The organism is Polyangiaceae bacterium (assembly GCA_020633235.1).
Lineage (GTDB): Bacteria > Myxococcota_A > Polyangia > Polyangiales > Polyangiaceae > JACKEA01.
Genome location: JACKEA010000001.1, coordinates 1,602,288 through 1,659,958 on the forward strand (window position 1 = coordinate 1,602,288; position 57,671 = coordinate 1,659,958).

General features: G+C 67.6%; 48 protein-coding genes and 1 pseudogene (2 of these 49 cut by a window edge). 29 read left to right on the forward strand and 20 right to left on the reverse strand.

All coding sequences use genetic code 11. The features are described from left to right. Nucleotides 1-227, reverse strand: the 5' portion of a protein-coding gene (locus tag H6717_07035) for a hypothetical protein (GenBank protein MCB9576763.1). It extends 130 nt beyond the left edge of the window; 227 of the gene's 357 nt are visible here — the first part of the coding sequence; its start codon is at nt 225-227; its stop codon lies off the left edge, out of view. 109 nt (nt 228-336) lie between these two features. Between H6717_07035 and typA the strand changes: the two genes are divergently transcribed. Beyond that, nucleotides 337-2,160 carry a translational GTPase TypA gene (gene typA, locus H6717_07040; GenBank protein MCB9576764.1) on the forward strand — a complete coding sequence of 608 codons (1,824 nt, stop codon included), beginning with the start codon at nt 337-339 and terminating at the stop codon, nt 2,158-2,160. A 5-nt stretch (nt 2,161-2,165) separates the two neighbouring features. On the opposite strand, the gene hflX is transcribed toward typA, so the two are convergent. Next, entirely contained in the window at nt 2,166-3,863 is a 1,698-nt protein-coding gene (gene hflX / locus H6717_07045; GenBank protein ID MCB9576765.1) for a GTPase HflX, read from the reverse strand. Between the two features lie 39 nt (nt 3,864-3,902). Between hflX and H6717_07050 the strand changes: the two genes are divergently transcribed. From H6717_07050 to argH, 4 genes are all read left to right on the forward strand, one after another. Beyond that, nucleotides 3,903-4,895, forward strand: coding sequence for a homoserine kinase (locus H6717_07050; GenBank protein MCB9576766.1), 993 nt, complete (start codon nt 3,903-3,905; stop codon nt 4,893-4,895). 62 nt (nt 4,896-4,957) lie between these two features. Then, complete coding sequence (locus H6717_07055) at nt 4,958-5,854, forward strand: M48 family metallopeptidase (protein ID MCB9576767.1); 897 nt, start codon at nt 4,958-4,960, stop codon at nt 5,852-5,854. 40 nt (nt 5,855-5,894) lie between these two features. After that, the gene (locus H6717_07060; protein MCB9576768.1) at nt 5,895-7,661 is read left to right on the forward strand and encodes a dynamin family protein; all 1,767 of its coding nucleotides are present in this window, start codon (nt 5,895-5,897) and stop codon (nt 7,659-7,661) included. 44 nt (nt 7,662-7,705) lie between these two features. Then, the gene (gene argH, locus H6717_07065; protein MCB9576769.1) at nt 7,706-9,037 is read left to right on the forward strand and encodes an argininosuccinate lyase; all 1,332 of its coding nucleotides are present in this window, start codon (nt 7,706-7,708) and stop codon (nt 9,035-9,037) included. Between the two features lie 45 nt (nt 9,038-9,082). On the opposite strand, the gene H6717_07070 is transcribed toward argH, so the two are convergent. Next, nucleotides 9,083-10,102 carry a hypothetical protein gene (locus H6717_07070; protein MCB9576770.1) on the reverse strand — a complete coding sequence of 340 codons (1,020 nt, stop codon included), beginning with the start codon at nt 10,100-10,102 and terminating at the stop codon, nt 9,083-9,085. 147 nt (nt 10,103-10,249) lie between these two features. Here H6717_07070 and H6717_07075 point away from each other — a divergent pair, with 147 nt between their 5' ends. The 3 genes from H6717_07075 to thiL are packed head-to-tail and all read left to right on the forward strand — an operon-like array spanning nt 10,250 to nt 13,364. Further along, nucleotides 10,250-10,978: a gliding motility protein gene (locus H6717_07075; GenBank protein ID MCB9576771.1), complete on the forward strand. Its 729-nt coding sequence runs from the start codon at nt 10,250-10,252 to the stop codon at nt 10,976-10,978. After that, entirely contained in the window at nt 10,978-12,399 is a 1,422-nt protein-coding gene (locus H6717_07080) for a PocR ligand-binding domain-containing protein (GenBank protein ID MCB9576772.1), read from the forward strand. The genes H6717_07075 and H6717_07080 overlap by 1 nt, the downstream gene beginning before the upstream one ends. Next, nucleotides 12,396-13,364 carry a thiamine-phosphate kinase gene (gene thiL, locus H6717_07085; GenBank protein ID MCB9576773.1) on the forward strand — a complete coding sequence of 323 codons (969 nt, stop codon included), beginning with the start codon at nt 12,396-12,398 and terminating at the stop codon, nt 13,362-13,364. The genes H6717_07080 and thiL overlap by 4 nt, the downstream gene beginning before the upstream one ends. A gap of 98 nt (nt 13,365-13,462) precedes the next feature. Here the strand turns inward: thiL and H6717_07090 are convergent, their stop codons facing one another. The 3 genes from H6717_07090 to H6717_07100 form a co-directional block, all read right to left on the reverse strand. After that, nucleotides 13,463-13,900: an acyltransferase gene (locus H6717_07090; GenBank protein ID MCB9576774.1), complete on the reverse strand. Its 438-nt coding sequence runs from the start codon at nt 13,898-13,900 to the stop codon at nt 13,463-13,465. A gap of 78 nt (nt 13,901-13,978) precedes the next feature. Then, nucleotides 13,979-14,500, reverse strand: coding sequence for a hypothetical protein (locus tag H6717_07095; protein ID MCB9576775.1), 522 nt, complete (start codon nt 14,498-14,500; stop codon nt 13,979-13,981). Between the two features lie 234 nt (nt 14,501-14,734). Next, nucleotides 14,735-17,938: a vitamin B12-dependent ribonucleotide reductase gene (locus H6717_07100; protein MCB9576776.1), complete on the reverse strand. Its 3,204-nt coding sequence runs from the start codon at nt 17,936-17,938 to the stop codon at nt 14,735-14,737. Nucleotides 17,939-18,462: 524 nt separating this feature from the next. On the opposite strand from H6717_07100, the gene H6717_07105 reads away from it, so the two are divergent. Both H6717_07105 and H6717_07110 read left to right on the forward strand, forming a co-directional pair. After that, nucleotides 18,463-19,209, forward strand: a complete 747-nt coding sequence (locus H6717_07105) for a hypothetical protein (GenBank protein MCB9576777.1) — start codon at nt 18,463-18,465, stop codon at nt 19,207-19,209. Nucleotides 19,210-20,165: 956 nt separating this feature from the next. Continuing rightward, nucleotides 20,166-20,522 carry a four helix bundle protein gene (locus H6717_07110; GenBank protein ID MCB9576778.1) on the forward strand — a complete coding sequence of 119 codons (357 nt, stop codon included), beginning with the start codon at nt 20,166-20,168 and terminating at the stop codon, nt 20,520-20,522. A 367-nt stretch (nt 20,523-20,889) separates the two neighbouring features. Here the strand turns inward: H6717_07110 and H6717_07115 are convergent, their stop codons facing one another. The 3 genes from H6717_07115 to H6717_07125 are packed head-to-tail and all read right to left on the reverse strand — an operon-like array spanning nt 20,890 to nt 23,905. Then, nucleotides 20,890-21,837, reverse strand: a complete 948-nt coding sequence (locus H6717_07115) for a D-glycerate dehydrogenase (protein ID MCB9576779.1) — start codon at nt 21,835-21,837, stop codon at nt 20,890-20,892. Beyond that, nucleotides 21,834-23,159 (reverse strand): insulinase family protein, encoded by a 1,326-nt coding sequence (locus H6717_07120; GenBank protein MCB9576780.1) that lies wholly within the window; start codon nt 23,157-23,159, stop codon nt 21,834-21,836. The genes H6717_07115 and H6717_07120 overlap by 4 nt, the downstream gene beginning before the upstream one ends. Then, on the reverse strand, nt 23,156-23,905 hold the full coding sequence (locus H6717_07125; protein ID MCB9576781.1) for a hypothetical protein: 750 nt from the start codon (nt 23,903-23,905) through the stop codon (nt 23,156-23,158). Before H6717_07125 ends, H6717_07120 begins: the two co-directional genes overlap by 4 nt. 44 nt (nt 23,906-23,949) lie before the next feature. Here H6717_07125 and H6717_07130 point away from each other — a divergent pair, with 44 nt between their 5' ends. Both H6717_07130 and H6717_07135 read left to right on the forward strand, forming a co-directional pair. After that, entirely contained in the window at nt 23,950-25,488 is a 1,539-nt protein-coding gene (locus tag H6717_07130; GenBank protein ID MCB9576782.1) for a gamma-glutamyltransferase, read from the forward strand. A gap of 179 nt (nt 25,489-25,667) precedes the next feature. After that, nucleotides 25,668-27,287 (forward strand): serine/threonine protein kinase, encoded by a 1,620-nt coding sequence (locus H6717_07135; protein ID MCB9576783.1) that lies wholly within the window; start codon nt 25,668-25,670, stop codon nt 27,285-27,287. 58 nt (nt 27,288-27,345) lie between these two features. Here H6717_07135 and H6717_07140 read toward each other — a convergent pair whose 3' ends face one another. The 3 genes from H6717_07140 to H6717_07150 all read right to left on the reverse strand — a co-directional run bounded on the left by H6717_07140 (nt 27,346) and on the right by H6717_07150 (nt 29,518). Then, nucleotides 27,346-27,618: a hypothetical protein gene (locus H6717_07140; protein MCB9576784.1), complete on the reverse strand. Its 273-nt coding sequence runs from the start codon at nt 27,616-27,618 to the stop codon at nt 27,346-27,348. 90 nt (nt 27,619-27,708) lie between these two features. Further along, complete coding sequence (locus tag H6717_07145; protein MCB9576785.1) at nt 27,709-29,271, reverse strand: polyamine aminopropyltransferase; 1,563 nt, start codon at nt 29,269-29,271, stop codon at nt 27,709-27,711. A gap of 22 nt (nt 29,272-29,293) precedes the next feature. Further along, a complete protein-coding gene (locus H6717_07150) occupies nt 29,294-29,518 on the reverse strand; it encodes a DUF350 domain-containing protein (GenBank protein ID MCB9576786.1) in 225 nt (74 codons plus the stop codon). Nucleotides 29,519-29,732: 214 nt separating this feature from the next. On the opposite strand from H6717_07150, the gene H6717_07155 reads away from it, so the two are divergent. The 4 genes from H6717_07155 (at nt 29,733) to H6717_07170 (ending at nt 35,093) form a co-directional block, all read left to right on the forward strand. Continuing rightward, nucleotides 29,733-30,560, forward strand: coding sequence for a hypothetical protein (locus H6717_07155; GenBank protein MCB9576787.1), 828 nt, complete (start codon nt 29,733-29,735; stop codon nt 30,558-30,560). A 133-nt stretch (nt 30,561-30,693) separates the two neighbouring features. After that, a complete protein-coding gene (locus H6717_07160) occupies nt 30,694-31,683 on the forward strand; it encodes a hypothetical protein (protein ID MCB9576788.1) in 990 nt (329 codons plus the stop codon). After that, nucleotides 31,667-32,929 carry a hypothetical protein gene (locus H6717_07165; protein ID MCB9576789.1) on the forward strand — a complete coding sequence of 421 codons (1,263 nt, stop codon included), beginning with the start codon at nt 31,667-31,669 and terminating at the stop codon, nt 32,927-32,929. The genes H6717_07160 and H6717_07165 overlap by 17 nt, the downstream gene beginning before the upstream one ends. Before the next feature lie 1,873 nt (nt 32,930-34,802). Further along, a complete protein-coding gene (locus tag H6717_07170) occupies nt 34,803-35,093 on the forward strand; it encodes a hypothetical protein (GenBank protein ID MCB9576790.1) in 291 nt (96 codons plus the stop codon). 258 nt (nt 35,094-35,351) lie between these two features. Here the strand turns inward: H6717_07170 and H6717_07175 are convergent, their stop codons facing one another. The 4 genes from H6717_07175 to H6717_07190 are packed head-to-tail and all read right to left on the reverse strand — an operon-like array spanning nt 35,352 to nt 38,552. Then, nucleotides 35,352-35,627, reverse strand: coding sequence for a hypothetical protein (locus tag H6717_07175; protein MCB9576791.1), 276 nt, complete (start codon nt 35,625-35,627; stop codon nt 35,352-35,354). Beyond that, nucleotides 35,627-36,424, reverse strand: coding sequence for an AAA family ATPase (locus H6717_07180; GenBank protein ID MCB9576792.1), 798 nt, complete (start codon nt 36,422-36,424; stop codon nt 35,627-35,629). The genes H6717_07175 and H6717_07180 overlap by 1 nt, the downstream gene beginning before the upstream one ends. After that, nucleotides 36,424-37,839, reverse strand: a complete 1,416-nt coding sequence (locus H6717_07185) for a DDE-type integrase/transposase/recombinase (protein MCB9576793.1) — start codon at nt 37,837-37,839, stop codon at nt 36,424-36,426. Before H6717_07185 ends, H6717_07180 begins: the two co-directional genes overlap by 1 nt. A 50-nt stretch (nt 37,840-37,889) precedes the next feature. Next, nucleotides 37,890-38,552, reverse strand: a complete 663-nt coding sequence (locus tag H6717_07190) for a hypothetical protein (GenBank protein MCB9576794.1) — start codon at nt 38,550-38,552, stop codon at nt 37,890-37,892. A 163-nt stretch (nt 38,553-38,715) separates the two neighbouring features. Here H6717_07190 and tnpB (H6717_07195) point away from each other — a divergent pair, with 163 nt between their 5' ends. From tnpB (H6717_07195) to H6717_07215, 5 genes are all read left to right on the forward strand, one after another. Continuing rightward, the gene (gene tnpB / locus H6717_07195; protein ID MCB9576795.1) at nt 38,716-39,030 is read left to right on the forward strand and encodes an IS66 family insertion sequence element accessory protein TnpB; all 315 of its coding nucleotides are present in this window, start codon (nt 38,716-38,718) and stop codon (nt 39,028-39,030) included. Between the two features lie 202 nt (nt 39,031-39,232). Next, nucleotides 39,233-40,519, forward strand: a complete 1,287-nt coding sequence (locus H6717_07200; protein ID MCB9576796.1) for an IS66 family transposase — start codon at nt 39,233-39,235, stop codon at nt 40,517-40,519. Between the two features lie 465 nt (nt 40,520-40,984). After that, entirely contained in the window at nt 40,985-41,800 is an 816-nt protein-coding gene (locus H6717_07205) for a hypothetical protein (GenBank protein ID MCB9576797.1), read from the forward strand. After that, nucleotides 41,794-42,195: an IS66 family insertion sequence element accessory protein TnpB gene (gene tnpB, locus H6717_07210; GenBank protein ID MCB9576798.1), complete on the forward strand. Its 402-nt coding sequence runs from the start codon at nt 41,794-41,796 to the stop codon at nt 42,193-42,195. Before H6717_07205 ends, tnpB (H6717_07210) begins: the two co-directional genes overlap by 7 nt. Before the next feature lie 34 nt (nt 42,196-42,229). Continuing rightward, nucleotides 42,230-43,843, forward strand: coding sequence for an IS66 family transposase (locus tag H6717_07215; GenBank protein ID MCB9576799.1), 1,614 nt, complete (start codon nt 42,230-42,232; stop codon nt 43,841-43,843). A 38-nt stretch (nt 43,844-43,881) separates the two neighbouring features. Here the strand turns inward: H6717_07215 and H6717_07220 are convergent. Further along, a pseudogene (locus H6717_07220) lies at nt 43,882-44,298 on the reverse strand (hypothetical protein). 383 nt (nt 44,299-44,681) lie between these two features. Here H6717_07220 and H6717_07225 point away from each other — a divergent pair. The 8 genes from H6717_07225 to H6717_07260 all read left to right on the forward strand — a co-directional run bounded on the left by H6717_07225 (nt 44,682) and on the right by H6717_07260 (nt 53,661). Next, entirely contained in the window at nt 44,682-44,888 is a 207-nt protein-coding gene (locus H6717_07225) for a hypothetical protein (GenBank protein ID MCB9576800.1), read from the forward strand. A 112-nt stretch (nt 44,889-45,000) separates the two neighbouring features. Next, nucleotides 45,001-46,614 (forward strand): FAD-dependent oxidoreductase, encoded by a 1,614-nt coding sequence (locus tag H6717_07230; protein ID MCB9576801.1) that lies wholly within the window; start codon nt 45,001-45,003, stop codon nt 46,612-46,614. Nucleotides 46,615-46,708: 94 nt separating this feature from the next. Continuing rightward, the gene (locus H6717_07235; protein ID MCB9576802.1) at nt 46,709-47,830 is read left to right on the forward strand and encodes a hypothetical protein; all 1,122 of its coding nucleotides are present in this window, start codon (nt 46,709-46,711) and stop codon (nt 47,828-47,830) included. Between the two features lie 46 nt (nt 47,831-47,876). Further along, nucleotides 47,877-48,578 carry a CoA transferase subunit A gene (locus H6717_07240; GenBank protein MCB9576803.1) on the forward strand — a complete coding sequence of 234 codons (702 nt, stop codon included), beginning with the start codon at nt 47,877-47,879 and terminating at the stop codon, nt 48,576-48,578. A gap of 11 nt (nt 48,579-48,589) precedes the next feature. After that, the gene (locus H6717_07245) at nt 48,590-49,243 is read left to right on the forward strand and encodes a CoA transferase subunit B (protein ID MCB9576804.1); all 654 of its coding nucleotides are present in this window, start codon (nt 48,590-48,592) and stop codon (nt 49,241-49,243) included. Nucleotides 49,244-49,420: 177 nt separating this feature from the next. Further along, nucleotides 49,421-49,831, forward strand: a complete 411-nt coding sequence (locus H6717_07250; protein MCB9576805.1) for a hypothetical protein — start codon at nt 49,421-49,423, stop codon at nt 49,829-49,831. A gap of 108 nt (nt 49,832-49,939) precedes the next feature. Beyond that, the gene (locus H6717_07255; protein MCB9576806.1) at nt 49,940-52,660 is read left to right on the forward strand and encodes an SUMF1/EgtB/PvdO family nonheme iron enzyme; all 2,721 of its coding nucleotides are present in this window, start codon (nt 49,940-49,942) and stop codon (nt 52,658-52,660) included. 161 nt (nt 52,661-52,821) lie between these two features. Then, nucleotides 52,822-53,661 carry a hypothetical protein gene (locus H6717_07260; GenBank protein MCB9576807.1) on the forward strand — a complete coding sequence of 280 codons (840 nt, stop codon included), beginning with the start codon at nt 52,822-52,824 and terminating at the stop codon, nt 53,659-53,661. Nucleotides 53,662-53,697: 36 nt separating this feature from the next. Here H6717_07260 and H6717_07265 read toward each other — a convergent pair whose 3' ends face one another. The 3 genes in view from H6717_07265 to H6717_07275 are tightly spaced (each overlapping or abutting the next) and all read right to left on the reverse strand, a layout consistent with a single transcriptional unit that may run on beyond the window. Then, nucleotides 53,698-54,582 (reverse strand): site-specific DNA-methyltransferase, encoded by an 885-nt coding sequence (locus H6717_07265; GenBank protein MCB9576808.1) that lies wholly within the window; start codon nt 54,580-54,582, stop codon nt 53,698-53,700. Then, nucleotides 54,575-55,414, reverse strand: a complete 840-nt coding sequence (locus H6717_07270) for a penicillin-insensitive murein endopeptidase (protein ID MCB9576809.1) — start codon at nt 55,412-55,414, stop codon at nt 54,575-54,577. The genes H6717_07265 and H6717_07270 overlap by 8 nt, the downstream gene beginning before the upstream one ends. Beyond that, nucleotides 55,411-57,671 carry the 3' portion of a 1-acyl-sn-glycerol-3-phosphate acyltransferase gene (locus H6717_07275; protein ID MCB9576810.1) on the reverse strand. The gene runs 379 nt beyond the window's last position, so the window shows 2,261 of its 2,640 coding nt (coding positions 380-2,640); its start codon lies beyond the right edge, outside the window — the gene reads right to left on this strand; its stop codon occupies nt 55,411-55,413. The genes H6717_07270 and H6717_07275 overlap by 4 nt, the downstream gene beginning before the upstream one ends.

Consider the following 57,671-nt stretch of genomic DNA (forward strand, 5'->3'; position numbering starts at 1 on the left):
CTCGCTGCGCGCGCGTCACCGACGGCGAGATGCGTGAGGCCTCGGTACAGCGCGTAGCGCGTCTGCTCGTCCTCCGACCAATCCTTCTCTTCCGTTTCCATGCTCCGAAAGGTGGCCATCGCGTCGGGGAAGCGAGACTCCTCGTAGCTGTGCACGGCGCGGCCAAAACGACCCGCGCACCCGACGAGGGAGAGCAGCAACGGAACCAGGAGCCAACAGCGCGACACGCGGTCCTTTTCGGGGCCCAACACCGGGAGTTGCGCACAAAAACGCCAGGGTCCTTGCTCGGGGCGCTGCTTCGGGCTACGCGGGCGCCCCCAAAGGAGCCCAGATTCCATGTCCAGCATCTCTCGCGACGCCATCCGTAACGTCGCCATCATCGCCCACGTCGATCACGGCAAAACCACGTTGGTGGACGCCATGCTGAGGCAGACCGGCGTGTTCCGTCAGAACGAGGCCGTGGTGGAGCGGGTGATGGACTCCGGGGACCTGGAACGCGAGCGGGGCATCACCATCCTGGCCAAGCACGCCAGCGTGCACCACGGCGACTTGCTCATCAACATCATCGACACTCCAGGACACGCGGACTTCGGCGGCGAGGTGGAGCGCACGCTGAAGATGGCGGATGGAGCGCTGCTGTTGGTCGACGCAGCCGAGGGCCCTCTGCCGCAGACGCGCTTCGTGCTCAAGAAGGCGCTCGAGCTCGGGCTTCCCATCATCGTCGTCATCAACAAGATCGATCGACAGGACGCTCGGCCTGACGAGGTGCTCAACGAGGTCTTCGACTTGTTCTGCGAGCTGGAGGCCAGCGACGAGCAGGCGAACTTCCCGACCCTGTACGCCATCGGCAAGCAGGGCATCGCCAAGCGGGAGCTGGAGGAAGAAGGGACGGATCTCGAGCCGCTGTTCGACGTGCTGAAGCAGCACGTGCCGGCGCCCACGGGCGATCCCGAGGCCCCGCTCCAGGCCTTGGTGCACAACATCGAGCACGACGACTACGTGGGACGTCTGGGGATCTGTCGCATCTGGCGCGGACGGCTGGAGGTCGGCCAGCAAGTGGCGCTGCTGCAGGAGGACGACAAGAGCCAAGAGCGGCTGAGCAGCATGTTTCGCTTCGAGGGGGCTCGGCGCGTGAAGACCGATTCGGCCAGCGCCGGGGACATCGTCGCCATCGCCGGCCTCGAGCACGTGCAAATTGGCGATACCGTCGCCCACCCGGACTCGCCGGAAGCCATGCCGCGGATTTCGGTGGAAGAGCCGACCATCACCGTGAGCTTCTGCGTGAACACGTCGCCCTTCGCCGGGCGCGTGGGGAAGTGGGTCACCTCTCGGCACCTGCGGGATCGCCTGTTGAGGGAGCAGAAGCGAAACCTGGCGCTCCGCGTACAAGAGACGGACTCCGCGGACGTGTTCAGCGTGTTCGGGCGCGGCGAGCTGATGTTGGCCATCCTCGCGGAAACCATGCGCCGGGAGGGCTACGAGTTCGCTCTCGGCATGCCGGAGGTCGTCACCCGCGAGATCGATGGACAACGGATGGAGCCCGTCGAGCGCGTGGTGGTGGACGTGCCGGACGAGTACGTGGGCGCCGTGACCACCCGCCTCGGCGAGCGCAAAGGCCACATGGTGAAGATGAGCAATCTGGGCTTCGGCCGCGCGCGCATGGAGTTCGTGGTGCCCTCCCGCGGCCTCATCGGTTTCCGTTCTTCTTTCATGACCGAAACGCGCGGTATGGGCCTGTTGAACACCTTGTTCGAAGGGTGGGAGCCGTATCGCGGGCCGATGCTCCGGCGTCAGAACGGCTCCATCGTCGCGGATCGCCCGGGCACGGCCACGCCCTACGCGCTGTTCCACCTGCAGCCTCGCGGGGTGCTTTTCATCGAGGCGGGCATCGAGGTGTACGAAGGCATGATCATCGGCGAGCACAATCGCGCGAACGACCTGGACGTGAACGTGACGCGCGAGAAGAAGCTCACCAACATCCGCGCCGCGGGGCGCGACGAGAACGTGATCCTATCGCCGCCCCATTTGCTCAGCATCGACACGGCGCTGGAGTACATCGACCGCGACGAGTTGGTCGAGGTCGTGCCGGGGGCCGTGCGGGTTCGCAAGCGCATCTTGGAGTGTAACCGTCGGCCGCGACGCGACGACGACCGGGCCTGAGCTCCTCAGGCCCAGGTGGGGCGCTCGACTTCGTCCGTCTCCGGCGCGCGGGGCGTGAGGTGGCCGCCCAGCTCGAGCTCCTCGGCGATGCGCCGGAGGAGAGTGCGGGTGGTGTCACGACGCAGGGCGCAGGTGGCCACCGCGGTCGGTAGCTGATCGAGGGCGTGCTGCTCCGGACCGCTCAAGAGGTCGAGCTTGTTGTAGACCAAGAGCCGCGGGATGCGCTCGAGCTCGAGCTTCTTCAAGAGATCTTCCGTGGCCCGCTCGTGCTCGCCGTGCTCGGGATCGGACGCGTCCACGAGCTGAAGCAGCAAATCCGCGTCGGCCGCTTCCTCGAAGGTGGCCCGGAAGGCCGCGAACAGATCCTTGGGCATGTCCCGGATGAACCCCACGGTATCCGTCAGGATGACGAACTGGCCGTCCAGCAGTCGAAGCTGCCGGGCGCGGGTGTCCAGCGTAGCGAACAGCTTGTTCTCTGCCAGCACTCCGGCGTCCGTCAGCGTGTTCAGCAGGGTGCTCTTGCCGGCATTGGTGTAGCCGACGATGGCCACCACCGGCACGTCCGCGCGGGCGCGACGCCGGCGACGCTCGGCGCGCTGCCGAGCCAAGCTCTTCAGTTCCTTTTCGAGCCGCGTGACGCGCTCGCGAGCGCGCCGGCGTCCGATCTCGAGCTTCGTTTCACCCGGGCCGCGGCCGCCAATGCCCCCCGTGAGGCGGCTCAAGGCGTCGTCCTTCTGGGCCAAGAAGGGCAGGGCGTACTTGAGCTGCGCCAGCTCCACTTGCAGCTTGCCGTCTCGGGTCTCGGCGCGCTGAGCGAAGATGTCCAAGATCAGCTGGGCGCGATCGATGACCTTGAGATCCGTGTGGCGAGCGATGCCGCTCGCCTGCGCGGGTGTCAGATCCAGGTCGAAGATGAGGGTCTCGGCATCCAGGTCGATGGCGCGCATCTCGACCTCTTCCAGCTTGCCGCGGCCCAGGACGAGCTTGGGGTCCACCCGGTCCCGAAGCTGAATGACTCGGTCCACCACCGCGACCCCGGCGGTTTCTGCAAGGCTGGCGAGCTCCGCGAGTCGCGCTTCCGCCCGGCGCATGCCGCCCGGGCGGCGTTTCTCTCCAACGTGCACCAGGATCGCCCGGCCGTCCTTGGCGCGGACCTCCCGCAAGCGCAGGCGCTCCGCGAACTCGCGCTCCAGCGCGCCGATCAGCTCCCCGAAGTTGGGCTGTGCGTGGCCGTAGGGGATGGGGCCGGTGACCTCATACGGCGTCTCGCCTTCGTGGCGAACGGGCACGTTGGTGGCCCAGGTCATGGAGCGCGGCTCGCCCTCGGGGGTGAGCAGCACCGCCGCGACGAGATCGAGCCGGAGGCGTGTCAGGTCGACGAGGTCGTCCCGCGTGAGGGGTTCGTTGAACAGGTGCGTGTGGACCAGGCGGAGCGCCCGGAAACGCCCCCGCGCCGCGCGAAGGCGACCGATGTCCGGCAACATCAGGCCGGTGGGGCTGCCGACCACCACGGTGTCCACGTCTCCCGAACGGTGCACCAGGGCGCCAACCTGACGCCCCGTTTCTCGCGACGCCTCCGCCAGCGAGCGCACGAGCTCCGGCGTCGCGATCCGATCGAGGGGGACCCGACGACGATAGATGCGTTCCAGCGCCTTGAGTGCGCTGGGGGCGAGCCCGGTGGTGTTTCCGAAGACTTCAGGCATTCAGTGGGGGAACAAGAGTCCCGAAGATAATCACGAGCGGTGTCGGCGTCGAGGCGGGTGACCTACTCCGGCGGATTTGGCATCTTTTGCACCATGGCGAAGCTCACCGAGCTATCGATGGCCGCGGCCCGACACCTCCTCGAGCGTTACGGTCGTGACGTTATCGCCCTCGAGCCCCTCGCCGCCGGCAGCGTGAACTCGAACTTCCGCATCACCACCAGCAGCGGGGAGGTGCTCTTCGCGCGCATCTACGAGGAGGCGGACGAGCTTGGTGCGCGGGCGGAGCTCTTGCTCCTCGACGAGCTGTCCCAAGCGGGCGTGCCCACCGTTCGCGCTATCCGCACGGGCGGGGGGGACGCGTTCTGCATGCACGAAAACAAGCCCTTCTCCGTCTACCCCTGGGTGGAGGGGCACATCCGCTGCCAAGCCACCGTGAGCGAAGCGGACGCTCTTCGCGTGGGCGCCGCACTGGCCCGCGTGCATTCCACCGACGTCCGCCGTATTCCGGCGGGGCGTTTCGGTCTCGGCGACCTCCGGCGTCGTCTGGAGCGGATCGAGCGCGACGCTCCGGAGTATCGCTCGGACGTGCGCTTCATTCGCGAGCGTCTGGCTCACTACGAACGCCTGCGGGAACCATCCTTGCCGGCGGGCTTGATCCACGGCGATCTGTTCCGAGACAACGTCCTGTTCGGTTCCGATGGCATCGTCGCGCTCCTCGATTTCGAGAGCGCATGCCATGGGCCGTTCGTCTACGACTTGATGGTGACCGTGGAAGCTTGGTGCTACTCGGACGGCTTCCAGGACCGCTTGGTGCGGGCAATGATCTCCGCCTACGACCGCGAGCGACCCCTCACGGCCCGGGAGAAGGCCAGCCTGCCGACGGAAGCCGCGATTGCCGCGCTGCGTTTCGCCACTACGCGCATCACCGACTACGCGATGCGGGCGCCGCCGGGGACGCCTCCGGCGCGTGACTTCCGGCGATTCCTCGCGCGGTTGGACGCGCTGGAGGCCGGCGCGGTGCGCTTCCCCTGATTGCGCGGGTGTCGACCCAGAACTACGTTAGGCCCGTTGGTCCGAAGCAAGGGAGAGCCGACGTGGCGAGCATTGGAGAGCTGGATTTCGAGGGTTTCGTCGCTGGGCGCAAGAAGACGCAACCGGGGGTGGAAGACAGCGGTGACACCCACGCCTACACCTACTCTTGGGACAAGAAGACACGGGCCACTTTCGAGACGCTGAAACCCGTAGAGCTGGCCGTCGCCGCCGGGGTGCGCATGTTCAAGCACATCGGCAAGGCCGAGCTGCTCGGCCACGCCGTGAAGGTCGGGCCGCGCCAGTTCCCGCGAGTTCATGGCTTGGCGGAGCAGTGCGCTCGCACGTTGGGCATCCCGACGCCGACGCTGTACGTGGTCAACAATCCCCACCTCAACGCGGCGACCTACGGCACCAACGACGATTCCTTCATCATGGTGCACTCCGCTCTCGTCGATCATCTGACCGACGAAGAGCTCAAGAGCGTGATTGGCCACGAGTGCGGGCACATCCACAACAACCACGTCGTGTATCTGACCGCGATGCACTACCTCACCCACATGGCGGGGCTCTTCATCCGTAGCATCAGTCTGCCGGCGTTGATCGCGCTCCGGGCTTGGTCGCGTCGCGCGGAGATCACCTGCGACCGCGCGGGGGCGTTGTGTGCGGGGGACCTGGACGTGGCCCTCCGGGCCCTGACGAAGCTCGCCCTCGGCTCCCAGAAGCTCTACCAAGAGCTGAACATCGAGGCGTTCCTGGAGCAGCACCAGGAAGCGCAGGAGAGCGTCGGTCGCTTCAGCGAGATCCTGGCTACCCACCCGTGGCTGCCCAAGCGCGTGCTGGCCCTGCGCACCTTCGGCGAGAGCGAGCTGTTCCGAAAGCACGTCGGCGCAGGTGAAACCGGCCTGACCATGGAGGAAGTGGACGAACAGGTCCACTCCGTCATCAAGGTCGTCGGTTGACCCTGGTCGCCCGCGTCGGGCCATGACAAGTGAGAAAGCCATGCTGGATGCCTTTCACGAGCGCAAGCTCGAGGTGATTTCCGCGCTCGCGGGGCTGACGGAGCTCGGCCGCGAAGTGGGCGCGAACACGCTTGCAGACCGCGTATCGGCGGACGTCGTGCAGAAGCTGGAGCGCGACCGCTTCCATCTGGTGGTGGTCGGGGAGTTCAATCACGGCAAGACGACCTTCGTGAACGCGCTCCTGGGCCAGAACGTGTTGCCCATCGGCGTCACGCCCACCACCGCGGTGATCCACCACATCGTGTGGGGGGAAGAGCCAAAGGCGCGGGTCGTGAACACCGACGGTACAGACGAGCCGCTGCCCTTCGACGACGTGCGCTCCTTCGCCGCTGGGGGACAGCGATCCCAGGACTCGGTCAGCTACCTCGAGGTTGCGCTGCCCGCGGAGCTCTTGCGCGAGCGCATCGTGCTGGTGGACACGCCCGGAGTGAACGATCTCTCCCTCACCCGAGCCGAGATCACCTACGGATACATCCCGCGCTCCGACGCCGTGCTGTTCGTCATCGACGCCGGGCAGCCCCTCAAGGAGAGCGAACGCCAGTTCCTCGAGCATCAACTGATTGGCAAGAGCCGAGACAAGATCGTCTTCGTGGTGGCCAAAGCCGACATCTGGTCGCCGGCCGAGCGCGAAGAAGCGCTCGCCTACGTCCAAAACCGTCTGGGTGCGCTGGTGGAAGCGCCGCCCGTCTTCGCCGTGAGCGCCCAAGCGGCTCTGGCCGGGCGTCGCGAGGAGAGCGGCCTGGTCGAGCTGACCCAGCACCTGACCCAGTTCCTGGCAGAGGAGCGCGGCAAGATCCTGCTCGACAACGCATTGGGCGAGGGGCTCTCCGCGGCGGGCGTCTTGTCTCGCGGGATCGACGCGCGTCGCCGTGCCGCCACCATGAGCGTGGCGCAGCTCGACAAGCGCATCGACCTCCTGCGCCAGGACCTCGCCGGTCACGCGGACACCATCGAGGAGCGCCGATTGATGATCCGCGAGGAGAGCGGGTCGATCAAAGCCTGGGCTCGTCGCGACCTGGATCGCTTCTGCGACGACGTCGTGCGGCAGCTCCCGGCGGTGGTGGAGCGCTCCACTTCGAGCGACTTGAAACAGCACCTCGGCCCGTTCCTCGAGCACGCCTTCAAGGAGTGGGCGGAGGCGGAGACGCGGGAGATCGGCGCTTCTCTCGAGAAGCTGGCGGAGCGCATGGTGGCGCTCGTCAAGGACGACGCCGAGGACGTCGGCAAGCGTGTCAGCGACACCATGGGCGCGGACCTCGTGACTCCCAGCATCGAGGTGGATCGCTTCGCATACGACGTGGGCATCTTCGCGGTGCTCAGCGTGGGCATGGGCGTGCTGTTCGCCAACGCCCTGCTCGGTGGCTTGTTGATCGCCGCGGCGCCCGCTCTCGCGCTGTGGAATCGCGGCCGCACGGAAGCGGAGATGAAGAAGCGCGCCCTGGAGCTCGCTCCGGTGGTGCTGCGCGAAACCGCTGCCAAGGTGGGCCCCAAGATCGACCAGATGGTGGACGAGTTCGCCGAGCGGCTCGACCAGTGGGTGGTGACCGCGGGTCAGGAGCTGCACAAGGAGATCATCGAAGTGCTCGCCGCAGTGCAGACAGAGCGTCGCGACGGAAGCGCAGATCGGGACCAGGAGCTCGAAGCGTGCACGCGGGGAGAAACGCGCCTCGCCGAGGTGCGCGCGCGCCTGGAGGAGCTTCGCGCCGCCCTCGCCGTGCGGCGCATCGGTGGAGAGGTGGCATCGTGAGCGTCGCTCGCGGCGGCCGCCTGCCCGACGGCGTGGATCAGGCGATGGAGGCCTTGAACACCAGCGTGCACGTCGACGCGGAGCTGTGGCGCGAGGACATCCAAGGGTCCATGGCGCACGCTCGCGGCCTGGCGAGCGCCGGTGTCATCAGCGATCAGGAAGCCAAGACGCTGGTCAGCGGTCTGGAGCAGGTGGCGAGCGAGATCGAGAGCGGGAAGCTCGTGTGGGATCGTCAGAAGGAAGACGTCCACATGAACGTGGAGGCCCGGCTCACCGAGATCGTCGGCGCCGTCGGGGGCAAGCTCCACACGGGCCGGTCCCGCAACGATCAGGTGGCCACGGACCTCCGGCTGTGGTCGCGAAGGAAGGCCGAAGAGGCGATCTCGGCCGTCGCCGAGCTGGGTCGCGTGATCGTGGATCGAGCGGAGACCGAGATCGACACGCTGATGCCGTCGTACACGCACCTGCAGCGCGCTCAGCCGAGTCGGCTGTCGCACCACTTGATGGCGTGGCAAGAGCTGCTGTTTCGAGATCGCGCACGCCTTCGAGATGCCCTCACGCGGCTGAACGAATCTCCGCTAGGGGCCGGGGCCGTCGCCGGGACCGGATTTCCTCTCGATCGCGAGGCCACGGCTCGAGCGCTTGGTTTCGAGCGCGCGATGAAGAACAGTCTCGACGCGACGGCGAGTCGAGACTTCCTGATGGAGCTCGCGAGCGGGCTCGCCATCCTCGGGGTTCACCTGTCGCGCATGGGCGAAGAGATTGTGCTGTGGTCGACCCAGGAGTTCGGCTTCATGACGCTGTCGGATCGCTTCGCGACCAGCTCCAGCATGATGCCGCAGAAGAAGAACCCGGACGTCGCAGAGCTGGTGCGCGGCAAGAGCGCCATCCTGGTCGGCACCGTGACGAGCCTGTTGGTACTCGAGAAGAGCCTGCCCTTCGGCTACGGCCGAGATCTGCAAGAGGACAAGCGTCCCATCTTCGACGCGTTCGATGCGGCGCTCACCTGCCTTCGGGCGCTCTCCGGCGCGATCGCCACGGCCACGTTCCATCGCGAGCGCCTCGCGGCCGCACTCGGCGGAGGACACGTGTGCGCGACGGATCTCGCCGATCTGCTGGTGCAGAAGGGCGTCCCGTTTCGCGAGGCACATCACGTGGTGGGCGCCATCGTGCGCGCCGCCGAGGAGCGAGGCGTGCAGATCGGCGAGCTGCCGCGGGACGTCCTCGCCGAAGCGCATCCGGCCCTCGACGGGCCCGACGTGGCTCGGGCGCTCGATCCCGCCCTCGCTGTGGAGCGTCGGGATCTGGTGGGTGGTCCGGCCAGGAGCCGCGTGCTGTCAGCCATCGCCGAAGCCCGCGCTCGCTGGGACGCCTGAGCGCCACGCCTGGCGCTTGGATGTCGCTGCGGCGCGGAACCGCGCTCAAAATCTGAGCGCCGCGGAAGAGCTCTGGGGCCCCACGTATTCCCAGCGCGAACGCCCTGGCTCCGAGCCCTCGAACACGCCGGCGCGCCACAGCACCACGGTGGTGACCATGGCTGCGCCCAGGCCCGCTCCGACGGCGACCCATGTGGGGAACGGCTTTTCGGTCCGCGGCTGCGGCGGACCCGAGTACACGACGCCGTCGCCGGACCTCCACGCCAGCAGGGGCCCGCAGCTCGCAGCCGTGCAGCTCGCGACGCTCACCCCGCCGCCCCGCCGCGGCACCGCCACGGCCCACTCGCTGCAGCGAACCGACGCGGGTGCCTGCACGCGTCCCTTGGCGATGCGCACGCCCGCGAGGTCGTCGCGGCTGCAGGCCACTGCGGACGGAACCGGAAGCGCGATGGCCCGCGCGGCCGGCTTCACCGCGACCCACCCCGCCCACACCAGCTCGCCGCGCCGGAGCACGCGAGCGTGGTGCTCGCCGGGGGGCGTGGACAGGGGTGGCGTCGCTCGGGTTTCGTCCCAGTACAGCACGTCGTCGGCTGCGAGCCCTCGAACGGCGATGGTAGTGGGCGCCGCCAACTGCGCGGGCGCGCGGTCCTCGCCCACGGCGCGAGCGCGGGGGCCTTCCAGCACCAGGGCCGCACGGGTGAGGCGTTCGGCTTCGGCCGCGCCGCCTTCGACTCCACCGCGGATGGACGCCTCCACCAAGTGACGTTCGGCCATCAGCCATCCGGCCTGGGGCAGCTCCGGATGCGCGACGAGCATGGCCTTGGCCTCCCCGGCCCGGGCCAAGGCGGTGTCGCTGTCGAGGGACGTGGCGGCGATCCGCGCCTGATCCAAGAGCCCCTCGATGGAGGCGACGAGCTTGGGGTCGTAGTGCTGGAGCGTCGCACTGCTCGGAGCGGGGTCCGAAAGCCGGATCCAGCGCGCCTGGGCCCAGGCGTCGAGGTCGGGCTGGGCCGCGGCGCGCGTCCCCGCCGTGCCGAGCCACAACAGCACCACGATGCGGCTCATCGGCGCTCCTCCGCCGTTTTCGGCCCCAGCGACGACCTCGGGCGCAAGGGGCGTGATCTGCGCGGCAAGGCTGCGCTATCGTGCGACGAATCACCGTGTCGACGCAAAGCTCGATGACGCTTCCGCCGGGCAGGGGAGGAACCCAGCGTGCAGCTTGATTTCGCCTCTCGCGAGCTCACGATAAAGCTCGTCTACTACGGCCCGGCCCTGAGCGGGAAGACGACGAACCTCCAGGCGCTGCACAAGGCCGCGAATCCGGACACCGCCGGCCGGTTGATGACGCTGGAAACCCGGGACGACCGCACGCTGTTCTTCGACCTCCTGCCGCTGACGTTCCGGGACAAGGGCGGCTTGAACGTGCGGATCAAGGTCTTCACGGTCCCCGGCCAGGTCATCCACGCCTCCACCCGGCGCCTGGTGGTACAGGGCGCGGATGGCGTCGCTTTCATCGCCGATTCTCAGGCGGCGGAGACGCAGCACAACGCCGACTCCTTCATGGACTTGAAGGAGAACCTCAAGTCCAACGGACTGAATCTCAAGCAGATGCCGCTGATCATTCAGTTCAACAAGCGGGATCTCCCCGACATCCGCAGCGACGACGAGATCGCGAGCTTGGCCGCTCAAGGGCGCGAGCCCGTGTACCTGGCGGTGGCCACCCGCGGGGAAGGAGTGGTGGAGAGCTTCATCGGACTCCTGCACCTGACGTGGAGCGCCCTCGACGCGGAACATGATCTGAACAAGAAGTTCGGCTTCGATTCGGCGGCGTTCATCCAGCGGGTGGCCGGTTCCCTGGGGGACCAGCGAAGCATGCAAGAGCTGCTCGGTACCTGCGTGGGCGGCGCCCTCGACGTGCTGCGACCGGAGGCGCTGGGCTGATGACGTCCTCGGCGCCGGACAAGGCCCTCGACGAGCTGACGCTGGGCAAGGGCGCGAGCCTCGAGGAGCTCGTGGATCGCGCCGCGCTCAGCGAGATGGCGCAGTCTTTTTACGAGCTGTTTCGGGTGCCGATTCGCATCTTCAGCGAAAGCGGCACGATCCTGGCGGACGCGACGGAACAGCCCGCCCTGTACGCCTATCTGAACACCACCAAGGGCGGCCGCCGAGCGCTGGGCGACGTGGTCATGGCGGTGAAGAACGCCAATCCAGGACTACACGGCGAGCTCGTCCAGGAGTGCGTGACGGGCGCGGTGTACCAGGTCGTGAGCATCAGCTACGACGAACGGCAGGTCGGTCGCTTGATCCTGGGACCGTTCCTGCCGCCCACCGAGACCGAGCCGCGACCCGCGCTCATCGCCTTGGACCCCGCCATCGACGCCGAGCGCGTACGGGACCTGCTGGCCGAGATGCCCCGGGCTCGCGAAGAGACGGTGCTCCAGATCGGGCGCCACCTCAAGAAGACGTTGGATCTGATCCTGTTCTCGGGGCACAAGGCGCTGCTCACGTCCAGCATGCACTTGGCGAGCGTGCGGGAGAGCTTCCGGGAGCTCAGCGAGAAGAACACCAAGCTGCAGGGCGCCTACGATCGACTCAAGGAGCTCGATCGCCTGAAGAGCAACTTTCTCGCCACGGTGTCCCACGAGCTTCGCACGCCGCTCACGTCCATCATCGGCTACTCGGAGATGTTGAACGAGGGCATTGCCGGAGATCTCACGAACGAGCAGAAGGAGTTCGTTTCCACCATCCACGAGAAGGGCCAGCAGCTCCTGGAGCTCATCAAGGGGCTCTTGGATCTGTCCAAGCTGGAGAGCGGGACGATGAGCCTGCGCAAGGCGGAGATCGACGTCTCCCCCGTCATCCGCGACGTCGCGCAGACGCTGACGCCCACGGCGCGCAAGAAGCAAGTGACGATAGACGTCCACGTGGAGCCGGGTTTGCCCACGATCTGGGCGGACGCCGAGCGCTTGCGCCAGGTGTTCTTGAACCTCACGGAGAACGCCATCAAGTTCACGCCGGACGAAGGCAAGGTGACCTTGGCCGTGGCCCCGAGCGTCCTCGAGCGCGCCCCCGACGGCGAGACCAGCGGCTTGGTTTTGTTGTCGGCTCGCCGCGCTGCCATCGAGGTTCGGGTCGCCGATACCGGCATTGGCATCCCGGAAGCGGAGCGGGCCCGGGTGTTCGATGCTTTCTACCAGGTGGACTCGAGCTCGACGCGCGTGCACGGCGGCACCGGCCTCGGCCTGTCCATCGTTCGCCGCTTGGTGGACGCCCACGACGGCACGGTGCACATCGAAGGCAACCAGCCTCAGGGTGCCGTGTTCGTGGTGCGCTTGCCCTGTCGTCGGACGACGATGGCGTGACCTCGAAGAGCGCCCTCGGCGAGCTCGAGGCCATCGAGCGCCTGGCCGCACGGTTCGGACAGCCTGCGCGGGGCGTGGAGCTCGCCATCGGCGACGACTGCGCAGTGCTGGACATACCAGGACGCGTGGTGTGGACCATCGACGACTGCGTGGAGGGCGTGCACTTCGAGCGCCGGCTCTCGAGCCTGGAGGACGTCGGCTACCGGTCCTTTGCCGCGGCCGTGAGCGACCTGGGGGCGATGGGCGCCACGCCCATTGCCGCGCTCTCGGCGCTGATGCTGCCCAAGGGCACCCGCCGCCGCGAGCTCGATGCCATCGCGCGGGGACAGGCCGAGGCGGCGGGCACGCACCGCTGTCCCGTCGTCGGCGGCAACATCGCGCGCGGGCCGGTGCTCGCCATCACCACCACCGCCATCGGCCGGGCGGACGAGCCCCTGACGCGCTCGGGGGCTTGCGACGGCGACGAGCTTTGGCTGGTCGGCCAGCTCGGCCTCGCTCGCGCAGGGCTCCTGCTCCTGCAGCGTCACGGCGCGCGGCGACCGCGAGGAGTGTCTCGCGCTGCCTTCGACGTCTGTGTTCAGGCCTGGCGGCGGCCCGCGGCGCTCTTGGCGCGGGGCAGGGCATTGGTGGGGCGGGCGACGGCGTGTCTCGACGTCTCGGATGGCCTCGCTGGCGACGCGGCGCACCTCGCGAAGGCGAGCAAACAGCGTGTGGTGGTCGAGGCGCAGGCGCTCGCTCGCGCGCTTCGCCCCGAGCTCGAAGAGGCGGCGAAGCTGCTGGGCACCACGGCGCTGGAGCTGGCGATCACGGGCGGCGAGGACTACGCGCTCTTGGCGACGGGGCCGCGAGAAAAGCGCCCACGTTGGGCGCGGCGCATTGGCCGCGTAGAGAGCGGGAAGGGCGCGCTGCTCGAAAGCGAGGGGCGCACCCGCCCGCTGCACCGCGGGTTCGACCACCTCCGCTGAAGCCGCACTCCCCGAACCCCTCGGCCCCTCGAAGCGACGCTCCAGCGCAGCGGGGACGGCGGGTCGAACCCCGGCGCCGTCCCCGCGATCACTGTCAATCAGTGACAGGCGGCGGGCATGCCCGCGCCCTTGAGGGCGCCCCGCACGACCGCAAGGACGCTACCGCTGCTCTTGCCCTGAGCCACAGCGGCGTTGCAGGCGGCGGCCGCTTGCAGCATGTACGCGTTGGTCGGGGGCGGCGCGTTGGCGGCGTTCTGAGCCAGCGCGTTGCAGCACGCCTTCAGGCTCGGCGCAGGCTTGTAGGGCCCGGTCTTCTTGGGGCCGGCTTCGGCGTCCGCGTCGCCTTCGTCACCAGCGTCCTCGATGGCCAGCTCGAGGGGAGCGCTCGGGGTGCTGACGGGAGCTGCGGACGGCAGTGGCGGCGGCGGCTCTTCCTTCTTGCAGCCGGCGTACGACACGACCGTGACCGGAAGCAAAAGCCCCAACAGGATGGGGGCGAGCAGGGAGCGGGTCACGGGGTGTGATGCATTGTTCATCTCGGTCCTCCGAGCGGGCGGGTGGCCCGCAGCAGCTTCTTGGTCAGACGTCGTCTGATGCATGGTGTTCAAGACGGCCTAGCAGGCGCCGGGGATCTTCACTCCCTGGACTTGGGCACGGATCAGCGTTCGGGCGGCAGACTCGTTGACCGAGCCCGCCTTCACCTTGACGGCGATCTGGTTGCAGATCGCCGTCGCGGATTTGTACTTGTTGGCCGTCAGCCCTCCCTTGGCGGCTTCGCTGCCCAAGGCGGCGCAACAGCTCTGCACCCGCGAATACGCAGCAGCGCTGCTGGTCCGCGCGGGAGCGGCGGACGCGGAAGGAGCAGCAGAGGCGGACGCGGAAGGCGCCGTGGTCGTTGCTTTGACCGTAGCGACGGCGGTGGGCTTGGGTGCCGTCGTGGGCTCCGCGCTGGCAGCTTCGGGCGCCGCGGAGTCGGAGGCTGCCGGCGCCGTGCTGGGCTCGACGGCGGCGGACGGCGCGGGCGCAGGCTCGGGCGCGGCGGAGGCGGACGCCGCCGTCTCCTCGCCGCCCTTCTTGCAGGCAACGAGGGTCAGCGCGACGACGCACAGCACGGAAGCGCTCCCCTTCAGGGACATCGCTCACCCTTTTACTAGAGCGCGGCGCGATTTGCCTAGGCCGGGGCATGCTCCAAGGTGACAACGCTCGGGCGCCGCGACGCTTTCAGGCATACGAAATTGCTCTGTTAAATCGACGGGTTACGGGGTGGGTGTCGGGAGGTTCCGCGGCGTCCCGACAAACTCCTGCCCATGGAACGACGACGGGCCAGCCTGGGGGCCGGCCCGTCGGTGGCTGCTTCGCCGAGGGAAGGCTCAGCTACAGCCCATGCTGTTTCCGCAGTTCAGGCACTTGTAGCAAGCGCCGTTGCGCACGGTGATGTGCCCGCAGCCGTCGCACACGGGCGCGTCGCCCATCATCTCTTCCAGCTGCGCGTCGAGGGCGCCGTGCACGTCGGTGCCCACGAGATTGGCGGGGTCCTCGCTCTTCGGCGCTTCCGCCTCGGACTCGATGGGCGTCGTCGGATCCTCGATGGTGGCCGGCGTCTCCGCGGGCTTCACCTGGGCGAAGTCGTAGCGCTTCAGGTACTCCACGCCCAGCACACGGAAGATGTAGTCCACGATGGAGGTGGAGAACTTGATGTTCGGGTGGCCCGTCACCACACCGTGAGGCTCGAAGCGCGTGAAGGTGAACTGCTCGACGAAGGTGTCCAGCGGCACGCCATATTGCAGACCAATGGACACGCTCATGGCGAAACAGTTCATCAGCGAGCGGAAGGCGGCGCCTTCCTTGTGCATGTCGATGAAGATCTCGCCCAAGGTGCCGTCGTCGTAGTCGCCCGTGCGGAGGAACACCTTGTGGCCGCCCACCAGCGCTTCCTGCGTGAAGCCGCTGCGCTTCTTGGGCAAGCGCACTCGGGTGCCCTGCGGACGGGTGAGGGGGGCCAGAGCCACGTCGGTCTTGGCGCTGGCCTCTTCCGTCTTCTTCTCTTTGCTGGTGGTGGACAGCGGCTGGCTCGCCTTGGAGCCGTCGCGGTACAGGGCCACGGCCTTGAGGCCGAGCTTCCAACCCTCTTCGTAGATTTCCCGAACCTCTTCAGCGGTGGCCTCGTTCGGGAGGTTCACGGTCTTGCTGATGGCGCCGGAAAGGAATGGCTGCACCGCGGCCATCATGCGCACGTGGCTCATGGGGGCGAGGTAGCGCTTGCCAGTGCGGCCGCAACGATTGGCGCAATCGAAGACGGGGTAGTGCTCGTCCCGCAGGTAGGGCGCGCCCTCGATGGTCATGCGACCCACGATCACGTCGTTGGCCTCCTGGATTTCCGCTTCCTTGAAGCCGAGGTGCTTGAGCAGGGAGAAGCCCGGCCTGCTCATCTTGTCGGCGCCGATGCCGAGCCGCTCGTAGCTCTCCTTGCCGATGACCCAGGGAGCGAAGGCCAGCGAAAGATCGAACACGCCGGGAATGGCCTGCTCGATCTTGTCGAGGTCTTCCTCCGTGAGGCCGCGGGTGGCGAGGGCGGCGCGGTTGACGTGCGGAGCGCCCAAGAGCGTGTTGGTGCCGGAAACGTAGGCGACGATCTCGCGGATCTGCACCTCGGAGTAGCCGAGCTTCGAAAGCGCTCCGGGCACGGACTGATTGACGATCTTGAAGTAGCCGCCACCCGCGAGCTTCTTGAACTTCACCAGGGCGAAGTCCGGCTCGATGCCGGTGGTGTCGCAGTCCATCAACAGCCCGATGGTGCCGGTGGGGGCGAGCACGGTGGCCTGCGCGTTGCGGTAGCCGTGTTGCTCACCGAGTCGGACCACGTCGTCCCAATCCTCGCAGGCGGCCTTCCAAAGCTCCGCCGGACACTCGTCGCGGTTGATGGCGTAGGCTGCCTCTTGGTGCATACGCATCACGCGCAGCATGGGCTCGCGGTTCTTGGCGTAGCCCGGGAACGTGCCCTTGCCGCTGGCCATCTTGGCGCTCTGGGCGTAGGCGTGGCCGCACAAGATGGAGGTCAGCGCTGCGGCAATGCTGCGACCCTTCTCGGAGTCGTAGGGAACGCCCTGCAGCATGAGCAACGTGCCGAGGTTCGCGTAGCCGAGCCCCAGCGGACGATAGTCGTGGGAGTTCTGCGCGATGGCCTGGGTGGGGTAGCTCGAGAAGTCCACCAGGATTTCCTGCGCTGCGAAGAACACGTCCACCGCGTGGCGGTAGCCGTCCACGTCGAAGCTGCCGTCGGCCCGCAGGAACTTGGTGAGGTTCAGCGAGGCGAGGTTGCAGGCCGTGTCGTCGAGGAACATGTACTCGGAGCACGGATTGGACGCGTTGATGCGACCGGAGTTGGGGCAGGTGTGCCAGCGGTTGATGGTGCTGTCGTACTGCACGCCGGGGTCTGCGCAGTGCCACGCGCTGTCGGCGACCATGGTCCACAGCTCGGCGGCGTCGAAGGTCTCCACCACGTCACCCGTGGTGCGGGCGATGGTGTGCCACTTGCCGCCGCTCATGGCGGCCTTCATGAAGTCGTCGTTGACGCGAACGGAGTTGTTCGAGTTCTGCCCGCTCACGGTGCGGTAGGCCTCGCCGTTGAAGTCGCTCTCGTAGCCGGTCGCGATCAGCGCGTGGGCCTTCTTCTCCTCGCGCACCTTCCACTGGATGAAGTCCGCGATCTCCGGGTGGTCCATGTCGAGGCAGACCATCTTGGCGGCGCGGCGAGTGGTGCCGCCGCTCTTGGTGGATCCCGCGGCGCGATCGAAGACCTCGAGGAAGCTCATCAGGCCGCTGGAGGTACCGCCGCCGGAGAGCTTCTCCTGCTTGCCGCGAATGGCGCTGAAGTTCGAGCCGGTGCCGGAGCCGTACTTGAACAGCCGCGCCTCGCTCTTCATCAGGTCGTAGATGGCCATCAGGTCATCGTTCACGCTCTGGATGAAGCAGGCCGAGCACTGCGGGTGCGCGTAGGCGTTGGGCGTCTCGTCGATGGTGTCGGTCTTCTCGGTCCAGGCCCAGTTGCCGCCGGAGCCCTCGATGCCGTACTCGTGATAGAGCCCGCAGTTGAACCATACCGGCGAGTTGAAGGCGCCGTACTGGTTCACGAGCAGGAAGGTGAGCTCCGCCTCGAAGGTGTCCGCATCCTTCTTGGAGGCGAAGTAGCCGCCGAACTTCTCGCCCGCCACGCGGATGGTGTGGGCCACCCGGTGCACCACCTGGCGCACGCTGGTCTCCCCCTGGTTTTTGTCCCCATGGAGGCCGGCCTTACGGAAGTACTTCGATACGACGATGTCGGTGGCGAGCTGGGACCACTCCGAGGGGATCTCCGCGCCTTCCATCTTGAACACGATGGAGCCGTCGGGATTGGTGATGACGCTCTTGCGGAGCTCCCAGGTCACGGCCTCGAAGCCGGTTTCCCCCGTTTGGGTGTAGCGCCGGCTGAAGCCGAGCCCCTTGCGTTTGCGGGTGCTCTTCTTCGCCCCCGCCTCGGCGGCGGCGGTGCTGCTCTTCACCGGACCTTCTTGCCCCACGATCGTCGACTGCGCCATCCCTCTCTCCTTCTGCTCTCTCGGTTTTCGCGCGTGAAACGCCATCGCTTCAGTGCGGCACCCCGCCGCCACAAAGCGAAAATGAGCCCATCCGGCTCGAGCGGGGCCTCTCTGCTTGGCCTCTCGACTCGGCCGACGCGACGACTCGCGGCGGGCCTCCCTAAGTTAGGCGTGGTGGACCCGTTGGGGCCGCACCGGGTGGCGGGCTCGTTACCCGCCGAAGGTCAATTTCCGTTCAGCACCCTGCGCCGGGTGCCCTGCTCTCGTGCACAGGCCTTGGTGTTCAGTAGGACGAGTCGTTTACCCCAAGGGCTTGGGGTGGGGCAACAAAAAACCACGACAGATTGGTGACACAGGGGTAACGCCGCGAAGGCACTGAACTTTCGCATCCCTGAACACAAGATGCCCAGGGCTTGTCCATGGGCATCCCACATTGTGTGCACAGGTTGATCCACAACCCCCCTCATTTTTCTTGGGGTTGGTCCGCCGCGGAAGCCTCGCGGCCGCCGTGTATGCTCCTGCAAATGGGACTTCGAGCGAGCGGGATTTTCGCGGTTTTGGCGCTGGCGACGCTGCTCTTGGGGGCGTGCACGGACGACGAGGCCGCCGATGGGACGGGGGGAGGGAGCGGCGCGGGGGGCGCGGCGGGAGCTTCGAGCGGCGGTAGCGGCGGCGCGACGGGGGGTGCTTCGGGATCCGGGGGCGCGACAGGGGGAGCCAGTGGCAGTGGGGGCGCTAGCGGTGGCGCCAGCGGGAGCAGCGGCAGCGCGGGCGCGACAAGTAACGACGCAGGCAGCGACGCCGCGACGGACGCGATGATGGATGGCGGCGCGCCGGTGTGGCCCGACGTGCTGTTCACCGGCGTCTGGTACGTCGGTTGGTCTGGCGGGCTCGACCACTATTCTTGGATGAAGCTCACGGAGACCGGCCCAGGCCAAGCCAACGGGCAGTGGGCGGCCCTCGATGCCGTGTGCGGATCGTGCACGGGCTACTTCCCCTGCGAAGGCGACCAAGGGCTCTTCATCGCTTCGAAGCAAGCGCCGATGACCCTCACGCTGCAGTATCCCCTGGCGTGTGCGGGAGACTCGGGGGCGCCGGACAGCGAGGTATGGACCATCAAGAGCTTTGGTCCGCCGCCGTCGTTCCCGGCAGGAGCGTTGCTCACGGCGTCGGTGCAGGTGGGCAGCAATCCGACGCAGGTCGTCAACGCGTATCTGTATCCGGCGTCGCAGTGCAATCCCGCGTTCAAGAGCTGCACGAACCCGTTCTGAGGGGCGCGCTCTACGATTGAGGGCACGGACCGGCGCGGGCAAAGGCACGGGCAAGGGCACGGGCGCGGGCGCATGCGCACGGGCGAGGGCATGGGCATGGGCGAGCGCACGGACGAAGGCGGGACCACGGGCGAGCGCATGGGCGCGGGCAAGGAGAGGATCGGCGGAGCTTGGTCGGCGCTGCGACGGCGGGGAGCAGGCGCGTGCCAGCTGGCGCTGGCACTGGCGCCTGCAGAGCGGGGAGAGAGGGAGAAGAAGCGGCGAAGGGCGGCGAGAGCTCGAGCTCCTTTCTGGAGTGAAAGGAGCTCTCGCATGACGCAATTCGATTCAACCTGCTCAGGACTTCCGCATCATCGACTCAAGGGAAGCGCACGGGCGAGCGCACGGGCACGGGCAAGGGCACGGGCAAGGGCAAGGGCATGGGCGAGGGCACGGGCACGGGCGCGGGCGAGCACATGGGCGAGGGCAAGGAGAGGATGCGGCGGAGCTTGGTCGGTGCTGCTGCGACGGCGGGGGGAGCAGGCGCGTGCCAGCTGGCGCTGGCACTGGCGCCTGCAGAGCGGGAGAGAGGGAGAAGAAGCGGCGAGGGGCGGCGAGAGCTCGAGCTCCTTTCTGGAGTGAAAGGAGCTCTCGCATGACCCAATTCGATTCAACCTGCTCAGGACTTCCGCATCATCGACTCAAGGGAAGCGCACGGGCGAGCGCACGGACGAAGGCGGGACCACGGGCGAGCGCACGGGCAAGGTTGGGCGCACGGACGAAGGCGGGCGCACGGGCGAGCGCATGGGCGAGGGCAAGGAGAGGATCGGCGGAGCTTGGCCGGCGCTGCGATGGTGGGGAGCAGGCGCGTGCCAGCTGGCGCTGGCACTGGCGCCTGCAGAGTGGGGAGAGAGGGAGAAGAAGCGGCGAAGGGCGGCGAGGCTCGAGCTCCTTTCTGGAGTGAAAGGAGCTCTCGCATGACCCAATTCGATTCAACCCGCTCAGGACTTCCGCATCATCGACTCAGGGAAGCGCACGGCGTGGCGGTGGACCTGCTGGACGCCGTGCGCGCGGCAAACATCCGCGACCGAAAGCTGAGAGATGAAGCGCTGCGGGCAGCGAAGTCCACGTGCCTGAACGTGGCCGAAGGCGCCAGGCGCTTCACGCGGGCAGACAAGGCGCGGGCGTACACCGTTGCCCGAGGCGAGATGGTGGAAGCGGTCGCCGCGGTGGAGATTGCGGCGCGCGTCGGGGAAGCGCGGGCCGAGGGCGTGGCGCCCGTCGTGAAGCTGGGCAATCTGCTGTACGCCATGCTCACCAAGCTCATCGTGTGAGGTCGTCCGGCCAAGGCTGATCGTGGAAGCGAGCTTGTTTGGGGGGCGAACGGGCAAAGGCACGGGCACGGGCGAACGCATGGGCAAAGGCACGGGCATGGACACGGACGTGCATGGGCACGGGCACGGGCGAGCGCATGGGCACGGGCACGGACCAGCTCGGGCACGGGCAAGCTCACGGGCACGGGCGAGGGGCACGGGCACGGGCGAGCGCTCGGGCACGGGCACGGACCAGCTCGGGCACGGGCAAGCTCACGGGCACGGGCGAGCGCATGGGCACGGGCGCGCACGGGCAAGCTCGGGCGCAGGGTGATGGGCGGGAAGGGGTGTTACCGCGGCGGACCGACAAGCCCATGGACCGGGAGGGTTAGATCTGGTTCAGGGGGTTGTTCGGGAGTTGGCCGGAGAGGACGCGGAGGATGTCTTCGGCGAGGGCGCGGGCCATGGCGGCGCGGGTGGGTTCGGTGGCGCTGGCGGCGTGAGGGGTGAGGAGCACGCGATCGAGGCGGCGAAGGCGGTCGTCGATGTCGGGCTCCCGCTCGAAGACGTCGAGGGCGGCGGCCGCGAGGTGACCGCTCTCGAGGGCGCTGGCGAGAGCGGCTTCGTCGACCACGGGGCCGCGAGCGGTGTTCACCAGGATCGCGCTCGGCTTCATGCGCGCGAGGGCGGCGGCGTCGATGAGATGCCGCGTGGCGCCGGTGAGCGGAACGTGGAGCGAGACGAAGTCGCTTTCCGAGAGCAGCTCGGCGAGAGGAACGTGACGCGCGCGGAGCTCGTTCTCGCGAGCGGCGTCGGCGCGGTGGCGCTGAGCGTAGAGCACGCGCATGTCGAAGCCGCGAGCGCGGCGAGCCACGGCCTGGCCAATGCGTCCGAGGCCGACGATGCCCAAGGTCTGGCCGGCGACGGGCGCGCCGAGGAGCAGGCCCAGACGAAAGCCCTGGAACCGACCGCTGCGCACGACGGTGTCGCCTTCCACGATGCGGCGCGCGGCCGCGAGCATCAGGGCCCAAGCGAAGTCCGCGCTGGCTTCGGTGAGCACGTTGGGCGTGTTCACCACCCAAATGCCCCGCGCGGTGGCGGCGGCGACGTCCACGTTGTCGAAGCCGACGGCGCAGTTGGCGACGATGCGGAGGGAAGGGCCGGCGGCGAGGATCGCGTCCGTGATGGGATCCGTGAGCATGCACAGGAGCGCGTCGGCGTCGGCCAGGGCGGGAGCGAGCGGAGCGCCGGGCTCGAGCACCCGCACGGCGTGATCGCGCTCGAGCAGCGCGATGGCGTCGCCCGGAAGGGGGCTCGTGACGACGACGCGGCTCACGGAGCCTTCCTGCGCGTCGGGTCGAAGGGCAGCTTGCGCTCGACCACGAAGTCTCGAGCGGGATCCACGATCCACACCGGAGCGATGGCCGTGAGCGACTCGGGGTTCGCGTCGCCGGTGACGGTGACGACCAGCGCGTTCTTGCGCGCGAGCTGCTTCGCGGCGGCCAGGACGGCCTTGGGCTCCACGTCGCGGCGCGCACGCCGGCGCGCGTCGAAGGCGTCGGCATCGAGGCCGAGCACGGCATCGTGCTCGAGCACGGCTGCGGCTCCGGCAATGCTCGGCAAGTCCACGAGCGGCGCGTCGGCCACTCGCCGCGCGGTCACGTCGATGGCGTCGCTGTCCGCTTGCGTCGCGCCGCCCAGCGCGTCGAGCAAGCTCTGCACCGCGGCCGTCGCGTCGTCTGCGTCGCGCTCGAGGCCCATCAACGCGGGCCCCGTCGGGTGCTCCTCGGAGAACCAGCGCGTGCCGGCCGGGGCGCGATCGCTCGCGAGCGCGAGCGCCACGTCGTGCGCCGCATCGCCCGGGGCCAAGGTGCCCACCTGCACCCGGGGCGTCCCGGCCGCTTGGACCACCACGATACGGAGCCCCGGCTCCGGCAATGGCGTCGGCGGCGCGGACGGCATCGTCGCACTGTAACGCCCGGTCGGCTGCGTCACGTCGCCCACGCTCACGAGCTCCACGCCCTTCTGGCGGCGCAGGAAGGCGAGCACGCTCTGGGCCGTGATCTTCTCGATGGCGCTCCGCGGCGCATGCGGGTGGCCGTAGGGATGCCGCCCGGTGGGCAGCAGGAAGAGCTCGCGGGCGAGGGCCTCGCGGCCGAGATCCCGCGGCGCGGCGAGGGCGCGCTTTCGCGCCTGTTCCAGCGCGGCCAGCGGCGGCGCTTTGAGGGCAGCGCCGAGAGTCTGCTCGACCTTCGCGAAGTCTGCCGAGTGGTGCGCCACCTCGAGCACGATGGCATCGGCGTCTACGCTCACGCGCGCTTGGAAGTGCTTCTCGACGGCGAGGGCCATGAGCTGTGCGGCGACCTCCGCGGCACCGAGATCCGCGCCGTCGTCCCCGCTGCCGCCGTGGATCACGAGGGCGGTCACCGCCAGGGGCAGCTCCGAGCGGGGCAGCCGGCGCACGCCGTCTTCGAGCACCACGCCGGGGAGCGCAGTGAGCGGCGTGATGCCGGCGGGGGGCGTGTCGTCCCGCGGAGCGGGCGCCGCGCTGGGCACCACGAAGGGCGGCTTCGCGGTCGGCGGCGGAGGGGCGGCGGCCCGCGGCGGAGGCGCCGGGGTGCAGCCGGCCACGAGCAGCGCGACGACCCAAGCTCTCACGGCGCGAGCACTCCGCGCACGGCCCGCACGGCGTCCAGATCGCGGACGTGGCTCAAGAGCGCGCGGGCGTCGTGCTGCTCGTGCTCCGCGAGGCCGAGGCGCGCGGCGCGCTCGGCGTTGTCGGACAAGAGCAGGAGCCAGCGCAGCGCCGCGCGGGATCGCGCCCGCGCGATGTCCTGCTCCGACGCGGCGTCCACGCGCTTGAAGCCTCGCGCGAGCTCCGCCTTCGCTACCGGGCGATCCAAACCGAAGCGCCCAGCGCCGTGGATCACTCTCGCGCCGACCACTTCCGCGAGGATCTCGAGGGCGACGTCCTGGGCCGCCGTCGCGCTGCCGGTCCAGCTCGGCCCCGCCAGCGCTTCCGTCGCCACGGCGCTTGGGGCCTTGGCGTCCTCGTACGCCCGCCGCAGCTGCTCTGCGGCGTCGTCCGCGTCCACGGCCCCCACCAGCGACAGCACCGCCGCCCGCGGCGCCATCTTCCGGGCGGCCCACACCGCCGTGGCGAGCTCCCCGCTCGGAAGCTCCACGCAGCGCGCGCCGGCGGTGAGGCGAAAGCGCCCGCCGCGCGCCCGCACCACGCGCGCCACCTTCTGCGGCGGCTCGTTCGAAACCCCCGTCGCGCACAGCGCCAGCGCGGGCGCGGTGGCCCGCGCGTCGATCACGCCGCGGCGGCCTTCGCCGAGATCGACGCGTTGTATCGAGAGTGCCACGGTAGAAAGACTCGCGAGCAGCACCAGGGAAAGCACGGCTCGCGCTTACCACGGACCCCGCGTCGGTGTAACGTGCGCCCGTGCACGGTGTCGTCGCTGCCGGTGATCCACAAACCGCTGCCGCGGGAGCAGAGCTCTTCGCCGCCGGCGGCAACGCGATGGACGCCATCGTCGCGGCGGCCTTTGCTGCCTTCGTGTGCGAGCTGCCGCTGTGCAGCCCGCTCGGGGGAGGCGTCATGGTCGTGCAACCCGAAACCGGCGCGGCGCACGCTCTCGACATGTTCGGGCGTACGCCGGGCCTGGGCGGCGCGCGGCCCACGGTGCTCGACTTCGACCACGTGGAGGTCGACTTCGGCGCCACGACGCAGGTGTTTCACGTCGGGCGTGGCAGCGCCGCGGTGCCGCTGGCGCTCCCAGGCCTTTTGCAGGCGCATCAGCGCTGGGGCAGCCTGCCGCTCAGCGACGTGGTGGCTCCCGCCGTGGTCCTTGGCCGCGACGGCTACCAGCTCGGCGCCGGCGTGGCCTTCGCGTTCCGCCTGCTCTCGCCGATCATCGAGCGCACCGCCGAGAGCCGCATGCTGTTCTCCGATGGTGATCGCATCGCGAGCACGGGCGCGCAGCTCGACAATCGCGATCTCGCTCGGAGCCTCTCGGACATCTGCGAACGTCCGGAGCGCGTGCGCGATCTGATGCAAGCCTTCGCCGCGGAGTGCGGCCCCGCCGCGGGGGGCCTCGTCACCGAGCGCGACGTGACGGAAGCCACAGTCAACGACGCCGTGCCGCTCTGCGTGGAGCTCGGCGACTGGCACCTGGCCACGATGCCCGGACCTTCCACCGGCGGCGTGTTGGTGGCCCTCGGTCTGCGCCTGCTCGGCGGAGTGGGAAAGCTCCCGTTTGGATCCGCGGAGCACGTGCTCGCCCTGACCGACGTGCAGCGCACGCTGCTCTCGGTGCGGGACGACAGCTTCGACGAGGAATGCCGCGACGCCGCTTTCGTGCGCGAGCTGCTGTCCGACGCTAAGGTCGCCGAGCTTCGCACCCGCGCCGCCGCGCTCCACCCGGACAGCCCCCTGGGCTCCACCACGCATCTCTCGGCCTTGGATGAGCACGGCATGGCGGTGAGCCTCACCCTCACCAACGGGGAGGGCTCGGGTCACGTGCTGTCGGGCACCGGCATGGTCATCAACAACCTGCTCGGAGAAGAGGACATCCACCCCCGCGGCTTCCATCGCGACCCGCCGGGCAAGGCGCTGTCCACCATGATGGCGCCCACGGTGCTCACCCGCGGCGAGGACCGCATCGTGCTCGGTAGCGGGGGCTCCAATCGCCTGCGCAACGCCATCACCCAGGTCGTCTCCGCGCTCATCGAGCATGGCGTCACGCCGGAAGTCGCCGTCACCGCGCCTCGGCTACACGTTCAGGGCACCACCTTGACACTGGAGACGCGAGGCCTCGCCGCCGAGGCCGAAGCGGCGCTCCAGAGTGCCTTCGGCGGCCATGTCGCCGCCTTCGCCGAGCCCAACATGTTCTTTGGTGGCGTGCACTTGGCGCTCCGTCGGCGCGGCGCCTTCGGCGGGGCAGGAGACGCGCGTCGGGGCGGCTCCGTCCGGGTCGTCTGATTTCGTGCTAAGCTCACTCTCGCCTACAGTGTAGGAGACGTGTTTTTGCGTCCAGGACACTGGACGTTCGTCGAGAACCCTGCCATCACCGCAACGTCAGGATGAGAACGCTCGGGGAAATTCAGCCCGGTCAAACTGTCGGCCGGTACGAGTTTCTCGTACCGATCGCACAGGGCGGCATGGCCGCGGTGTGGGCCGCGCGCTTGAAGGGGTCCCGCGGGTTCAGCAAGACCGTGGCGGTCAAGACCATGCTGCCCACGATCTCGGACGACCCGCACTTCGAGCAGATGTTCTTGGACGAGGCGCAGATTTGTTCGCGCATTCGTCACCCGAACGTCGTCGAGATCTTGGATCTCGGTGAGCAGGACGACCTCCTCTATCTGGTCATGGAGTGGGTGGACGGCGAGCCCCTGTCCTCCATTCGCCGGGCCGCCGCCAAGCGCGAAGGCATCCCCCGGCCCATCGCCGTGAAGGTGGTGGCGGACGCCGCCGCCGGTCTCCACGCCGCCCACGAGCTCAAGGACGAGCACGGCGAGGTCATCGGCCTCGTTCATCGCGACATCTCCCCGCAGAACGTGCTCATCACCTACGACGGCGTCGTCAAGATCGTCGACTTCGGCGTGGCCAAGGCCGCGGGTCGTACGGCGGAGAACACCAACGCCGGGCAGATCAAGGGCAAGCCGCCTTACATGTCGCCGGAGCAGGCGCTGGGCAAGGACATCGATCGCCGCTCGGATCTGTTCGCTCTCGGCATCATCCTGTATCAGCTCACGACCGGTAAGCATCCGTTCCGTGGCGAGAACGACGTCATCACGCTGCAGAACATCGTCTCCGATCGTCCCATCATCCCTCCGCGGGCGTACGACAAGGAATACCCGAAGCCTCTCGAGGCCGTCGTCATGCGAGCGCTGGAGCGGGATCCGGACAAGCGCTTCCAAACGGCGGCGGAGCTCGAAGCCGCGCTCGATCGCGTGTTCCCCCCCACGGTACCCCGCGTGCGTACGGAGGACGTCGGCAAGTTCGTCACTGCCATGCTGGGGGAGCGGGGCGAAGAGCGTCGCACGGCGCTCCGGGACGCCATCCGGCAAGCGGACGAGCGCGCCGCCAGCGGCGAAACGCTGTCGTCTCCCACCGCCAGCCGCGCCATGGGAGAGCTCGGGACCACCGTCGGTACTGCGCCGCCCGGAAGCCCCGCTGCATTGGCGCTGTCTTCCGGCATCGGCCACACGCCGCTCAGCACCTCGAGCGGCATCTCCATCCCGCGCCCGCCGCTGCCTTCGGCTCACGAGGTCACGTCCAGCGAGCCCCACAGCATCCCGCAGACGCCCTTCGGCACGCAGACGCCCACGGAGCCGCCGCCCGCGCCCAAGAGCCGCGGTGCCCTGTGGGTCGTGGGTGGCCTGTTCATCGCCGCGCTGTTCGTGGGCGGCGCGCTGCTCGTCACCCGCTACACCGGATCGCAGGCGTCGGCCCAGGCTCCGGAGCACGCGCCCACGCTGGCCGACACCAAGAAGGAATCGTCGAAGCCGGACAGCGTCGACACGGACAAGCCCGCGACGGACAAGCCCGTGGACGACAGCGATGCAGTGGACCTCACGGATCTGGCCGTGGAGAAGACCGCAACGGCCGCGCCCCAGCACGCCCCCGTGGTGAAGGGGCCCATCACCGCCAAGACCGCGGACAAGCCCAAAGAGCCCGAGAAGAAGCCGGAAGCCAAGAAGCCGGAAGAGAAGAAGCCGGCCACCAAGAAGCCGGGTGGCGGTTTCGTGCCGCCGCCGGTCACCGACCCGGGCTTCTGATCTCCGTTTCTATGTTGGTCCGGCGCGATCCCCGTCGCGCCCCGAGTCGGCGCGAGCGTCAGTTCGGACGCTTGGGCTCGCGCGTGGGATCCGGCTCCCAGGTGCAGCGGTTGCCCTGACAGCGCTCGACGTAGAGCACGCGTTTGCCGCAGCCGACGGCGCCCTTTTCGTGGGGCTTGTTCGTGTAGTGGTACACCGTGATCTGCCCCTTCGGGCACGAAAAATCCCGCGAAGCGCGCTCGCGGATCCACTCGTGGGAGCGATCCGAGTGCACCACGCAGCCCGAGAGCACGGCAGTGACGGCCAAGAGCAAGACGTGAAGCGGGCGCATGAGACGAGCGTAGCGCCGCGCTGCGCGGGACGTAAAGCGGGAGCCGCGACGGGCATCGCGCCGAGCCAACAATCAAACGTAGCGGCGCGTTCAGTTCCAGCGTTCCCAGTCGGCCAGGTAGTAGGCGACCAGGGCTTGGTTATCGAGGTGGTTTTCCTGGGCGGGGATGCGGCTCATGTCGTCCGGAATGCGAAACAGGGACGCGAGGATGGGGGGCGTGAGATAGCGGAGCGTTGCGGGCGGCAAGGCCGTGGGAATGGGAAAGTCGTGGTGCTTGGCGAGCAGGTAGCCCCACTCGCCGAAGGTGGGCACGAACACGCGATAGGGACGCACCGCGAGGCCCACGCTCGCGAGAGTGGTGGCGACGCACCAGTAGGCGCGGCGCGCGAACAGCGGCGAGGTGGACTGCACCACCAGCGCGCCGTCGTCGGCCAGGCGATCCCGCGCCGAGCGGTAGAACTCCGCGGTGTACAGCTTGCCCAGGGCGTAGTTGCTGGGATCCGGGAAGTCGAGGATGACGACGTCGTAGCGCCGCGTGTCGTGGGAGAACCACACCATGGCGTCGGCGTTCTCCACGTGCACGCGGGGGTCGTGGAGCGACTCGTGGTTGGACGCGGTCACGCGCGGGTCGTGCAGGGCGAGGCCCGTCATGCGGGGATCCAGATCCACCAGCGTGACGCTCTTCACCCCGGGCCAGCGCAGCACCTCGCGCACGGCCAGGCCATCGCCGCCGCCACCGATGAGCACGCTCTCGTGGCGCTGGGTGGCGGCCATCACGGGGTGCACCAGCGCTTCGTGGTAGCGGTGCTCGTCGATGGATGAAAACTGCAGGTTGCCGTTCAAAAACAGCTGGTAGCCGTCGCCCTTGCCCGACAGCACGATGCGCTGATAGCGCGACTGGGCGGCGAGCAGCACGCGGCCGCCGTACAGGTTCTGCTCGCTCAGGCGCGTCATGCGGCCGCTTTCGAACAGCGCCAGACCGAGCAGCGCACACACGATCACGGCGCGCACGCGGGCGCCCACCATGCCCTTGCCGTCGCCATCTGCCAGCACCCAGGTGGACACCAGCCCCACGAGCGCGTTCAAGAGGCCGCACACGATGGAGCTCTGCACCAGGCCCAGGCGCGGGAACAGCAAGAGCGAGAACGCCACCGAGCCTATCAGCGCGCCGGCGTAGTCGAAGGTGAGGGCCTTGGCGATGACGTCCTTGAACTCGTACTCCGTGCGCAGGATGCGCATCAGGATCGGCAGCTCGAGCCCCACGAGCACGCCGACGGCCACTACCGTTGCGTACAGCACCAAGTGAAAGGCGCCGGTGTGGGCGAAGGCGATGAACAGCGAGGGCGCGCTGAGGCCGCCCAAGAGCGCCGTGGCGAGCTCCACATCTACGAAGCGAAGGGCGAGCTTGCGATCGAGGAAGCGCGAAAGATAAGCGCCGAGGCCCAGCGCCGAGAGGTAGACGCCGATGACCAGGGAGAACTGCGTGACGGAGTCGCCCAGCACGTAGCTGGCGACGGCCGCCATGGCTAGCTCGTACACCAGGCCGGCGGTCGCGATCACCAGCACCATGCCGAGCAGGATGCGGGCGCGGAGCCGGCCCACGGAGCGCTCCGGTGCGGGCGCGGGCCAGCCGGAAGGCGCTTCCGAGCTCATGGGAGCTGGGGCGAAGGGAGCCCTATCCGCCGATGGCTGCGGCGATGATGATGCTGAGCCCCAAGATGACGGAGCCGATCATGATGGCGAGGGCCGTGTTCTGGTCTTCCTCGATCTCTTTTCGCAGTGAGAACGGCGTCACCATCTTGATGATGAAGAAGCTGGCCGCGAACATCACGATGCCGATCAGCGAGTAGACGACGGATGCGACCAGCGCCTTGAAGAATGGAGCCCAGTTGATGTCCATGCTGCGTGCTTCCTCTTAGCTCGGATCGGGCACATCCCCGCGCCGACCACCCGCTCTACCGTTTACAGGGTTTTTCAACAACATGGAACAACGGTGGCGGCGCCCTGCGCGGCAGGGAGTTCGGCAACTGCTTATCGAACGGTTGGCCTGATCACCGCAAAGCCCCCCATTTTTCGGCGGATGGAGCGGCTTCGCGTAAGCTTTCGGGGTCGTCATGCTGGTCGTCCTGGGGCCGCCCTTCGAGGGCACGGATTCCGACTACGCGCGCCTCTCGCGCGTGACCGGCCTCGTGGCATACGACCTGAAAACCCGCGTGAAGCCGGGGGTGTGGGGCGTGGTGAGGGCGCTCGGCAACGAGCTCGAGGCCGCCGCGCTGGTGGATGAGCTCCGGGCCCAGGGCTTTCGCGCGTGCGCTCTGGAGCCCGCCGTGGGCGGCGATCCGGCGCGGCCCTTCGTGCCCCTGACTCAGCTCGAGCTGGGGGACGACCGCATGGTGCTCCACCTTACCGAGCGCAGCATGACCATCCCCTACCGGGCGCTCTTGGTGATGGTGCGCGGGGAGGTCCACCTCGGGTCGCGGCCTCCCTCGGAGCATCGCACGTCCAGCTCCACGTTCCGGGCGGTGATGCCCAGCGCTGCGGAAGTCGCCGTGTTTCGAGAGAAAGCGGCGTCCGGCGAGCTCGACGCCTATGCGGCGGTGGACATCCATTTTGCGACCGTGAGCTGGGCGGCCCGCATCGATGCCCGGGGCTTCGACTTCGCGGTGCTTCCGGAGCGCAGCGGCACGCTGGCCGGGGATCTCGATCTGCTCATGGATCTGATCGTGAGAAAGAGCGGCGTGCGGGTCGATCGCGGCGCGCGGGCCTCGAGCCTCGTGTCGTTCGCTGGAGCGCCGCCGCGGTCCGGGACGCCGGTCCCCGGACAGCCGCGCATCCCGCCCCCACCCAGGGACGACCGCTTCGATGCCTACTCGCGCCTCGTGGCCGAGGCCGAACGCCTTGCGCCGCGCCAAGGATCCGAGGCGCCTCCGGCGCCGGTGTGATAGCTTTCGGGGGGTCGCGGGCGGGCTCCACGGCATTGGGCCGGCGGGCTTGCCGAGGAGTGGTTTGGCCCGTGCGTGCTAGACTGGGAGCATTAGAGCCTTGATTTCGAGACCTTGTTCCGGTTTTCGGGCGGTGAGCCTGGCCGTCGTGTTGGCCCTGGGCGGCATGACCATCGCTCCGCCCGCTCAGGCGCAGAGCGCTGCCGAGCTCGCCAAGGCACGCTCCCAGTACAAGCAGGGCCTGAGCCTGGAAGCCGCGGGGGATTGGGGCGGCGCCCTCGCCAAGTTCGAGGCCGTGGGCAAGGTGAAGCTCACGCCGCAGGTTCGATTTCACATCGCGCGTTGCAAGGAGAACCTCGGTCGGTTGAACGAGGCCTTGGGGGACTATCGCCTGGCAGAGTACGAAGCGGGTCAAGCCAGCGCCAAGGAGCTCCCGGAGATCACCAAGGCGCGGGAGGCCCTCGAGGCCCGGATCCCGAAGCTCGTGATCTCCCGCGGAGAGGGCGCCGAGTCGGCCCGCATCGAGCTCGACGGCGTGGAGCTGGGAGAGGCAAAGATCGGCCAGGAGGTCAGCGTCGATCCCGGCCCCCATCGCATCGTCGCCAAGCTGCCCAAGGGGCAGTTCGAAGAGAACGTGACCCTCGGCGAAGGCGAGAGCAAGACGGTGGATCTGGTCGCTCCGGAGAACCTCACGCCGACCACCAACACCGGCCCCGTCACCGACCCGGACGTTCCCCCCGTGGAGGACAAGGGCGTGAAGGTGGAAAAGAAGGGCGGCTCGGCGCTGCCCTGGATCATCGGCGGCGTTGGCGTGGTCGGCCTCGCCGCGGGCGGCTACTTCTTCATCAAGAAGAACGACGCCCAGAGCCAGCTCGACGACGTGTGCCGCGGGGACGTGTGCCCCAAGTCCAAGCAGAGCCTGCAGGACGACGGCAAGCAATACGCCACGCTCACCACCGTGGGCCTCGGCGTTGGCGTCGTCGGCATCGGCGTGGCCACGGTCATGCTGCTTTCCAGCGGCGGTTCGGATGAACCGGCCAAGGAGCAATCCAAGAAGGGCGTCCGCGTGGACGTCGCCTCCACCTCTTCGTACACGGGAGTGAACCTTGTCGGCCGCTTCTGATCGCACCTTCCGCCGCGCCGGTGCCATCGCGCTTTCGGTGCTGGGCACGGCGCTGGCTGCTGCCTGCTCCTTCCCCGATCACACGTTCATCGAGGACAGCGAGTTCTACGCCAACGCCGACAGCGGTGTTGGTGGTGGGATTGGGGGTGTTGGTGGGACCGCGGGAACGAGCGGTACGGGCGCCACCGGCGGCGGAGGTACGGCGGGCACCGCGGGAACGGCGGGGACCGCAGGCACGGCCGGCACTGCCGGCACGGGCGGCGGCGGAACCGGCGGGGCCCAGTCGTGTGGTACCGGCAACACCTGCGCGCCGGATTCGCCAACGGGCTGGAAGGGACCGGTGGTGTACTACGAAGGGCCAGATCCGGCGCCGGGCTGCAATGAAAGCGGCGGCTACCCGACCATCGAACAATCCGCCAACTCGGGGTTGGATGCAGGGTCACCGACCTGTCCAAGTTGCTCTTGCGGCGCCGCGGCGGGAATGACCTGCAACGCAGAGGTCGTGTACTTCGATGCCACGTCTTGCGGGGGGGCAGGCTGCTGGGGCCACTCGCCGGCATACTGCGGGGACGCGGATCCAAACCAGCCGCCTCCACCGATCACCGTTGGCACGGCTTGCAAGGGCCAGAATCTGTGCTCTGACGCCACGGGCAGCACGCCGAAGTCCGCGGTGTTCACCAACGTGACTGCCTCCGGTGGCACCTGTACGCCGAGCTCAACCGGAACCAAGAATATTCCCGCGCCGTCGTTCACCAAGACAGTGCGCGCCTGCGGTGGGCCCACTGGCATTCCCACAGGCTGCCCCTCGGGGTCGACCTGCGTCCCCAACCCGTCGTCCAAGTTCAGTCCGAACATCTGCATTTATCAGAGCGGCGACGTGGCGTGCCCCGGCGGTGCCTACGCAAAGAAGTCGACCTTCTACCTCTCGTTCTCGGACGACCGCGACTGCAGCGCATGCAGTTGTGGAGCGGGCACGGGTAGCTGTACCGGTTCGACCACAGTCGACATCTTCACGGACGGGAGTTGTGCGGTGGGCAAGACCACGCTTCCGGCTCCCGACAACTGCACCGACTTGCCGGCCGACCCCACGGGCATCTCGGCGCCGAACTGCCAGGGCTGGGCAGGAGCGAGCTTGAGCATGAAGCTCAACGGCGGCACTCCCGGAGCTGGCACTTGCCCGCCGACGGGCGGCCAAGTGACGGGCAGCGCGACACCCACGCAACCGATCACATTCTGCTGCCTGTAGTCGCATCGACCAACCCGCTCTGTTTCTTTACCGACGACTTCTCTGGACAGAACAAGAAGCGAATCAGTGCGTGGCCATCGCCGCGGATCCTCCTGGGGATCCTGGTGCCCTTTGGTCGGTCCAGCGGACATCCGGGGTACCGACTGGAGGGAGCTGCAACCCTACCGCCGGCCAAGTGACGGGTACTGCTAGGGGCGCGCAGGCCTGCACGCTCTCCTGCCTGTAGACGTTCACGCCCAGTTGGCCGAACGCACGTCCTCGCCGGTCCCCGTCTTGACGGCCGAGGTTGATCGCTGGGTGCGGACGGCAAGAGCATGGCGCCGTTGCGGAGCGCAGCTTCGGCCGCAGCGCGCAGATATGTGCGCGGTCCGACACCAACGAGCTTCGCGGATTCGATCAGGGTGTAGAAGAGGGCCGCGACTTCGGTGCCGCAGCGTGACCGGGACCCGTAGTGATTCTTTCGGCGGACGACCGCGCCGCGCAGACTTCTTTGCGTGGCGTTCTTGCGGTGTTGACCCCGCTCGCCCAGCCCCGCCAACGCCTGCTGAAGCTCTTCTCGCTTGCTCTCCATGCACCGCAGTCTCCGCGCGATCGCCAATCACGTCACGACGGGGCGCGGCGAGGACCTACAGCCGAACCACTTCAACTCGCTTTGTTCACCAACATGGGTGAGATCACCCCTTGGGGTGTTTGTGGTGCGACATGTGCCCGTGGTATCCCGGTTCTCGTGGGTGGCGGTGGGGAAGAGAACTCGCGAGTGGACTCCAAGCTGCGGAACCTCGCCACGGCGCTCAGCCTCTCACCTCGAGAGACCGAGGTCTTTGTCTGTCGAACCCTGGGCGGCACCAGGCAAGACGTGTCTGACCTGCTGGGGTGCAGCGTGTCAAGCGTAGATACGTATACGCGCAGGATTTCGCGCAAGGCGGCTCGCGCTGGACTGGTGTCTCGAGAGGGAATCGGATTCGGAGAGATTGGGCGGGCGGCGTTGCTTGCACTGCTTGAGAAGCGTGAGTGAGCCAGTTTCACTGAACATTCGGTTGTCGCGGAGCGCCTGACTGGCGCTCGGCTGGCGTCGTTGGCAATGATCCCCGCAGAAGTTCTGCGAAGGGGTGCGACATGGATTGGCGAGTGAAGCTGTTTCGAACGACAAGTCTGGCTGGCCTGATCTTGGGCTTGGGCGGCGCTCTGGCCAAGGGTGCCACGGACGCGCACCTTGGCGCTGGAGCAACGGAGTCGGTAACCGGGAAGACAGTGGACTTCATTCAGAGGGCGTTCCGGCCAATGCCCCGAATACCAACCTGGATCCAGGAACGGGATGTGCTGCAAGACAGGAGCATGCTCCGTGACGGTGCGATTCGGACGCTTGAGGACCATGGTGCGTTTCTCCATCCTCGACTAGTCGACCGGCTTGCTGAGTCAGACGCGACGGTCGAGTTGCCAAAGTCAGCGACTCAAGCGTTCGCGGTTTCGGACGGGCGGTCGGGCGCGCGAGTTGAAGTTCGCCTCGTGGGCTTGCGCCCCGTCAGGCCAAACTTGCAGCATGGGATTGCGGTCTACAGAGGCGCGGTGCGGGATGGGGCATGGCTTCACCGTGTGACGAAGGCCGGCACGGAAGACTATTTGTTGCTAGCTCATCCGGTTCCGCGAAACCGTCTGCAGTATGCTGTGCATCTAGGTTCGGGGATCGCTGGGTTGCGGTTGGTTGCCGACACGCTTGAGTTTATCGACCCGTCTGGTAGCCCCGTACTCCGGGTATCGCCGCCGTGGCTGAGTGACTCGCGCGGTGTTACCCGAAATGCCGTAACCGTCCAGATATGGACGCCCTTCACGGCTGGGGCCAGGCCGCCGATGCTCGCGCGTGATGGCACGACGTGTGAGCAAGAATTGGCCGGCAATCGTGGCGGTGGCAGAGAAATCGCAGGGACCACTGACGGTGGTGGCGAAGCAGCACGGCGTGACGCTGGCGGCGCTGAAGTACCACCTGTACAAGTCACGTCGGGCCGGTGGCGGCCGGGGCGACGTCAAAGTGTTGCCGGTGCGTACGGATGACGCGACGCCAGCGCTGTCGGTGCAAGTGGGCTCGATGAGCCTGCAATTCCGCGAAGATTGCGATCCTGAGTTCATTGCTGGGGTACTGCGGGCGCTGGCTGAGCGCCCGTGCTGACGCTGCCGCCGAGCGTCAAGATCTACCTCGCCGTAGAGCCGGTGGATCTACGCCGCGGGCACGACGGGCTCAGCAAGATCGTGCAGGGTGTTGTTTCCCGCGCTGTCCCACCGCTTGATTGTCGCGGAGAGCGCCCGCGGGCGACCGGTGGATTCCCGGATTGCGGGGCAGGGTTAGAGGCAAGGGAGCATGGTTTGAATGCAGGAAGCCCGGCGGCTAATGCCGCCGGGCTTCCGTCGTAGCGGAGCGACAGGGCGGTCAGAAGGGGATGTCGTCGCGGTGAGCGATCATGTCGTGGAGCGAGCCGAGGTAGTCAGTGACGGCGAGCTGGAGCGCGGTCGACAAGGCGGTGATGGACTGCGCTTGTCGCAACATCGAGTCGCCGGATGCGAGGGACAACGGGTCGCGCGGAAGGCGCGGGTGGCGGCTCTCGAGCGCCGCCGAGAGGGTCTGCCGTGCGGCGCAGGTGACCGCCGCTGCGCCGAAGATGGGGTCCTCGATCATGTGGCAATGGCGGATGAGCCTGGGATTCATCACGACACCTCCGCCATGGCAGCCTGGACCTGTTCCGCGGCGACAGCCTTGGTCTTGGCGAGCGCGGCGGCCATGAGAGCGTGGTGGGCAACGAGGTTGACCTTGCGGGGCAATCCGCTGCTTGCCTGGTAGAGCGCCTCCTGGGCTGCGGGCTCGAAGAGCGGCAGCTCGGTGCCGGCGAGGCGCAGGAGGTGTGCGAGGTAGGGGCCGAGCTCGTCGCGAGAGAGACCGGCGATGTGTGCGCGGACGACGACGCGCTGGGAGAGCGCCTCATGCACGGCCATGCCGAGCCTGCGCCGGAGCTCGGGGTGACCGACGAGGAGCAGGCAGAGGCGGTTGTCGGAGTCCATCGAGTAGTTGGTGAGCAAGCGCAGATCCTCGAGCACGTCGCTGCGCAGATGATGGGCCTCGTCGACGATGAGCAAGGGCTTCTGGCGCGCCTCGCCCGAGAGGCGCGTCACCTCGGCGCGGATCTGGCGGAAGAGTGCGGCGCGGTTGCGCTCGGTGGGCAGGCCGAATTCCCAGGCGATGGTCTTGTAGAGGTCCATGACGTTGCCCGTGGAGAGCGAGACGTACAGAACGCGGTGCAAACCGGCGTGCAGTCCAGCGACGACCTTTCGACAAGCGGTGGTCTTGCCGCTGCCGCTCTCGCCGGTGACGATGCCGATGCCGCGTAGATCCAGCAGGTGAGCGAGGCGCGCCTCCAACTCGCGGAGGGAGCCGGAGGGGAACAGCTCGTCGGGCTCGATGGCCTTGCCGAAGGGGTGGCGGGTGAGGCCGAAATGCTTGCGGTACATCACTTCACCGCCTTGTCGTCGTCGGCCGCGTTGGACTGGAAGTCGCTCATGCGCAGACCCTGTGCGGGAGGGTCGGGCGGGGTGTCGGCGACGGGCATGCGGCGGTCGCCGTTGCGACGGACGAAGCAGTTGGCGTAGGCATCGACGCGCTTGGCGAGCTGGATCTGGCTGCCGCGATGCCACACCTGGACGTTGCGACGGTCGCGGGGACGGGAGGGGTCGTAACGGAGCACGACGGTGTCGCCGACGAGCACGGCGTCGACCTCGTAGACGACACCATCGAGGGAGACGGTGCGGTCGGACTGCACCCGGCGTTTCTGCTCGAACAGGAACAGGTCGGCGACGCCTGGGTCGGCGAGGCGCACGTCGCTGGAGCGGGCTGCCCAGCGGTCGGCGGGCGCCTCGCCGTCGAGACCGCGGTGGGGGCTCTGGTGGTACTCGCCCTCGATCCAGGCCCAGAGGCGGCGATTGAGCGCCTCGATGGACTTGGTGTCGTCGGCGCCGAGTTGCACGAGCAGGCTCATGCGTACCGTGCGGAACCAGCGCTCCATCTTACCCTTGCCCTGGGGCGTATAGGGGCGGGCGTGGATGAGGGTGACGCCCAGCTTGGCGCAGACGAGGGCGAGGTGGCGCGAGCGGAAGGCAGCGCCGTTGTCGACGTACAGGCGCTTGGGGATACCGCGGCGACGGATGGCTTGCTCGAACACCGGCAGGAACGCCGCGACGCTCTCGCTCGGCGCGAAGCTAGCATAGGGGACGATGCGCGTGGCGTCGTCGATCATCGCGAGCAGATAGCTCTTGCGCTGTCGCCCCTCGATGCGCACGGAGGGGCCGTGCATCACGTCGCTCATCCACAGCTCGCCGGCCTGGTCGAACGAGAAGCGCCGGCGGTCGTTGCTGGTCGGCTCCCCCGGCTTCTTCTGCATCAGGCCTGCACGCGCTAACAAGCGGTGCACGGTGGACGGTGCGAGCACGACGTCGTCGGGTATCCGAGCGAACCTCGAAACGTGCTCGATCACGAGCGCGACGCTGAAGTCGGGATGCTGGTCCTTGGTCTCGCACAACACGTCGGCGACGCACTGCGGAATGGCGCGTGCCGAGCCTCGATCCTTGCGAGCCTTGGGTAGCAGAGCGTCGAAGCCGCCGCGCCGATAGTCGCGCAGCCAGCCGCGGATCGTCTCCGCCTCGACGCGGCGCCGGAGCGTGCCGGGGATGTCCCACTCCCGCGCGGCCTTGTCGCGCAAGAGCGCGTACAAGCCGCGGTGACCGGGCTCGAGGTGGATGAGGTCGGCGATCACGCCGTACCGGAACAGAGCGATCTGTTGGCGGCGCTCCGCATCGGCCTGCTCGTGCTCGCTGAGGGTGATCGGCGGCGCACCATGGGTCCTGGGCGGTCGGGGCTTTTCTGTTGTCATGGTCTGCTCCTGGGTGTGCGCCCCGGTCCTTCCGGGGTGCGCCCCAGGAGCTACTGGCCCCGCTCCGGCGGGTCCGGCCCCATGTCGTGTGGGTGCCCAACAGCACGCTCCGGTCGCCTGCGCGCCCGGGCTCCGAATCCGAGCGGCGCGGGCAATGTCCGCAGCAGGTGGGACGCGAGTCTGCGCAGCGCGACGAGCGCGCTCACCACGCCGAGCCGCTCACGCACGGCGACGATCGTCGGCGCGCAGCCGGACAGCACCGGCAGTGACGTCACCGCAGCCAGCAGCCCCGCCTCGACGGCTATCATACGTCGGCGCAACCAGCGCAGCACCGACGGTAGCGTGACCACTTCGCCGGACTCGGCGGGGCGCAGCAGGGCGGCTGCTCCCTCCGTCGTCCTGGCTGCCTGCGCCGCGGCGACAACCCCCTCTATCTCCTCCAGCGTCCCAGGCATCCGGGCAGCGAGAAAGTCGGGCAGCAGGCTGATGGTGACCCCTGACTTGGGACACAGCAACCGCGCGACCCGCACGCCAGTCGGGCTCTTGCGCGTGTAGCTCCCGTGCCCAACCAGGCCACAATCGCCCTCGGGATGCAGCGGGCATTGCTCCAAAGTTGCGCAGCGCCACGCCTCCTGCGTAACGTACTGCTCGCTGGTAAGGGTCGTATCCCAACGAATCTGCACGATCCTGCCGGCCGGGTCCGTGCGCGGCAACGCAGCGGACCAACCTTTCGGCGATCAGCGTCCCGCGGGTCCGCCTCCCAGGAAAGAACAACGGCGAACCTCTCCGGAATCCCTCCCCGTCTCACTACGACCAACGAGCGCATCGGCCGGGAAGAACACGCCGGGGGATCACGACCGAACGTGAGACCCTACAGTGCAGGGCCAGTGGGGCCTGGACGTGTTCGCCGGGCACCTGTTCGTCTTCCTCGGGCGGCGACTCGACCGCTGCAAGATCTTGTTCTGGGATCGCGGCGGGCTGGTGCTGTACTACAAGCGCCTGGAGCGCGGGCGATTCCGCATGCCTCGTGTGACCGCCGACGGTCGAGCCGTACAGATGGACGCCACGGAGCTCGCGATGCTGCTCGACGGGATCGACGTAGCCCGGGTTCAGCGACCAACGCCCTGGGCGCCCGGCGTAAAAAAGACACGTGCGGGCATTTCAGGGATCGACAAGTCAGCCTCGATGTGATCAACCCTAGGGGTTGGTCCCGCCTCCCGACGATCACGACTGCGGCTGGAAACAATACGCCAGAGCGCAGCAAGACAAGCTCGAAGCTCAAGAGAAGCTGCTCGAGGAGCTGACGCAGAAGCTCAGCACCGTCACGGACAAGCTCGACACTCTCGAGCGGCTTCGCCGAGGCCACGAGAGCGAGCGGCGCAAGAAATCCAAAATGCCGCCGCCAGCGGCCAAGCAAAACGCGCCGGGACAAGCCGCGAAAAAGCGCAGTGCCCGTAGAAAGCAGCGTGAGGACCGCGTCGAAACTCAAGTGGTGCCCGTGCCACTTCCACCGGAAGCCTGCACGTGCCCTCGATGTGGCAACCCCAAGCTGCGTAAGGTCGGCAAGGGTAAGCCGTCGGTTGTTTGGGAGTGGGTGTCGGGTCATTTCCGCCGCAACGTCTACATGCGCGAGACCGGCTCCTGTCGCTGCGGGCACATCGTTACCGCGCCTGCGCCCGATCGCGTGGGCGAGAAGATCCGCTACGCGCCGAGCTTCATCGCGCACCTCATCGTCAACAAATGTGGCGACACTAACCCGCAATATCGGCTCGAAAAGACCTATCGGAATCTGAAGATCCCGATGTCGCGCAGCACCATGTGCTCGCTGGTACATCGCGGCGCAGAGGAGCTCACCCCTCTGTACAACGAGATGCTGAAGGACGTGCCGGCGGCTGCTGACGTTCACGCCGACGAAACCAGCGCCCGGCAGCAAGACTTGGACAAGCGTGCGTTCATGTGGACCTTCGTCACGCCGACCTTCGTCGTGTACCGCTACGCCACCACCCGCAGCGGCAGCGTGCCGGAAGGCGTCCTAGGCGATTCGACCGGGCGCTTGGTCGTTGACCAGTACACCGGCTACAACAAGGTCACCTCGGCCGGACGCCGCCAGCGCGCCGGATGCTTGGCTCACGCTCGGCGCAAGATCTTCGAGCAGAAAGAGCATCCCGAAGCTGCTGAAGCCCTCGACCTGATCAGCGAGATCTACAAGCTTGAGGCGGACGCGAAAGCCGCAAGCATCATCGGCACTGATGCCCATCTCCAGATGCGCGTGTCCAAGTCCCGTCCGCTCTTCGCACAGCTTTTGTGCTGGGGCCGACGGCATCGCGGCTCGTTTCCTCCGCGCTCGGGCATGGGCCGAGCCATCGGCTACCTCCTCAAGTACTTCCGCGAGCTCGGCGTGTTCCTGAGACACGCGACAATTCCGCCGGACAACAACATTGCCGAGGCTTCGCTTCGCCGCATTGCCCTCGGTCGGTCTAACTACCTGTTCTTCGGGCACGAAAACGCCGGCCAGAACTTCGCTGTGCTCTACTCCCTCGTCGCGAGCTGCGAAAAACACGGCGTCAACGCCATCGACTACCTCACCGATGTGCTCATCCGCGTGCAGAAGCACCCGGCAAGTCGAATCCAAGAGCTGCTGCCCGATCAGTGGAAACCGCCCGACGCGGCCCCTGACTGAAACCGCCCATTTTTTCGGCTTGCCTGCTCCTCCGCTCTGCATCGTGCGGCTCGCACGATGCAATTTTCGGCAACTACGCGCTAGGCGTCCGAATGGAGACGGTTACGAAATGCCCGATTGCACGTGAGTGGTTGTGCGGTGGATCGGAATCCCGCCGCACCGTGGGGGCGCCCCGTCACTGCCCCGGGTGCGAGGGATTGCGTGCTCGCCGTGAGTTGGGACGACGGCGAGCTAGCCTATCCGATCCTGGTCGATCCTAGCTGGAGTCAGACAACCGCGATGGCGGTACCCCGGACGCTTCACGTTATGAAGGGCGCGGGGACTCGTGTTCTCGTTGCCGGCGGAGCCAACCTGTCCGGGGTGCTCAGTTCTGCCGAACTGTACTGCTCGAGCGGGATTGGTTGCGTTCAGGGTACGTGGACGATCACGGGGAGTATGGCTACTGCGCGCTACTTCCATTCGGCGATGGCTTACGCAGACCTGAGCGGAGGAGGGAACGTTTATCTGTCGAATTCCGTCATGGCGATCGGCGGGTTTGGCTCTTCGAACAACGCGCTAGCGACGTGCGAGATATTCAGCGCCAGTACGGGAACTTGGTCTGCGGGCCCGACAATGAACTCTGCTCGTGTGGGTGCGGCGGTTGCGAGGTATGACGCGGGCAAGTTTCTTGTAGCCGGTGGTGTGAACTCCAGCGGAACGCTGCTGGCTTCCGCGGAAGGGCTGTCGTGGGGCGGGGCGTGGAGCTCGCTCGCATCTATGAGCACGGCACGAGCACTTCACACGGCGACGACAATATTCACGACCGTTCCCACCTACAACGCCTCCCAGACGCCCGTTCTCGTTGCCGGGGGCGTTGACAGTGGCAACCAGTCCATCGTAACCCCTCCACGTACGGCGTCTGGACGATCGGGCCTGCCGGGTGGCAGGAGAGGGGGGATGGCGAATGCGAAGCAAGGGGTTGGTGCGGGACGTCAACGATGGAGCGCCCGGGAAGCCGAAGAGATGCTGCGACGGCTCGACGCATCGGGGCTGTCCGCGCGCAAGTTTGCGCAACGCGAGGGCATCAATGCGCAGAGGCTCTACTGGTGGCGTGAGCGCCAGGGGAAGAAGGCGAGAAAGAAGAGCGGCCCTAAGTTTGTGGAGTTGTCTGCCAGCGGGTTGGGGGCCGCGGCCCAGCTCGAGGTCGTGCTCTTGTCGGGGCGTGTGCTGCGTTTCCCGGCCAGCCTGGATGAGCGAGCGCTGGTTCGTTGGCTCTCTGCTTTGGAGCAGCGCCAGTGCTGAGCCTGCCGCCCAGCGTGCGACTGTTCATGGCGACTCAACCTGTCGATGGGCGCAAAGGCCCAGATAGCCTGTTGGCCCTGATCCGGGATGTGCTGGGCTACGATCCCTTCAGCGGGCACCTGTTCATCTTCTTCACCAAACGCTCTGACCGTGTACGCATCGTCTACTGGGATCGGGACGGTATCGCGATGTGGACGAAACGCCTCGAGCGCGGGCGATTTCGCCCGGGTTTCTCGGCCGATGGTAACTTCGCCGCCCGCTCGCTCGAGGCCGCCGAGCTGGCGCTGATCATCGAAGGAATCGACCTTGCTGGGGCCCGACGACGTCCCCGGTGGGAGCCGCGACGCGCAGTGCCGCGAGCAGCACTCGCGCAAATTTCTTCTGCTGCCGGGTGACTTTGTCGGGGCCCTGACGCGTCTAACGCGTTGGATGAGCAAACGGTCGCCGACATCCGCATACACGCCCGACCTCGCCGAGCTGCGTGTCTGGCTCGAGCAGATGATCGCCACGATGCGCTTTGTCGAGCTCGTCATTGCGATCATCGGACTGATCGGGCGCATGCGCGACATCAACGCACAGCTCCTCGCACGGGTTGCGCATCTCACCCGCAAGCGACCCCGCTCCGAGACCCTGGAGCGCCTGGAGCGCCAGCTCCTCTTGCCGCTGGAGGGGCTGGTTGCCCCCAAGGCGAAGCGCAAGAAGGACCCCGGACCGGCCTCCCAAAATCAGCGCCGGGGTGGGGGCGGACGCGGGAAGTTCCCCAAGCACATCCCGCGTATTCCCGTGCCCAACCCCGTGTCGCCCGATTTGCGGGTGTGCCCATTGTGCGGTGCGGAGATGAATACCGTAAGTCACTCCGTGTGCGAGATGATCAACGTGATCCCGGCGCGGCTCATCATCGAGCAGCGTGTGGACGAGACCGTTGCTTGCCCCAACGATGACACCATCGTTTCTGCAGCGCCTCCTGGTGCGATCGTCGAGCGGGGGAAACTCGGCGACACCCTGATCGTCGAGGCGACCTGCGACAAGTACATCGAGCATCAGCCCATCGAGCGACAGTGCACGCGCTTCGGCCGCGCGGGCGTCGAAATTACGCCGCAGACCCTCGGACGCAGCGTCAACGCCCACATCGAGCTGCTGCGGCCCATCGCGCAGCTCATCGTCGAGCGGACCCGCGCTCCTGGTTACCTCGGCACTGACGCGACGGGCATCCCGATACTCGACCGCAGCGTAACAGAAGGCATTCGGAGCGGCACCATGTGGTGCTGGACCAACGCTTGCTGGGTCAGCTTCTTCTATGCGGCGCGAGGGGACACCCAGAGCGTGCGTGACTTTCTCGACGATGATCTCTGCCGTGTCGTCCAGTGCGACGGCACCAGCGTCACCAACTGCATCGAGCGCGCCGGCGGCAAGCGTCCCGGCTGCATGGCGCACGGCAGAAGGGGTCTCGTCGAAGCGGCACGCGGCGGCGACGCCATTGCACTCGATGGCCTGCGCCTCATCAAGCCGCTCTTCGAAATCGAGCGTGCTTCCAAACTCGCCGGTGACACCGCGGAACAGCGACTCGCACGGCGACGCGAGCATAGCCAGCCAGTCGTCGATGCACTCCGCGCTTGGATTGACGAGCACCGCGACATCACCCCACCCAAGACGCCTCTCGGGCGTGCTCTCGGCTACCTGGATCGACAGTGGAAGCGACTGACCCTGTTCCTCGAAGACGGCAACATCGCACTCACAAACAACAGACGGGAGCGTGAGCTACGCAGGCTCGTTCTCGGAAGAAAAAACTGGCTCTTCACCTGGCTTGACGACGGCGGCAACCGCACCGCCGACATCCTCACCATCATCGCCACCTGCATCGCTCACGAGGTCAACCCTCGTGCGTATCTGCATCTCGTAACCAAGCTCATCGTGCGTGGCTTTCCCCAAAGCAAGCTCCGTGACTTGCTGCCCGACCGGATGCTTGCCGCGTACCCGGAGTTGCACGCTGGCGACCCGGCTACCTTGCCAGACTACGTCGTGCCCCCAGCACTGCCCGCTTGACGTCCCCCGCCGTCACTCAACATCCCCGTTGGCTCTCCGTCCGAAGCCTCGCTGACATCTTCATCGATCGCTTCGCGGATCACCCGGTCCGTCAGCTCCTGCAGGTGCGCACCCAGCTCCTCCGCAAGCGCCACATACTCCGGCCACAGCGTCCGATCCTGGAACGTCTTCGGCACTCTCAACAACACCGTGCTGTAGCGCTGCCCTCGTTCCCGATACGGCCGAAGCCCGTAGCGTCGGCACAGCGCCACGAACAACTTCCGCTTCCACGGATCCGGGAGCGAATACTGCATCACCTCTTCCCGCTCGCGACCCCGCACCTCTGCGAGCCGCTCGCGGATCCGCTCTGCTGCCCGACGTGCCGCCTCACGCTCGCCATCGACTCTCGTCCCGGCGTGTAGCGCCTCGATCTTCCGCAGCTTCTCCAGCAGCGTCCCTTCCAGCGGCAGCCTCATGCCACCCACGCAACCACGGCACGCTCCCAGCGTCACCATGCACGTCCGGCGACCCCCGCCTACCCGAAAGCACTACGCCTTCGGTGGAGGGGTTACAGTCCATCTCGGCGGCAGAACGCTACGAACCCTCCACGAACCAATGGGTCGCTGCTGGCAGTATGCAGATCCCGGTAGCTCAACACACTGCTACACAGGTCCTCGCTGGGACATACCAGTATGACGTCTTCGTTGGTGGGGGAAGGAACGGCGGACCCCAACGGACACTCCAGCGGTACAATCGCGCGACGGCGACTTGGTCAACCTACGGGTGGGTTGGCGACTGGCGCATGGCGCATACCGCTACCCTGCTGGCGGACAACCGGACCATACTATTCGTGGGAGGCATGGGGCTCTCTGGAGTGCTGGCGAACGCCTATGCGATCAATACCGACTCCGGCGCCAGCACGTCATCGACCTTCCCGGCGAGCGTGCCCGGCATTGAATCCCACGCTGCGCAAATTGTCGCCACGAATCCGTCTACCGTTTTGGTTACAGGTGGTGACAACGGAGCGTACACCTCCATTTACAACACGAGCCTGCTGTATCAGTAGCTTGGGCCGCTAGACGCGGGCGCGGTACTGGCCGTCTAGCTCAGCGGCATGCGTTAGTGTTTGCGTGGTTGGAGCTGGAGAGCGGGCGTGCGCCGCGCTACCCTGCGGCGCCGTGTCCGTCTCGCGTCGTGATCTGCTCGCCCTGATGTTGGGCGCGCCGCTCGTGGGCTCGTGCAAGAAGCGCGAGCGCACCGTGCCCGGCAGCATTCGCGGGGCGAGCATGCCCGTGGGGCATCGCCTCCGAGACGCGACGGTGGAGCACGCCGGCGGTGCGGCGGTGAAGGTGGGCGTGGCGATCGTGGGAGCGGGGCCGAGCGGACTCTCCGCGGCATGGCGCATGAGCCGCCTCGGCTACCAGGACTACGTGGTGTTGGACTTGGAAGGGCAGGTGGGCGGCACCAGCGCCTTCGGTACGGATGGCGTGGTGCCGCACCCGTGGGGCGCGCACTACGTGCCCTTGCCCACCAAGGACAACCGCGCCCTCGTCACGTTGCTCTCGGAGATGGACGTCTTCGAGTCGCTGGAGCCGGAGCCCCGCGCTCGCGAGACCCAGCTGGTGCGGGAGCCGGAAGAGCGCGTGTTCGTAGATGGCGCCTGGCACCAAGGACTCTTCCCGCACGCCATCGCCACCGACGACGACGCCAAGCAGCTCGAGCGCTTCCAGCGCGAGGTGGACCGCTGGGTTTCGTGGCGCGATGGCAAGGGGCGCCGGGCCTTCACCCTGCCGGTGCGTCACTGCTCCGACGCCGCCGAGGTCACGGAGCTGGATCGCATCTCCGCCGAGCGCTGGATGTCGGACCGGGGGCTCACGTCCAAGGTGCTGCGCTGGTATCTGGAGTATGCCTGCCGCGACGACTACGGCCTGAGCCTCGCGGACACCAGCGCGTGGGCCCTCTTGTTCTACTTCTGCTCCCGGGTGCCCAAGCCGCGGGAGGAGTCCGAGCCCTTCCTCACCTGGCCGGAGGGCAACGGGCACATCGTGCGGCATCTATCTTCCGTGGCGGGTGCCCGCGTCAAGCTCGGCCAGCTGGTGACGGACGTGGTGCCGAGCGAGAGCGGCGTGGAGCTCAGCGTGCTGGACACCAAGACGCAGAAGCTCACGCGTTACCTGGCCGAGCACGCGATCCTGGCCATTCCCAAGTTCATCGTGCCGCGGATCCTGCGGCCGTTTCGCGACAAGCCACCGAAGCACCTGGAGGCCTTCGGTTACGGCGTGTGGATGGTCGCGAACCTGCATCTCTCCCGCCGGCCGCGCTACGCCGGCTTCGGCCCCAGCTGGGACAACGTGATCTACGACAGCCCATCCTTGGGCTACGTGGTCGCCACTCACCAACGGCTGAGCGACTACGGCCCTACGGTGTGGACGTACTACATGCCGCTCACGGATTCGGACCCCAAGAAGGCGAGGGAAACCCTGGCCGCCGGGGAGCACGCCGGATTCTGTCGCGCCATCCTCGCAGATCTCGAGCCTGCGCACTCGGGCTTGGCAGACGCCCTCGAACGCATCGATGTGTGGCGTTGGGGCCACGCGATGGTGCGCCCCACGCCGGGGCTCATCTGGGGCGGCGCCCGCGCCAAGGCGCGCGAGCCCTTCGGCCGCGTGCACTTCGCCCATTCGGATCTTTCCGGCGTCGCGCTGTTCGAGGAAGCGCAGGATCACGGCGTCCGCGCCGCGGAAGAGTGCCTCCGCGCGTTGGGCCGCGACTTCGACGCGTTCTCCGAGTGACGCGCCCTGCGCATCGCAGCGTGAGGTACCGCGGCGAACCGACAGGATCTCGTCAGGCTTGCTCTTGGTGAGTGCTCGTCTAACCTGATGCCGGATGACGGCGCTTGCTGAGAGCCGCGCACCGGCGCGCATCGACTTCGGGCCCTGGCTGTGGAGCCCGACGGTGGATCTCGCGCTGTTCGGCGGCAGCGCCGTGTTGGCACTCGGTGTGGTGGCTGCGGCGCGGGCGCTGGGATTCTCGCCGGGGCCGCTGCCGGAGTGGGGCTGGCTCGTGTTCGTGCTCGCGGTGGACGTGGCGCACGTGCACTCCACGCTGTTTCGCACCTATCTCGATGGCGGCGAGCTCCGGCGCCACCCCGTGCGCTACGCCGGCATACCGGTGTTGGTCTACGCCGCCGGCGTGGCGCTGTATCTCGCGGGTCCGATGGTGTTCTGGCGCGTGCTCGCGTACCTCGCGCTGTTTCACTTCATTCGCCAGCAGGTCGGTTGGGTGGCGGTGTACCGCGCCCGGGCGGGGCAGAGGGGGCTCTTGGATCGCGTGCTCGACGACGCCACGGTGTACGTCTGCACGTTGTACCCGGTGCTGGATTGGCACACGCGGCTGTCGTCCACGCGTTTCGCTTGGTTCATGCCCGGGGACTTCGTGGATCTGTCGCGCCTGGCGTCGAGCTGGGTGGGGCCCGGTCGCCTGGTGTGGCTCGCGCTGCTGGTGGCCTTCGCGCTCCGGCAGCTGCAGCTGGCGCTGACCCAGAGCGTGGTGCACACGGGAAAGATCGTGGTGGTCGCGACCACGGCGGCCATCTGGTACGTGGGCATCGTCGTCACCAACAGCGACTTCGATTTCACGGTCACCAACGTGATCGTGCACGGTGTGCCCTACTTCGGTCTGCTCTGGTTCTACGCCCGTGCCCGGCGGAAGGAAGCGCCGACGCGCCTGGGCTCGCAGATCGTCGCCGGCGGGGTGGGGGCCTTCCTCGGCCTCTTGTTGATCGTCGCGTTTCTGGAAGAGATGGCCTGGGATCGCCTGGTCTGGCATGAGAGGGTTTGGTTGTTCGGCGCGGGCCACGTCGATCTCGGAGCCATCGCGCTCGCGCTGGTCGTTCCGTTGCTCACGGTGCCCCAGGGCACGCACTACGTTCTCGACGGGCTGATTTGGCGCCGCGGCGACACGCGCACGCGGCCGTCACAGCGGGCGGCGCTGGGCTTTCTGCCCTGACGCGCGCCGCTTGCCGCCCCGAGGGGGGCAATGTTACGTCGGAGCCATGGACAAGCTGGTCAAGAGTGCGGCGGAAGCGATCGCCGACATTCCGGACGGCGCCACGATCCTGGCCGGCGGTTTCGGCCTGTGTGGCATTCCGGAGCTGTGCATCGCTGCGCTGCGCGACAAGGGCGTCAAGGACTTGGTGGTCGTCAGCAACAACTGCGGCGTGGACGACTTCGGCCTGGGCCTGCTGCTCGGCCCCAAGCAAATCAAGAAGATGGTGTCGAGCTACGTCGGTGAGAACAAGGAGTTCGAGCGACAGTTCTTGTCCGGCGAGCTGGAGGTGGAGCTCGTGCCCCAGGGCACGCTGGCGGAGCGGCTGCGCGCCGGCGGCGCCGGCATTCCGGCGTTCTACACGCCCGCGGGCTACGGCACCAAGGTGGCCGAGGGCAAGGAGACGCGGGAGTTCGACGGCCGGCCCTACGTGATGGAGCGCGGCATCACCGGAGACTTCGCCGTCGTGAAAGCCTGGAAGGCGGACCGCTACGGCAACCTGATGTACCGAAAGACAGCCCGGAACTTCAACCCGCTGTGCGCCATGGCGGGGCGCGTGACCATCGCCGAGGTGGAAGAGGTGGTGGAGGTGGGCCAGCTCGATCCGGACCAGATCCACACGCCGGGCGTTTTCGTGCAGCGCGTGGTGGTGGGCAAGCACGAAAAGCGTATCGAACGCCGCACGGTGCGGCCCCGCGCGGGACAGTGAAGGAGGAGCCCATGCTGACGCGAGAGCAGATTGCACAGCGCGCCGCCCAGGAGCTCCGGGACGGCTACTACGTGAACCTGGGCATCGGCATGCCGACCCTGGTGGCCAACTACATTCCCGACGGCGTCGAGGTGATGCTGCAGAGCGAGAACGGCCTGCTGGGCATCGGTCCCTTCCCGGTGGAGGGAGACGAGGACGCGGATCTCATCAACGCCGGCAAAGAGACGGTGACCATGCTCGCGGGCTCGGCCATCTTCGACAGTGCCACGTCCTTCGCGATGATTCGCGGCGGTCACATCGACCTGGCCATCCTTGGTGCCATGGAGATCAGCAAAGACGGCGATCTCGCCAACTGGATGATTCCCGGGAAGATGGTCAAGGGCATGGGCGGCGCCATGGATCTGGTGCACGGCGCCAAGCGCGTCGTGGTGATCATGGAGCACGTGAACAAGAAGGGCGCTCCCAAGATCCTGAAAGAGTGCTCGTTGCCGCTCACCGGCAAGCGAGTGGTGCACCGCATCATCACGGATCTGGCCGTGATTGACGTTACGGAAGGCGGCCTGGTGCTTACTGAAGTAGCGCCCGGTGTGAGCGCGGAGGAAGTGGTCAAGAAGACCGAGCCGCCCCTCACCGTCTCCAAAGACGTCCGCGAAATGAAGCTCTAACGCGCGACACACATTGTCGCTCCGCGGCTCACACGCGCGCACCGTTGGCGCACATGTGGGAGCGCGGAGGTGCGTCTCGTTTTGAACCTTTCCCTTGGGCGGCGAAACCATTGCGTGTAAGACTTTGAACTAACCTCGGGAAATCCCTGCATCCTCTCGCACGCTAGGAGGGTCTTCATGACGCGCTATCGGCTGACCGCACTCATCGCCACGATGGTGATTCTTCTGTTCGCTGGTGTTGGACACAGCGGGCAGGCGGAGTCCGGTCGCGTCACGATGGTGTCCTTCGACAAGAACAGCAACATCATCGCCGGCGTGCCGGATGGCGTACCGGCCGTGGGTTGGTACCAGCGGCAGGACAACACCGTGTACGTGCCCGGCGTGGTGCAGCCGAAGTTTCCGCCGAGCCCGTGCAAGATCCTGACGCGAGTCTGGAACCGCGTGATCGCGCAGTTCCCGCCGTCGGTGCAGCGCAAGGCGCTCACCGCCATCATCCAGGTGATGGCTCAACACCAGTGTGCTGCGGACATGGTGCGTGATCCGGCGAACAGCCCCCAGGACATCATGGAGATGGCGCCTGCGCCGTAGCGCAAAGCCGTCGTGAAACGAAAGGCGCGGCCCCGGAGCTCGCGCCTTTCGTCATTTTGCGCTGGGCTTTCAATCCTGGGGTGCGTCGCGCATGATGCGGAGCCGGGCATGAAACACCGCGACACTCGGGACATCGCCTTGGAGGCGCTGGCGCGTGGGCTCCTGAGCGCGGAAGAGGTGTGGGAGCTCGCGGCGAAGAGTGCGGCAGCGGCGGGCGCCACCCCAGAGCGGGTGCTTTCGGAGGTGCTCTCGCCGGAGAAGGCGGAGCGGCTCACGCAGCCGCTTTCGTCGACGCGTGCGGAGACGCGACCGGTGTTTCCCGACGTGAGCATCCGCCCGGCGAGTGACGAAGACGACTTCTCCTTGCCCGAGGACTTCGTGACCCCAGCGACGATGCCCGGGCGCGAACGCTCCGTGTTCGGCAGCGACGGGCCTGCGAGTCGAGACATCGGGGCACTGCCGGGACGCCTTTCCGGGCCGCGCTATGCGCTGGTGGAGGCGCTCGGACGTGGCGGCATGGGCAAGGTCGTCGCCTGTCGGGACCGAGAGATTGGGCGCACTGTTGCGCTCAAGACCTTGCAGCAAGGCGTCGGCGCGGAAGCACGGGTGGTCCGACGCTTCCTGCAGGAAGCCCGCATCACGGCGCAGCTCGAGCACCCGAGCATCGTGCCCGTCTACGATCTGGGCGCGCTGCCCGACGGTCAGCCGTACTACACGATGCGCGTCGTGAAGCGGCAGTCCTTGGGGGACGTGCTGGACCGCGCGGAGCTGCGCAAGCAATGGCCGCTGGTGCGGCTGCTCGGCGCCTTCGTGCAGCTGTGCCGCGGCCTCGCCTACGCGCATTCCCGCGGCGTGCTGCACGGGGACATCAAGCCCGACAACATCCTGCTCGGCGACTTCGGCGAGGTGTACCTCGCCGACTGGGGCCTCGCGCGGGTGGACGCGGAAAGCAGCGTGCGCGAGACCTTGGGGGACTCGGCGCCACCTCCGGCGTTCACGTCGCCGAGCGGGGGCACGCCGGGCTATCTGGCGCCGGAAGCGGCCATCGGTAAATGGGACATCGTGGATCACCGCAGCGACTTGTTCGCCCTCGGCGTGATCCTCTACGAGATCCTCACGGGGCGACATCCCTTCGGCTTCGCGAAGGATCCGGCGGCGTTGGTCGCTGCCTACGAGAAAGAGCCCGTGCCGCCACGCCGGGTGGCCGCCAACTGCCCGCTGTTGCTCGAGGACCTGTGTCTCGCGCTGTTGGCGAAGGATCCCGCGGACCGACCCGCGTCGGCGGATCTGGTGGCGGAGCTGGTGGAGGAATACCTGGAGGGCGCGCGGGAGCGCGAGCGGCGGCGCCAAGAGGCGCAGCGCTTGTGTCGCGAAGCGGAAGCGCCCGTGCGGCGCTATCACGAGCTATCAGCGGAGCAGACCCGGCTCGCCGAGGAAGCTCGGCGCGTGGTGAAGGACATTCCGGGCTGGGCGGCGGTAGACAAGAAGCGCGTGGGCTGGCGGCTGGAAGATCGCGCAGCCGAGGCGGAACGGGACAGCGCGCTGGCCTTGGCCCAAGCCATCGAACTATTTACCAAGGCTCTCGGCTACGACGCGGAATGTGCCGAAGCGCACTCCGGACTCGCAGATTTGTACTGGACGCGCGCGCGGGAAGCGGTGGAGGAGCGGCACAGCGCGACGCAAATCTACTACGAGGCGTTGCTGCTCGAGCACGACGATGGCCACTACGCCGCGCTGATTCGAGCCGACGCCAGCCTGTCGCTATCCAGCAATCCGGAAGGCGCGCAGGTCTTCGTGCAGCGCTATGCCGAGCACGATCGAGTGCAAGCCTTGGGGGCGGAGCGCTACCTGGGGCGGACGCCGTTTCAGTCCGCGCCGCTGGAGCCCGGGAGCTACCTGGTGACGCTCAAGGCTCCGGGCTACGGCGAGGCGCGCTACCCGGTGTTGCTCGGCCGCGGCGTGCACCACGAAGCAAAGGTGAACCTGTACCGGCCAGAGGAGATCGGGGATGGGTTCATCTACGTGCCAGGAGGTGCAGTGGCTTTGGGAGGCGATCGAGAAGCCTACGAGCCCATCGCCCTGCAGGAGATCGAAGTCCCGGACTTCGCCATCGCGGAGTTTCCCGTCACGATGCGGGACTACTGTGCGTTTCTCGACGAGCTCTCCCCCGAGGAGGCGCTCCGGCGCTCACCCCACGACATGAAAGGCTCGGAGGGGGCAGCCGTCCGCCAACGGAACGGGCACTTCGAGCCCATGGAGCAGATCATCGAGGGGGAGGCGCGTAAGCTCTTCCCCCTCGAAGAAGGCCACCTGTGGCGCGTGCCCGTGTGCTTGGTCGATTGGTTCGACGCCCGTGCCTACTGCCGCTGGCTCGGGGCGCGCCGGGGAGCGCGCATTCGCTTGCCGCGGGAGGTCGAGTGGGAGAAGGCCGCGCGGGGCGCCGACGGACGGCCCTACCCTTGGGGGGATCGTTTCGATCCGACGTTCTGTCTGATGCGCGAGTCGCGTCCGTTCATCCAACAGCCCGAGCCCGTGGGGACCTTCGCCACGGACTGCTCACCCTACGGTGTGCGGGACATGGCGGGCGGCATGCGCGAGTGGGTGGCGGACGTGTTCGGAGACAAGACTTGGGACCAGCTCGACGCCGAGCCGGAGCCTGCAGCGGGGACGGAGCGGGCGGACTCGGGCTGGCGCATGGCCCGCTCCGGCTCGTGGATCACGGACCGAACCTGGCCGCGCGCGGCGTCCCGAGGAGGACTCCATGCCTTCACCCGCGGAACGGGGCTGACGTTCCGTTGCGTCCGTGAGCTCGGGCGCCCGCCTCGATGACGAAAAAGCGTCGAAATTGCGGCATTGCCGCAGCGTGGCATTGACAGAAATGGGGGGACTGACATGATTCCCGCTTCCGGGAAGGGCCGGGCGGCTCGGGATCCCGGCGTATCGTTTCGGCGGCTCTGCGGCAGTGCAGGCTCCCGTCTGGAGGCAATCTTATGAAAACAGTCGGATTCAGTGTTCTGTTCAGCGTGACCGCGCTGGTCCTTGGCGCCTGCAGCAGCAGCAGTGGCGGCGGTTCCGGTGGGTCGGGCGGCTCGGGTGCTCAAGGCGGCGGGGGCTTTGGTGGTTTTGGTGCGACGGGCGCCGTGGGCGGCACCGGCGCGACCGGCGCCGTGGGTGGCTCTGGCGGTGGCGTCAATCCGACGGACTGCACCACGCTCTGCCAGAAACAGGCGGCAGCCAACTGCCCGAACGACGACCTCTCGACCTGTGAGTCCGACTGCAACAACCCCCAGGGGCTGCCAGCCAATTGCGCGTCGGCTTGGGCGACCGCCATCGCCTGTGCGGCCAGCACGGGCACTGCCAGTTGTGACACGGACGGGACGGCGAAGATCAGCGGTTGCGACGCGGAGGGTCAGGCCGTTGTCGCCTGTGTACAAGGCGGCACCGGCGGTTCCGGCGGCGGCACCGGCGGCGTCGGCGGCGGCACCGGTGGTGCCGGTGGCGGCACCGTGACGTTGCCCGCGGGCTGCGTGAATGGCGGCCTCACCGTTAACTGCAATCCGGTCGACAATTCGCCCTGTTCGTCGACGGCCGGGGCTGCTTGTGACCTAAGCAATGCGCCGGGCCTCGAGTGCTTCCCAGACGGAAACACGGCTCAGCCTGGAGCGAGCTGCGACCCCAACAATGGTTTGTACTGCATTGGTGGCTACACCTGCGGCCAGAGCAACACCTGTGAGAAGTGGTGCTGCTCGGATTCGGATTGCGGCGGCGGAACCTGCACGGCGCTCGACCCCAACGTCGGGACTCTCGGTAGCTGCAGCAACCCTGGCTGATCCCATAGCCGCACTTGTTCGAGGCCCCGCCCTGGCTCAGCCGGCGCGGGGCCTCGACGCGTTCCGGGTCAGCCGCTCGCGGGCGACGCCGCAGGCGAGGGGGCTCTGATCGATGCCCGCAAAGCGGCGGTCGAGGCGCTGGGCCACGGCGAGGGTCGTGCCCGAGCCGCACATCGGGTCGAGCACGCGGCTCTCCGGCAGGCTCGCCGCCTTGAGGATCCGTTCCAGGAGCTTTTCCGGCTTCTGGGTCGGATAGCCGGTGGTCTCGGGGTTCAACGGCGTGTTGGCCAGCATCGCGGGGCAATCGCTCCACACGCTGCCCCTGCGGCGCCCCTCGTCGGCGTAGTAGCGATACGTGTTCTTGCCGATGGTCCGCTCCCGGTAGCGGCGGCCGTCCGCGTCCACGTTCTTGAAGTGCATGCTCAAGCTGGTGTCGGCGAAGGGCTCGCGTAGAGCGGGGTCGTCGGCGTTGTAGATCATGTCCCGGCCGCGGGCGTACACCAAGATCGTCTGGTGCGTCACGCTGGGGCCGCGCTTGCCACGGGCGCCGTTGCCCGGCACCCATACGACTTCTCCACGGAACCTCGCGCGCCCGAACACGCGATCTGCCAGCACCTTGGCGTCGTGCACGGTGCGGTAGTCGAGGTGCAGCCACAAGCTCCCGCTCGGGGTGAGCACGTCGCGAATGGCGGCGAGGCGCGGCTCGAGCATCTCCAGGAACGCATCGAGGCCGCCCCAGGCGTCGCGGTAGGCCGCGTCTCCCTGGGCGCGGTCGCCTTGGCCACGCCGCGCGCCGCGCACGCCGCCCGCGTTGAACGGCGGATCGACGTAAGCCAAGTCGAAGGGGTCCGCGGCCAGTGTAGGCAGGAGCTCGAGGCAGTCGCCCTCGAGCAGCACGCCGCCCGGGACCGCCTCAGGCATCGCTGTGCGCCAGCCGCCCGAGCTCGAAAGGGTCGTCGGCCGCGATGGAATCGAGCACGGCGCTGGGCAGCCAACCGGGGAACGGCGTGAGGGGCAGCCACTGCCAGTACGGACCGCCGCCCTCGCAACCCGCGGCCATCTCGTCCGGCGTGCAGGCGATGCGCAGGTGCATGTGGTCAGCGTGGGGCGTGCTGTCGCCCGGCTGCAGCATGACCGTCTCGGCGTGCCACACCAGGGCGTCGTCTTCGCCGCGGGCGCGGGCGTAGTCGATGAGCAGCGCCTCGATGCCGCGGCTCATGAACATCCACTGCACGCCGACTTCCTTCGCGGTCATCAGCTTCTTCACCAACAGCCACTCGCGCTCGACGTCGAGCCTCAGGTAACTGACGTCTCCTTCGTACTCCACGCGGGCGAGGCCGTCTGTGTCGAAGCCAACGAACCCCGGGCTCCGCACCGGAGCGCCGGTGGGCGTGGTGACGTAGTACAGGAGGTCCACGTCGCGACCGGTACGATGGGAGTGGTGTCCGGGGATCTTCCCGCCCGTTTGGGCCGAGAGATCACCGACTAAGAGCGGCGCGCCGCCCGGGCGCTCGCGCTCCACCTCCGCGGCGACACGCTGCACGGCGTCCACCAGCCGAGGGTTGCCGAAGTAGTGAGACCCGTGCGGGCGATAGCGACGGAAGCCCGAACCGCGGACGGGCAGCTCCACACCGTTGGTGAGCACGCCGTCGTGGGGCACGCCCACCGAGCCTGCCACGCTCGGGTCGAGGGGTGTGGGCGTCCCCACGCAGCCCGCCGTCGCGAAGGCTAGGGCCAAGAGCGCCGCCCTCATCCACTCTCCCCGAGGTAACCGGCGATGCGGCCTTCGATGGCGGCGACGGTCTCCTGGCTCCTGAAGCTCTCCGACAGTGCCAGCTTGCCGTCCTTGCGCACCAGGTAGCCCTGATCGACGAAGGACGCGACGGCGTTCTCGAACACGGGCTTGCACACCGCCTCCTTGCGCGCGATCTCCCCGGCGAAGAACATGCGGTTGCCCGTGCTCAGGCACTTCTTGACCAGGTCTTTCTCCGTCTGCGGGCCTTTGAGCAGCAACGCGAGCGTTCGCGCGGCGACGCGATAGCCTTCCAGGAAGCTCGGCAAGATCGCGCCGTACAGGGCGAGCCATTCGGCGCCGCTCCAGCCGTCGCGACCGGGGCCCGCGTGAAGCGTGGCGTCGGCGCCACGCTCGAGGACGCCTGCCTCAATCATCTCGCGCAGTGTTTCGTCGAAGATATCGTCGAAGGGGGCGTCCGCGCGGAAGCGGAACTCGTACTTGAACAGTCGCGAAAGGCGCTGCACCCGCTCTCGAACCGTCTTTTCTGGCGCCGGCGGCCCGGGCGGCACCAGGAGCGCGAGGGCGACCAGGGCGCGTTCGACGAAGAAGTGCAGGATGATGTTCTTGGAAGAGTCGAGCACCAGGCGGCGGTCCTCGACCAACGTGAGGATCGTCTCGTCGTCGACTTGGACCTTGGTCTTCTTGTCGAGCTCTTCGCTGGGCTCGCCCCCGGCCGTGGTGTGGGCCGCGACCAGGCCTGCGTCCACGTACATCTGCACTGCTTCGCGGACGGCTTCGGGTCGCAGCGAGCACGTCTGCGTCGCGGTCGTCGGCGAGATGCGCGCGTCCATCTCGGCCAGCACACACAAGAGCTTCCCGCAGCGATCGACCAGCTCCGCAAGCGTGATGCCGCGCTTGCCGTGGCTGAGTAGGGCCAGGGCCGCGAGGGCACCGGGCGTCACTGCCGTGACCCGGTTGATCTCGTCCATCACGCGGTTGCCAAGGCGCGTGACGATGGCACGGCGCTTGGCCGGAGTGAGCTTGGCTCCGACGTCGACGTCGAGCTCGGCGGCGATCTCCTTGAAGGTGAGGATGTGCCCGAACTGCAGGTTGATGCGGCCGTAGCGGTGTCGCAAAACCTCGGGTGTCTTCAGCAAGTCCGTGGCGTCTTCCCGCTTCTTTTCAGCGCCCGAGAGCTCGCGAGCGTAGCTGCCGGACTCCACCACGCGCTCGTAGCCAATGCTGACCGGAACGAAGTACGTGGTGCGGGACACGACGCCGAGGGCGGCGTCGACGATCATGTTCAAGAGGCCGTACTTCGGCGCCAAGAGCTTCCCTGTTCGGCTCCGTCCGCCCTCCAGGAACAGCTCGATGGGATAGCCATCGCGGATCAGCCGGCGGATGTAGGCGTCGACCACGGTGGCGTACAGCCGGTCGCCCTTGAAGGAGCGCCGAATGAAGAACGCGCCTCCCCGCCGAAACACCGGGCCGAGGGGGAAGAAGTCGAGGTTGTCGCCAGCGGCGATCAGCGGAAGCTGGAGATTCTCTTCGTTGAACACGTACGAGAGGATCAGATAGTCGATGTGGCTCTTGTGGCTGGGCAAGAGCACGAGGGTGCCTTCCTTGGCGGCGTCTCGAACCCTTTCGATGTCCGTCTTGTCGTACTCGATGCCGGCGTAGATGCGATGGAAGACCCGGTGGAAGATCGCCTCCAGGCCCTTGATGGTGGACATGTCCGGCGTGGCCTGGAGCTTCTTCAGCATGCCCAGGGCCTTGCCCGTCAGCACGTAGCGATCCGACGGTCGCTCGCCGGCGAGGTCGCGGATCACCGTGCGCATCCGGGGGCTGCGCACGATCTCGAGCCGCACGCGATCCGGCGCCTTTTCTGCGGGGCCGGTCACGCTGCGGCGCTCGCGTTCGAGACGCCGGAGCATCACGTAGGTGATGCGCCGCACGGCGACGTCGTCCTGCAGCTCGCCTTCGTGCGCCTTGAATTCCGCCAGGCTGAGCGGCTCCCCGAGCTTCAGCGCGACGTGCCGGTAGTTGTAGAGAAACTGCCCCACGGTGCGCACCGGGCTCGGCCATTCTCGGGGGCCGAGCACGAAATCGAGGGGACGAGTGCCGCGCGTATCCGGTTCTTTCGTCCACACGAACACCTGCGGCACGAGCAAGATCGGGCGCTCGCTCTCGTCTTGCAGGCGAATCAGCGTGCGCAGCAGGTCGTCGCCCTCGCGGAGGCCGCGCCCACCGGTTGCGCCTTGGGCGACGTCGAGGA

Bases quoted from the DNA above. Each gene is read 5' to 3' on its own strand.
- H6717_07260 (MCB9576807.1), top strand. From the start codon at position 52,822: ATGAAAACAGTCGGATTCAGTGTTCTGTTCAGCGTGACCGCGCTGGTC.
- H6717_07100 (MCB9576776.1), bottom strand. From the start codon at position 17,938: ATGGCGCAGTCGACGATCGTGGGGCAAGAAGGTCCGGTGAAGAGCAGC.
- H6717_07250 (MCB9576805.1), top strand. From the start codon at position 49,421: ATGACGCGCTATCGGCTGACCGCACTCATCGCCACGATGGTGATTCTT.
- H6717_07205 (MCB9576797.1), top strand. From the start codon at position 40,985: ATGGCTTACGCAGACCTGAGCGGAGGAGGGAACGTTTATCTGTCGAAT.
- H6717_07240 (MCB9576803.1), top strand. From the start codon at position 47,877: ATGGACAAGCTGGTCAAGAGTGCGGCGGAAGCGATCGCCGACATTCCG.
- H6717_07215 (MCB9576799.1), top strand. From the start codon at position 42,230: ATGAGCAAACGGTCGCCGACATCCGCATACACGCCCGACCTCGCCGAG.
- typA (MCB9576764.1), top strand. From the start codon at position 337: ATGTCCAGCATCTCTCGCGACGCCATCCGTAACGTCGCCATCATCGCC.
- H6717_07080 (MCB9576772.1), top strand. From the start codon at position 10,978: ATGACGTCCTCGGCGCCGGACAAGGCCCTCGACGAGCTGACGCTGGGC.
- H6717_07090 (MCB9576774.1), bottom strand. From the start codon at position 13,900: ATGAACAATGCATCACACCCCGTGACCCGCTCCCTGCTCGCCCCCATC.
- H6717_07245 (MCB9576804.1), top strand. From the start codon at position 48,590: ATGCTGACGCGAGAGCAGATTGCACAGCGCGCCGCCCAGGAGCTCCGG.
- H6717_07225 (MCB9576800.1), top strand. From the start codon at position 44,682: ATGGGGCTCTCTGGAGTGCTGGCGAACGCCTATGCGATCAATACCGAC.
- hflX (MCB9576765.1), bottom strand. From the start codon at position 3,863: ATGCCTGAAGTCTTCGGAAACACCACCGGGCTCGCCCCCAGCGCACTC.
- H6717_07270 (MCB9576809.1), bottom strand. From the start codon at position 55,414: ATGAGGGCGGCGCTCTTGGCCCTAGCCTTCGCGACGGCGGGCTGCGTG.
- H6717_07175 (MCB9576791.1), bottom strand. From the start codon at position 35,627: ATGAATCCCAGGCTCATCCGCCATTGCCACATGATCGAGGACCCCATC.
- H6717_07180 (MCB9576792.1), bottom strand. From the start codon at position 36,424: ATGTACCGCAAGCATTTCGGCCTCACCCGCCACCCCTTCGGCAAGGCC.
- H6717_07095 (MCB9576775.1), bottom strand. From the start codon at position 14,500: ATGTCCCTGAAGGGGAGCGCTTCCGTGCTGTGCGTCGTCGCGCTGACC.
- H6717_07060 (MCB9576768.1), top strand. From the start codon at position 5,895: ATGCTGGATGCCTTTCACGAGCGCAAGCTCGAGGTGATTTCCGCGCTC.
- H6717_07255 (MCB9576806.1), top strand. From the start codon at position 49,940: ATGAAACACCGCGACACTCGGGACATCGCCTTGGAGGCGCTGGCGCGT.
- H6717_07200 (MCB9576796.1), top strand. From the start codon at position 39,233: ATGCCGCCGCCAGCGGCCAAGCAAAACGCGCCGGGACAAGCCGCGAAA.
- H6717_07185 (MCB9576793.1), bottom strand. From the start codon at position 37,839: ATGACAACAGAAAAGCCCCGACCGCCCAGGACCCATGGTGCGCCGCCG.
- H6717_07150 (MCB9576786.1), bottom strand. From the start codon at position 29,518: ATGGACATCAACTGGGCTCCATTCTTCAAGGCGCTGGTCGCATCCGTC.
- H6717_07140 (MCB9576784.1), bottom strand. From the start codon at position 27,618: ATGCGCCCGCTTCACGTCTTGCTCTTGGCCGTCACTGCCGTGCTCTCG.
- H6717_07145 (MCB9576785.1), bottom strand. From the start codon at position 29,271: ATGAGCTCGGAAGCGCCTTCCGGCTGGCCCGCGCCCGCACCGGAGCGC.
- H6717_07235 (MCB9576802.1), top strand. From the start codon at position 46,709: ATGACGGCGCTTGCTGAGAGCCGCGCACCGGCGCGCATCGACTTCGGG.
- argH (MCB9576769.1), top strand. From the start codon at position 7,706: ATGGAGGCCTTGAACACCAGCGTGCACGTCGACGCGGAGCTGTGGCGC.
- H6717_07265 (MCB9576808.1), bottom strand. From the start codon at position 54,582: ATGCCTGAGGCGGTCCCGGGCGGCGTGCTGCTCGAGGGCGACTGCCTC.
- H6717_07110 (MCB9576778.1), top strand. From the start codon at position 20,166: ATGACCCAATTCGATTCAACCCGCTCAGGACTTCCGCATCATCGACTC.
- H6717_07105 (MCB9576777.1), top strand. From the start codon at position 18,463: ATGGGACTTCGAGCGAGCGGGATTTTCGCGGTTTTGGCGCTGGCGACG.
- H6717_07135 (MCB9576783.1), top strand. From the start codon at position 25,668: ATGGCCGCGGTGTGGGCCGCGCGCTTGAAGGGGTCCCGCGGGTTCAGC.
- H6717_07070 (MCB9576770.1), bottom strand. From the start codon at position 10,102: ATGAGCCGCATCGTGGTGCTGTTGTGGCTCGGCACGGCGGGGACGCGC.
- H6717_07155 (MCB9576787.1), top strand. From the start codon at position 29,733: ATGCTGGTCGTCCTGGGGCCGCCCTTCGAGGGCACGGATTCCGACTAC.